The organism is Microvirga sp. GN3 (assembly GCF_055792825.1).
On sequence record NZ_JBVVAK010000039.1, the window covers coordinates 1 to 56,522 of the forward strand.

Annotated in this window: 54 protein-coding genes (1 of these 54 running past the window's edge); 37 read left to right on the forward strand and 17 right to left on the reverse strand. The window is 63.2% G+C overall.

What is annotated here, in order from left to right:
- Positions 1-123 precede the first annotated feature (123 nt).
- A complete protein-coding gene (locus ACS5Q1_RS19310) occupies positions 124-375 on the reverse strand; it encodes a hypothetical protein (RefSeq protein WP_203439936.1) in 252 nt (83 codons plus the stop codon).
- Between the two features lie 200 nt (positions 376-575).
- Between ACS5Q1_RS19310 and ACS5Q1_RS19315 the strand changes: the two genes are divergently transcribed.
- Positions 576-1,271 carry a glutathione S-transferase N-terminal domain-containing protein gene (locus ACS5Q1_RS19315; RefSeq protein ID WP_203444226.1) on the forward strand — a complete coding sequence of 232 codons (696 nt, stop codon included), beginning with the start codon at positions 576-578 and terminating at the stop codon, positions 1,269-1,271.
- A gap of 128 nt (positions 1,272-1,399) precedes the next feature.
- Here ACS5Q1_RS19315 and ACS5Q1_RS19320 read toward each other — a convergent pair whose 3' ends face one another.
- The gene (locus ACS5Q1_RS19320; RefSeq protein WP_203439935.1) at positions 1,400-1,804 is read right to left on the reverse strand and encodes a DUF2147 domain-containing protein; all 405 of its coding nucleotides are present in this window, start codon (positions 1,802-1,804) and stop codon (positions 1,400-1,402) included.
- Between the two features lie 281 nt (positions 1,805-2,085).
- Between ACS5Q1_RS19320 and ndk the strand changes: the two genes are divergently transcribed.
- From ndk to ACS5Q1_RS19335, 3 genes are all read left to right on the forward strand, one after another.
- On the forward strand, positions 2,086-2,508 hold the full coding sequence (gene ndk / locus ACS5Q1_RS19325) for a nucleoside-diphosphate kinase (protein ID WP_203439934.1): 423 nt from the start codon (positions 2,086-2,088) through the stop codon (positions 2,506-2,508).
- A 172-nt stretch (positions 2,509-2,680) separates the two neighbouring features.
- Positions 2,681-4,834, forward strand: coding sequence for a molybdopterin-containing oxidoreductase family protein (locus ACS5Q1_RS19330; protein WP_473099705.1), 2,154 nt, complete (start codon positions 2,681-2,683; stop codon positions 4,832-4,834).
- Between the two features lie 90 nt (positions 4,835-4,924).
- On the forward strand, positions 4,925-5,290 hold the full coding sequence (locus tag ACS5Q1_RS19335; protein ID WP_473099706.1) for a hypothetical protein: 366 nt from the start codon (positions 4,925-4,927) through the stop codon (positions 5,288-5,290).
- Positions 5,291-5,405: 115 nt separating this feature from the next.
- Here the strand turns inward: ACS5Q1_RS19335 and purN are convergent, their stop codons facing one another.
- Together purN and purM are read right to left on the reverse strand one after the other, a co-directional pair.
- On the reverse strand, positions 5,406-6,059 hold the full coding sequence (purN, locus tag ACS5Q1_RS19340) for a phosphoribosylglycinamide formyltransferase (RefSeq protein WP_473099707.1): 654 nt from the start codon (positions 6,057-6,059) through the stop codon (positions 5,406-5,408).
- Entirely contained in the window at positions 6,059-7,126 is a 1,068-nt protein-coding gene (purM, locus tag ACS5Q1_RS19345; protein ID WP_473099708.1) for a phosphoribosylformylglycinamidine cyclo-ligase, read from the reverse strand. Before purM ends, purN begins: the two co-directional genes overlap by 1 nt.
- Before the next feature lie 250 nt (positions 7,127-7,376).
- Here purM and ACS5Q1_RS19350 point away from each other — a divergent pair, with 250 nt between their 5' ends.
- The 7 genes from ACS5Q1_RS19350 (at position 7,377) to ACS5Q1_RS19380 (ending at position 14,940) form a co-directional block, all read left to right on the forward strand.
- Complete coding sequence (locus tag ACS5Q1_RS19350) at positions 7,377-7,907, forward strand: CDP-alcohol phosphatidyltransferase family protein (protein WP_473099749.1); 531 nt, start codon at positions 7,377-7,379, stop codon at positions 7,905-7,907.
- Positions 7,908-7,936: 29 nt separating this feature from the next.
- On the forward strand, positions 7,937-9,052 hold the full coding sequence (locus ACS5Q1_RS19355; protein WP_203439929.1) for an AI-2E family transporter: 1,116 nt from the start codon (positions 7,937-7,939) through the stop codon (positions 9,050-9,052).
- Entirely contained in the window at positions 9,045-9,737 is a 693-nt protein-coding gene (locus ACS5Q1_RS19360; RefSeq protein WP_473099709.1) for a P-loop NTPase family protein, read from the forward strand. The genes ACS5Q1_RS19355 and ACS5Q1_RS19360 overlap by 8 nt, the downstream gene beginning before the upstream one ends.
- A gap of 122 nt (positions 9,738-9,859) precedes the next feature.
- Positions 9,860-12,052, forward strand: coding sequence for an RNA degradosome polyphosphate kinase (locus ACS5Q1_RS19365; protein WP_473099750.1), 2,193 nt, complete (start codon positions 9,860-9,862; stop codon positions 12,050-12,052).
- Between the two features lies 1 nt (position 12,053).
- Positions 12,054-13,574, forward strand: coding sequence for an exopolyphosphatase (gene ppx, locus ACS5Q1_RS19370; RefSeq protein WP_473099710.1), 1,521 nt, complete (start codon positions 12,054-12,056; stop codon positions 13,572-13,574).
- Positions 13,575-13,696: 122 nt separating this feature from the next.
- Entirely contained in the window at positions 13,697-14,320 is a 624-nt protein-coding gene (locus ACS5Q1_RS19375) for a 2OG-Fe(II) oxygenase (protein ID WP_203439925.1), read from the forward strand.
- Positions 14,321-14,397: 77 nt separating this feature from the next.
- Positions 14,398-14,940 carry an NUDIX domain-containing protein gene (locus tag ACS5Q1_RS19380; protein WP_473099711.1) on the forward strand — a complete coding sequence of 181 codons (543 nt, stop codon included), beginning with the start codon at positions 14,398-14,400 and terminating at the stop codon, positions 14,938-14,940.
- Positions 14,941-14,944: 4 nt separating this feature from the next.
- On the opposite strand, the gene rnd is transcribed toward ACS5Q1_RS19380, so the two are convergent.
- The 5 genes from rnd to ACS5Q1_RS19405 all read right to left on the reverse strand — a co-directional run bounded on the left by rnd (position 14,945) and on the right by ACS5Q1_RS19405 (position 20,758).
- A complete protein-coding gene (gene rnd, locus ACS5Q1_RS19385) occupies positions 14,945-16,105 on the reverse strand; it encodes a ribonuclease D (RefSeq protein ID WP_473099712.1) in 1,161 nt (386 codons plus the stop codon).
- 377 nt (positions 16,106-16,482) lie between these two features.
- Entirely contained in the window at positions 16,483-18,642 is a 2,160-nt protein-coding gene (locus tag ACS5Q1_RS19390; RefSeq protein ID WP_473099713.1) for a peptidase domain-containing ABC transporter, read from the reverse strand.
- Positions 18,639-19,889 carry a beta-barrel domain-containing protein gene (locus tag ACS5Q1_RS19395; RefSeq protein WP_473099714.1) on the reverse strand — a complete coding sequence of 417 codons (1,251 nt, stop codon included), beginning with the start codon at positions 19,887-19,889 and terminating at the stop codon, positions 18,639-18,641. Before ACS5Q1_RS19395 ends, ACS5Q1_RS19390 begins: the two co-directional genes overlap by 4 nt.
- 120 nt (positions 19,890-20,009) lie before the next feature.
- Positions 20,010-20,411: a hypothetical protein gene (locus tag ACS5Q1_RS19400; protein ID WP_473099715.1), complete on the reverse strand. Its 402-nt coding sequence runs from the start codon at positions 20,409-20,411 to the stop codon at positions 20,010-20,012.
- 209 nt (positions 20,412-20,620) lie between these two features.
- Complete coding sequence (locus ACS5Q1_RS19405) at positions 20,621-20,758, reverse strand: hypothetical protein (RefSeq protein ID WP_473099716.1); 138 nt, start codon at positions 20,756-20,758, stop codon at positions 20,621-20,623.
- A 656-nt stretch (positions 20,759-21,414) separates the two neighbouring features.
- Between ACS5Q1_RS19405 and ACS5Q1_RS19410 the strand changes: the two genes are divergently transcribed.
- The 4 genes from ACS5Q1_RS19410 to ACS5Q1_RS19425 all read left to right on the forward strand — a co-directional run bounded on the left by ACS5Q1_RS19410 (position 21,415) and on the right by ACS5Q1_RS19425 (position 26,041).
- Positions 21,415-21,687 carry a hypothetical protein gene (locus ACS5Q1_RS19410; RefSeq protein ID WP_473099717.1) on the forward strand — a complete coding sequence of 91 codons (273 nt, stop codon included), beginning with the start codon at positions 21,415-21,417 and terminating at the stop codon, positions 21,685-21,687.
- A 468-nt stretch (positions 21,688-22,155) separates the two neighbouring features.
- Positions 22,156-23,964: an aspartate--tRNA ligase gene (gene aspS / locus ACS5Q1_RS19415; protein WP_473099751.1), complete on the forward strand. Its 1,809-nt coding sequence runs from the start codon at positions 22,156-22,158 to the stop codon at positions 23,962-23,964.
- On the forward strand, positions 23,961-24,815 hold the full coding sequence (locus tag ACS5Q1_RS19420; protein WP_473099718.1) for a glycosyltransferase family 2 protein: 855 nt from the start codon (positions 23,961-23,963) through the stop codon (positions 24,813-24,815). The genes aspS and ACS5Q1_RS19420 overlap by 4 nt, the downstream gene beginning before the upstream one ends.
- 131 nt (positions 24,816-24,946) lie before the next feature.
- The gene (locus tag ACS5Q1_RS19425) at positions 24,947-26,041 is read left to right on the forward strand and encodes an acyltransferase family protein (protein ID WP_473099719.1); all 1,095 of its coding nucleotides are present in this window, start codon (positions 24,947-24,949) and stop codon (positions 26,039-26,041) included.
- Here ACS5Q1_RS19425 and ACS5Q1_RS19430 read toward each other — a convergent pair.
- On the reverse strand, positions 26,013-26,633 hold the full coding sequence (locus ACS5Q1_RS19430) for a CatB-related O-acetyltransferase (RefSeq protein ID WP_473099720.1): 621 nt from the start codon (positions 26,631-26,633) through the stop codon (positions 26,013-26,015). The genes ACS5Q1_RS19425 and ACS5Q1_RS19430 overlap by 29 nt on opposite strands.
- 99 nt (positions 26,634-26,732) lie before the next feature.
- On the opposite strand from ACS5Q1_RS19430, the gene ACS5Q1_RS19435 reads away from it, so the two are divergent.
- On the forward strand, positions 26,733-29,036 hold the full coding sequence (locus ACS5Q1_RS19435; protein WP_473099721.1) for an NADP-dependent malic enzyme: 2,304 nt from the start codon (positions 26,733-26,735) through the stop codon (positions 29,034-29,036).
- A 168-nt stretch (positions 29,037-29,204) separates the two neighbouring features.
- Here ACS5Q1_RS19435 and ACS5Q1_RS19440 read toward each other — a convergent pair whose 3' ends face one another.
- Together ACS5Q1_RS19440 and erpA are read right to left on the reverse strand one after the other, a co-directional pair.
- A complete protein-coding gene (locus tag ACS5Q1_RS19440; RefSeq protein WP_473099722.1) occupies positions 29,205-31,064 on the reverse strand; it encodes a hypothetical protein in 1,860 nt (619 codons plus the stop codon).
- An 83-nt stretch (positions 31,065-31,147) separates the two neighbouring features.
- The gene (erpA, locus tag ACS5Q1_RS19445; protein WP_203439916.1) at positions 31,148-31,474 is read right to left on the reverse strand and encodes an iron-sulfur cluster insertion protein ErpA; all 327 of its coding nucleotides are present in this window, start codon (positions 31,472-31,474) and stop codon (positions 31,148-31,150) included.
- Between the two features lie 180 nt (positions 31,475-31,654).
- Between erpA and ACS5Q1_RS19450 the strand changes: the two genes are divergently transcribed.
- The 14 genes from ACS5Q1_RS19450 (at position 31,655) to ACS5Q1_RS19515 (ending at position 46,120) form a co-directional block, all read left to right on the forward strand.
- A complete protein-coding gene (locus tag ACS5Q1_RS19450) occupies positions 31,655-32,869 on the forward strand; it encodes a deoxyguanosinetriphosphate triphosphohydrolase (RefSeq protein WP_473099723.1) in 1,215 nt (404 codons plus the stop codon).
- A 47-nt stretch (positions 32,870-32,916) separates the two neighbouring features.
- Entirely contained in the window at positions 32,917-34,677 is a 1,761-nt protein-coding gene (gene argS / locus ACS5Q1_RS19455) for an arginine--tRNA ligase (RefSeq protein ID WP_473099724.1), read from the forward strand.
- Between the two features lie 107 nt (positions 34,678-34,784).
- Positions 34,785-36,200: an SPOR domain-containing protein gene (locus ACS5Q1_RS19460; protein WP_473099725.1), complete on the forward strand. Its 1,416-nt coding sequence runs from the start codon at positions 34,785-34,787 to the stop codon at positions 36,198-36,200.
- Positions 36,201-36,259: 59 nt separating this feature from the next.
- Positions 36,260-37,279 (forward strand): beta-N-acetylhexosaminidase, encoded by a 1,020-nt coding sequence (gene nagZ / locus ACS5Q1_RS19465; protein ID WP_473099726.1) that lies wholly within the window; start codon positions 36,260-36,262, stop codon positions 37,277-37,279.
- 154 nt (positions 37,280-37,433) lie between these two features.
- Positions 37,434-38,234 (forward strand): segregation and condensation protein A, encoded by an 801-nt coding sequence (locus tag ACS5Q1_RS19470; protein ID WP_203439911.1) that lies wholly within the window; start codon positions 37,434-37,436, stop codon positions 38,232-38,234.
- A gap of 22 nt (positions 38,235-38,256) precedes the next feature.
- Positions 38,257-38,970: an SMC-Scp complex subunit ScpB gene (gene scpB, locus ACS5Q1_RS19475; protein ID WP_473099752.1), complete on the forward strand. Its 714-nt coding sequence runs from the start codon at positions 38,257-38,259 to the stop codon at positions 38,968-38,970.
- Entirely contained in the window at positions 38,967-40,091 is a 1,125-nt protein-coding gene (locus ACS5Q1_RS19480) for an ABC transporter ATP-binding protein (protein ID WP_473099727.1), read from the forward strand. Before scpB ends, ACS5Q1_RS19480 begins: the two co-directional genes overlap by 4 nt.
- Positions 40,092-40,148: 57 nt before the next feature.
- Positions 40,149-40,391 carry a twin-arginine translocase TatA/TatE family subunit gene (locus ACS5Q1_RS19485; protein WP_473099728.1) on the forward strand — a complete coding sequence of 81 codons (243 nt, stop codon included), beginning with the start codon at positions 40,149-40,151 and terminating at the stop codon, positions 40,389-40,391.
- A 74-nt stretch (positions 40,392-40,465) separates the two neighbouring features.
- On the forward strand, positions 40,466-41,065 hold the full coding sequence (gene tatB, locus ACS5Q1_RS19490) for a Sec-independent protein translocase protein TatB (protein WP_473099729.1): 600 nt from the start codon (positions 40,466-40,468) through the stop codon (positions 41,063-41,065).
- The gene (tatC, locus tag ACS5Q1_RS19495; protein WP_203439906.1) at positions 41,062-41,865 is read left to right on the forward strand and encodes a twin-arginine translocase subunit TatC; all 804 of its coding nucleotides are present in this window, start codon (positions 41,062-41,064) and stop codon (positions 41,863-41,865) included. Before tatB ends, tatC begins: the two co-directional genes overlap by 4 nt.
- A 100-nt stretch (positions 41,866-41,965) precedes the next feature.
- Positions 41,966-43,327 (forward strand): serine--tRNA ligase, encoded by a 1,362-nt coding sequence (gene serS / locus ACS5Q1_RS19500; protein WP_473099730.1) that lies wholly within the window; start codon positions 41,966-41,968, stop codon positions 43,325-43,327.
- Between the two features lies 1 nt (position 43,328).
- Positions 43,329-44,090 (forward strand): 5'/3'-nucleotidase SurE, encoded by a 762-nt coding sequence (surE, locus tag ACS5Q1_RS19505; RefSeq protein ID WP_473099731.1) that lies wholly within the window; start codon positions 43,329-43,331, stop codon positions 44,088-44,090.
- 28 nt (positions 44,091-44,118) lie between these two features.
- Positions 44,119-44,790 carry a protein-L-isoaspartate O-methyltransferase family protein gene (locus tag ACS5Q1_RS19510; RefSeq protein ID WP_473099732.1) on the forward strand — a complete coding sequence of 224 codons (672 nt, stop codon included), beginning with the start codon at positions 44,119-44,121 and terminating at the stop codon, positions 44,788-44,790.
- Positions 44,791-45,088: 298 nt separating this feature from the next.
- Entirely contained in the window at positions 45,089-46,120 is a 1,032-nt protein-coding gene (locus tag ACS5Q1_RS19515; protein ID WP_473099733.1) for a M23 family metallopeptidase, read from the forward strand.
- A gap of 64 nt (positions 46,121-46,184) precedes the next feature.
- Here ACS5Q1_RS19515 and ACS5Q1_RS19520 read toward each other — a convergent pair whose 3' ends face one another.
- Both ACS5Q1_RS19520 and ACS5Q1_RS19525 read right to left on the reverse strand, forming a co-directional pair.
- Positions 46,185-46,559 (reverse strand): VOC family protein, encoded by a 375-nt coding sequence (locus ACS5Q1_RS19520; RefSeq protein WP_473099734.1) that lies wholly within the window; start codon positions 46,557-46,559, stop codon positions 46,185-46,187.
- A gap of 14 nt (positions 46,560-46,573) precedes the next feature.
- Positions 46,574-47,449: an ATP-binding protein gene (locus ACS5Q1_RS19525; RefSeq protein ID WP_473099735.1), complete on the reverse strand. Its 876-nt coding sequence runs from the start codon at positions 47,447-47,449 to the stop codon at positions 46,574-46,576.
- A 205-nt stretch (positions 47,450-47,654) separates the two neighbouring features.
- On the opposite strand from ACS5Q1_RS19525, the gene yajC reads away from it, so the two are divergent.
- The 5 genes from yajC (at position 47,655) to ACS5Q1_RS19550 (ending at position 51,874) form a co-directional block, all read left to right on the forward strand.
- Positions 47,655-47,987, forward strand: a complete 333-nt coding sequence (yajC, locus tag ACS5Q1_RS19530) for a preprotein translocase subunit YajC (protein WP_473099736.1) — start codon at positions 47,655-47,657, stop codon at positions 47,985-47,987.
- 90 nt (positions 47,988-48,077) lie between these two features.
- Positions 48,078-49,685 carry a protein translocase subunit SecD gene (secD, locus tag ACS5Q1_RS19535; protein ID WP_473099737.1) on the forward strand — a complete coding sequence of 536 codons (1,608 nt, stop codon included), beginning with the start codon at positions 48,078-48,080 and terminating at the stop codon, positions 49,683-49,685.
- 12 nt (positions 49,686-49,697) lie between these two features.
- Complete coding sequence (secF, locus tag ACS5Q1_RS19540) at positions 49,698-50,636, forward strand: protein translocase subunit SecF (RefSeq protein ID WP_473099738.1); 939 nt, start codon at positions 49,698-49,700, stop codon at positions 50,634-50,636.
- A 4-nt stretch (positions 50,637-50,640) separates the two neighbouring features.
- Positions 50,641-51,027: an Mth938-like domain-containing protein gene (locus tag ACS5Q1_RS19545; protein ID WP_473099739.1), complete on the forward strand. Its 387-nt coding sequence runs from the start codon at positions 50,641-50,643 to the stop codon at positions 51,025-51,027.
- A 1-nt stretch (position 51,028) separates the two neighbouring features.
- The gene (locus tag ACS5Q1_RS19550; protein ID WP_473099740.1) at positions 51,029-51,874 is read left to right on the forward strand and encodes a phytoene/squalene synthase family protein; all 846 of its coding nucleotides are present in this window, start codon (positions 51,029-51,031) and stop codon (positions 51,872-51,874) included.
- A 270-nt stretch (positions 51,875-52,144) separates the two neighbouring features.
- Here the strand turns inward: ACS5Q1_RS19550 and trmFO are convergent, their stop codons facing one another.
- A complete protein-coding gene (trmFO, locus tag ACS5Q1_RS19555; RefSeq protein ID WP_473099741.1) occupies positions 52,145-53,563 on the reverse strand; it encodes a methylenetetrahydrofolate--tRNA-(uracil(54)-C(5))-methyltransferase (FADH(2)-oxidizing) TrmFO in 1,419 nt (472 codons plus the stop codon).
- 86 nt (positions 53,564-53,649) lie between these two features.
- Here trmFO and ACS5Q1_RS19560 point away from each other — a divergent pair, with 86 nt between their 5' ends.
- Positions 53,650-54,408, forward strand: coding sequence for a glucose 1-dehydrogenase (locus tag ACS5Q1_RS19560; protein ID WP_473099742.1), 759 nt, complete (start codon positions 53,650-53,652; stop codon positions 54,406-54,408).
- 68 nt (positions 54,409-54,476) lie between these two features.
- On the opposite strand, the gene ACS5Q1_RS19565 is transcribed toward ACS5Q1_RS19560, so the two are convergent.
- Positions 54,477-54,632, reverse strand: coding sequence for a DUF1127 domain-containing protein (locus ACS5Q1_RS19565; RefSeq protein WP_203439893.1), 156 nt, complete (start codon positions 54,630-54,632; stop codon positions 54,477-54,479).
- Between the two features lie 352 nt (positions 54,633-54,984).
- Positions 54,985-55,869 (reverse strand): calcium-binding protein, encoded by an 885-nt coding sequence (locus ACS5Q1_RS19570; protein WP_473099743.1) that lies wholly within the window; start codon positions 55,867-55,869, stop codon positions 54,985-54,987.
- A gap of 284 nt (positions 55,870-56,153) precedes the next feature.
- On the opposite strand from ACS5Q1_RS19570, the gene ACS5Q1_RS19575 reads away from it, so the two are divergent.
- Positions 56,154-56,522 carry the 5' end (the start) of a hypothetical protein gene (locus ACS5Q1_RS19575; RefSeq protein ID WP_473099744.1) on the forward strand. Its footprint extends 444 nt past the window's final position, so 369 of the gene's 813 nt are visible here — the first part of the coding sequence; it begins with the start codon at positions 56,154-56,156; the stop codon falls past the right edge of the window.

Genomic DNA, 56,522 nt, shown 5'->3' on the forward strand with positions numbered 1-56,522 from the left:
CCTACAAGGACATCCTCGATCATTGCTGTGACGCGTGGAACAGGCTCACCGAGCAGCCCTGGACGATTATGTCCATCGGCTTGCGCGACTGGGCACACGGGTTCTGATCACCAGGACGTGGTATCAGGCCTTCGTTTCGCCCTTGAGGCGGGTGTTGCACTCGCTCCAGAACTTCGGCCACTTGGCGTCCTTGGCGAGCTTGCCGCCGGCCTTGGCATCCTTCCATTCCACGCTGCACTTGGCCATGCGCTCGCGGGCGGCTGCTTGAGCGGCGGTCGGCTCCTTCTTCGGCTTCGTCTCGGCGGCGGCCTGAACGGCGCCGGCCGTGGACAAGGCCAAAGCGGCGGCGAGAGCGGAGCTCACAATTCGGTTCATGATCGGATCCCCCTGGGCGCTTTTGAGCGTCACAGGATATCTCAACTGAAACAGTAAAACATGCAAGGCCTTGGGGGCAGCCATGCATCGTTTCCACGGAATTTCATTGCAGGCGCTGGTGCCAGCCCCGATCTTATGTCTTAACGTCCAGTCACCGACCCCTGTCGACCCGCAAGAAGAGGCTTTTCATGGCGGCTTCCGTGCAGCACCCGATCGATCTCTATTACTGGCCGACCCCGAACGGATGGAAAATCACCATCATGCTCGAGGAATGCGGGCTGCCTTACGCGATCCACCCGGTCAATATCGGCAAGGGTGACCAGTTCACGCCTGAGTTCCTGGCGATCTCGCCCAACAACAAGATGCCCGCCATCGTCGACCACGACGGGCCGGGTCATGAGCCGATCTCCGTGTTTGAGTCCGGTGCCATCCTGCAATATCTCGGCCGCAAGACGGGCAAGTTCTATCCGCAGGACGAGCGGGGTCGGGTCGAGGTCGATCAATGGCTGTTCTGGCAGATGGGTGGCTTCGGCCCCATGCTCGGCCAGACGCACCATTTCCGCATCTACGCGCCGGAACAGGTACCCTACGCCATCGACCGCTACACCAACGAGACCAACCGCCTCTATGGCGTGCTGAACAAGCGCCTCGCCGACCGGGAATTCGTGGCCGGCGATTATTCCATCGCCGACATGGCCATCGCGCCTTGGGCGAAGCTCTGGGAGCGCCAGGGCCAGAACATCGACGAGTTCCCCCATGCCAAGCGCTGGTTGGAGACCGTCCTCGCCCGCCCGGCGGTCCAGCGTGGCATCGCGGTGAGTTTCGAGGACCGCGAGAAGACCGACCTGACGGACCCGAAGGTCCAGGCCGTGCTGTTCGGTCAGCGGGCGCGGTAGGATCCACCGTCCGTCATCCCCGGACTTGTTCCGGGGATCCACGTCTTTGGGGCGTTGTGGTTCCCAAGACGTGGATGGCCGGGACGAGCCCGGCCATGACGGTGAGGGTGTTTTGCGGCCTTCTGCCCTCAATTCGCCTTCGTCCAGGTCTGGGACCGGCAGATCAAGCCGCCGAGGACGCAGCCGGAGAGCTGCAGGGTGTTTGGGGTCATCACCTTGAGTTTGCCCGTATAGGTCTTGCCGTCCTGCGGGTTGTAGAGCTGGCCGCTATAGCCATCACTGGATGGCCTGATATCGGATATCATCTGGACGCCGACGATGTTGCGGTCCCGCAGCTTCGGATCTGCGTTGTTCGTATCTTTCTGGTAGGTCGAGGACACAATAGTCCCACAAAGGGCGGCTCCGCATTTGGCGATCCGCACGCGGGTATCGCCGCTCTGAGTGAGCCAGGTCCCGCTCGGATCAGCGGATTGGGCCATGGCCGGGACGCTGAGCAGGGCAAGGCCGACGGCGGCAAGGATCACTGGTTTCATTAGAAACTCCCTCCAGAGCCTCGGACCCAAAAGTGGACACCACTTTTGGGATCCATTCGAGGCTCATCCCTAAAGTGGCGCATCATCTACGCGGAAAACCGGGTCCACTTTTCCTCACGATGCGCTATGTCGGCCTTCACCGGACCGATCAGAGGGAGAGACTAGGGGAGGCGGTTAAGGTTTCCAAGCGGGCAGGGGCAAAAGGCGCTTGAGAGCAGGGGGGCTCGCCGCTATAAGCGCCGCACTTCATCATTTCCCATCTCAAATCAAAGCGAGTTGTCATGGCCATCGAGCGCACTTTCTCCATCATCAAGCCCGACGCGACCGAGCGTAACCTCACCGGCGCCATCAATGCCGTCATCGAGAAGGCCGGCCTGCGCATCGTGGCGCAGAAGCGCATCCTGATGTCTCGCCGCGAGGCCGAGACCTTCTACGCTGTTCACAAGGAGCGCCCCTTCTTCGGTGAGCTCGTGGACTTCATGATCTCCGCTCCCGTCGTCGTCCAGGTTCTCGAAGGCGAGAATGCCGTTCTCCGCTACCGCGAGATCATGGGCGCCACCAACCCGGAGAGCGCTGCTGAGGGCACGATCCGCAAGCTCTACGCCAAGTCGATTGGCGAGAACTCGGTCCATGGCTCCGACAGCCAGGACAACGCCCAGATCGAGATCACCCAGTTCTTCTCGGGCAACGAGATCGTCGGCTAACGCGCCGCTGTCATCCCCGGCGGTCCGCAAGGGCCGGGAAGGGGATCCATGTCTGGAAGAGTACGGGTGGATTCCCTTCCCCTCCGCTCCGGCCGGGAATGACATCAAGATCAAAAGGCCGCCTCCGGGCGGCCTTTTCTTTAGCCTCCTGCTCCGTCATGATGCGCCCGCCATGAACCAAGCTCCCCGCATCGAACGCCGCGCCTCCGTCTGCCCCCATGATTGCCCCTCGGTCTGCTCCCTCGAAGTCGAGGTGATCGACGGGCGCAGTATCGGGCGCGTCCATGGGGCGAAGTCCAACACCTACACGGCCGGCGTGATTTGCGCGAAGGTGGCGCGTTATGCGGAGCGCATCCACAATCCGGACCGGCTGCTCTATCCGATGAAGCGCACGGGTCCGAAGGGCTCAGGATCGTTCGAGCGCATCTCCTGGGACGAGGCGCTCGACATCGTGGCAAGTAAGTTCCTGGAGGCAGAGCGGGAGTTCGGCTCGGAATCCGTCTGGCCTTATTATTATGCCGGCACCATGGGCTACGTGATGCGCGACGGCATCAACCGTCTGCGCCATGTGAAGAAGTATTCCGGCCAGTATTCCACCATCTGCACGGCCATGAGCTGGACCGGCTATGTGGCCGGTACCGGTCATCTGCGGGGAGCCGACCCGCGCGAGATGGCGGCGTCCGACTGCATCGTGATCTGGGGCACGAACCCGGTTCACACCCAGGTCAACGTGATGACCCACGCGATGAAAGCCCGTAAGGAGCGCGGCGCCAAGATCGTCGCCATCGACATCTACAATAATGCCACCATGAAGCAGGCCGACATGGCGCTGCTGGTGAAGCCGGGCACCGATGGCGCGCTCGCCTGCGCGGTGATGCATGTGCTCTTCCGCGACGGTCTGGCGGACTGGGATTATCTGGAGCGCTACACCGATCATCCGCGCGAGCTCGAAGAGCATCTGCGCACGCGCGATCCGGCCTGGGCCTCGGCCATCACAGGCCTGTCTGTGGAGGAGATCGAAGCCTTCGCGAAGCTCGTGGGCACGACCAAGCGCACGTACTTCCGCCTCGGCTTCGGCTTCGGCCGCCAGCGCAATGGCGTGGTCAACATGCACGCAGCGCTCTCCATCCCGGCCGTGACGGGCGCCTGGCAAGTTGAGGGCGGCGGTGCGCTTCATTCCAACAGCGGCATCTTCCATTGGAACAAGGCACTGATCGAGGGCCATGACGCCATCGACAAAAGCATCCGCATTCTCGACCAGTCGCAGATCGGCCGCGTTCTCACAGGTGACGCCGAGGCGCTCTACAATGGCCCGCCGGTCAAGGCGATGCTGATCCAGAACACCAACCCGGTCTCCGTCGCACCGGAGCAGGAGCTCGTGAAGCAGGGTTTTGCCCGCGAGGACCTCTTCGCCTGCGTGCACGAGCAGTTCATGACCGAGACGGCGCTGATGGCCGACATCGTGCTGCCCGCGACCATGTTCATGGAGCACGAAGATCTCTATTCCGGCGGCGGGCATCAGCATTTCCAGGTCGGACCGAAGCTCATCGACCCACCGGGCGAGTGCCGCTCGAACCACGAGGTTTTTCGCGGCCTCGCCGAACGCCTCGGTGCCGAGCATCGTGGTTTCGCCATGGAACCGCGCGAGATCATCGACTGGACGCTGCAAAACTCCGGCTGGGGCAGCCTCGAAAACCTTGAGGCACATGTCCATTTCGACGCGCAGCCGCCCTTCGAGGAGGCGCATTTCCTCAACGGTTTCGGCTATCCGGACGGCAAGTTCCGCTTCAAGCCGGACTGGACCAAGGTTCCCTCCTACAACAATGGCGCCATGGGCCCCTGGGCCAGCATGCCGGCCTTGCCCGACCATTGGGGCGTGATCGAAGCGGCGACCGAGGAACATCCGTTCCGCCTCGCCACGAGCCCGGCCCGCAACTTCCTCAATTCCAGCTTCACAGAGACGCCGACCTCCCTCGACAAGGAGCGGCGGCCCGAGGTGATGATCCACCCGCTCGATGCCGAACGGCAGGGCATCACTGAGGGCGATTGGGTGAGGCTCAAGAACCATCGCGGCGAGGTCTATCTTCGCGCCAAGCTCTTCGACGGCGTGCGGCGCGGCGTGCTGATCGCCGAGGGTATCTGGCCCAACGCGGCCCACCCTTACGGGCGGGGCATCAATACGCTCACCGGCGGCGATCAGGTGGCACCCTATGGCGGTGCAGCCTTCCACGACAACCGCGTGGCATTGGAAAAAGCCGATCTCGATCCGGCGCTTGAGTTGCCGATTGCGCGAAAGCACCATCGCGCTGAGGCGGTCGTTGGCTAAGTCTTAAGCCTGTTTTCGGCTTCCCCTTGATCCGCAACGGCCAAGCCTATTCTTAAGGCCGAACGTGATTTCGTCTCTGGGAAGCCATCCATGACCTCGATCGTCCGCACGCTGCTCGTCGCAGCTTCCGTCACTCTTGGCGCAACGGGTGCCTTCGCTGCCGCCTCCAACACGCCGACGCAGTATCAGCCGGACCCGGCGCTGAAGACCGAAACCGTCCCTCAGCTGCGTGCCCGGGTGAGCCAAGCTTGCACGATCATCCAGGCGAAGCTGCAGAGCGGTGTCAGCGAGGCGTCGCTCAGCCGGCCCTGCGACTGCTATGCCGGCCGCACCATGCGCTCTCTGAGCGCCGACGAGCTCCAGGCGTACCGGGACACAGGCGTGTTCAATGACACGGCCCGCGCAAAGGCGCTCACGGCTCTCGATGCCTGCAAGCTGCCCCGTCCGCAGATTTAAGACAGTTACGCTTTCGCGCGTCATGGTCGGGCTTGTCCCGGCCATCCACGTCTTCGGGGTCAAATCGGAGGAAAGACGTAGATCCCTGGCACAAGGCCGGGGACGACGGGCTGGATTAAGCTGATGTCGGAGAATGCAGCGACCCGCTCGCATTCCAGCCCTTCGAAAACACCACCCGTCCGTTCTCCAGCCAGGCCGTCCCGTCGCAGATCATCCGCAGGGCCTTCGGGTAAAGCAGATGTTCCTGCACGATCACCCGCGCGGCGAGACTCTCTTCCGTGTCGTCCGGCACTACCGGCACGACGGCTTGGGCGATCATCGGGCCGGCATCGAGTTCAGGCACCACGAAATGAACGGTGCAGCCATGCACCAGCACACCGTCCTCTAACGCCCGCCGATGGGTCTGGGTGCCACGATAGAGCGGCAGGAGGGAGGGGTGAATATTGACCATTCGTCCGGCCCAGCGCTCCACGAACCCATCGGTCAGCACGCGCATGAAGCCAGCAAGGCAGATGAAGGCGATGTCGTGCGAGGCCAGTTCCGCATCCATCGCCCGCTCGAAATCCTCCCGGGTCGGATGGGCCTTGTGATCGACGATAGCCGTTGCGATTCCGGCCGCCTCTGCCCGCTCCAGTCCCGCCGCATCGGGGCGGTTCGAGAGAACGAGGGCGATCTCGGCCGGGAAATCCGGCTGGCTCGCGGCCTCGATCAGCGAGACCATGTTCGAGCCGCGGCCCGAGATCAGGATGGCGACGCGGCGGCGGGTCATCAGAGCTTCAGAGCGCCCGGGGTCTGGACGCGCTCGCCGCCCGCATGAGCCACGGTCTCGCCGATGCGCACCGGGCTCTCACCCGCCTGGCGCAGACGCTCTATGACAGCATCGGCCTTGTCGGCGCTCGCCACCACGATCATGCCGATGCCGCAATTGAAGGTGCGCAGCATCTCTGCCTCCACCACGCCGCCGGTCTTGGCGAGCCAGCCGAAGACGGGCGGGACAGCGATGGCGTTGAGGTCGAGGCGCACGCCGACCCCGTCGGGCAGGACACGCGGGATGTTGTCCGGGAAGCCGCCGCCGGTGATGTGGCAGAGGGCATTGATGCCGTCGCCGCCTTTCAGCACTTCGAGCAGGGGCTTCACATAGATCCGTGTCGACTCCAGCAGGGCCTGAGCCAGTGTCTTGCCGGAAGCAAAGGGCGCGGGCGCGTCCCAGGCGAGGCCGGAATGCTCGACGATCCGGCGCACCAGGGAGAAACCGTTGGAATGAACGCCGGAGGAGGGCAGGCCGATCAACACGTCGCCGATACTGACATTCTTGGGGAGCAGCGTGCCGCGCTCAGCGGCGCCGACCGCAAAGCCCGCAAGATCGTAATCGCCCTTGGCGTAGAGGCCGGGCATCTCGGCCGTCTCGCCACCGATCAGCGCGCAGCCGGCCTGGAGGCAGCCCTCGGCGATGCCCTTGACGATATGGACGCCGACCTCCGGCGAGAGCTTTCCGGTCGCGAAATAGTCGAGGAAGAAGAGAGGCTCGGCGCCCTGCACGATGATGTCGTTCACGCACATGGCGACGAGATCGATGCCGATGGTGTCGTGGATGCCTGTGTCGATGGCGATCTTCACCTTGGTGCCGACGCCGTCATTGGCCGCGACCAGGATCGGGTCCTTGAAGCCGGCGGCCTTGAGGTCGAAGAGCCCGCCGAACCCGCCGATTTCCGCGTCGGCCCCGGGTCGACGCGTGGAGCGTACCAGGGGCTTGATCTGGTCGACCATGGCATTGCCCGCATCGATATCGACGCCCGCTTGGGCATAGGTCAGGCCGTTCGTCTGCTTCTCGGTCATGGCTCACCCCGTGTTGAGGGGGCAGTAAGACGAGAGGGGGCGAGAGGCAAGGGAAGAATTCGCATTTTGCGAAACCCATTTCTCCCGCGTCATCCCGGACTTGTTCCGGGGATCCATGTCTTTAGCAACGCTGTGGTTCCAAGACGTGGATGGCCGGGACGAGCCCGGCCATGACGGGTGAGTGGCATCTTATCCCCACCCTCAGACCCGACGATTGAACTCCGCCCCTCAACCGGCCATCATCGCCCCGATGACCATTCCGAACATCATCACCATCGGCCGCCTCATCATCGTCCCCATCGTGATCGTCATGATCATGCAGCAGCGGTGGAGTACGGCCTTCATTCTGTTCGTGGTTGCGGGGATTTCCGACGCGGTAGACGGCTTCATCGCCCGGAAATTCGACATGCGGAGCGAGTTCGGGGCTTATATCGACCCGATCGCCGACAAGGCCCTTCTGGTGTCGATCTACGTGACGCTTGCCATCGTGGGGGCGATCCCGAGCTGGCTCGCCATCATCGTCGTGTCCCGGGACGTGATGATCGTGGCGGCCGTGCTCCTGTCCTGGGTCATGAGCCGCCCGGTCGAGATCAAGCCGATCCTCCTGAGCAAGCTGAATACGGGAGCGCAGATCGCCTTTGCGGCCTTCGCGCTCGCCGCCAATGCCTTCGGGGTTGATCTCGCCGGGCTGGAGGAGGTCGCCATGGTGCTGGTGGCCACCTTGACCATAGCCTCCGCCGGTGCCTATCTCGGGGGCTGGCTGCGACACATGACCACCTGAAGGCCAGAATTGTTGGCTATGGAGTACCGATGACGGTCCAACGGCAGATCGGATTCTGGATAGCGGCGCTCGTCGTCACGGTGCTGCTGCTGTTCATCCTGCGCGGCATCCTCCTGCCGTTCGTGGCGGGCTTCGCGCTGGCCTACCTGCTCGACCCGCTCGCCGACCGACTGCAGAAAATCGGCATTGGGCGTCTGGGCGCGAGCCTGCTGATCCTCGTCCTGTTCGTCCTGATCCTCATCATCTCCCTCATGATCCTGGTTCCCTTCGCGGCGCAGCAGGTGGCGGCCTTCGTGGAAAGGTTGCCCGGCTACGTGACGAGGCTTCAGGAACTGGGGGCAGAGCAGCTCGGTCCGCTGATCCAGAAACTAGGACTTGAAGATGCTCTGCCCGCGGCGCCGCCCTCCGTCGGCAACCTCATCAGCCAGGGAATCGCCTGGATCACCGCCTTCCTGCAGGGGCTGTGGTCGGGCGGGCAGGCCCTGCTCGGCATTTTCTCTCTGCTGGTCGTGACGCCGGTCGTGGCCTTCTACATGCTCGTCGACTGGGATCGCATGGTGAAAACCGTCGATTCCTGGATGCCGATGAAGCACCGCGACACGATCCGCGCCATTGCCCACGACATCGACCGGGCCATTGCCGGCTTCGTGCGCGGCCAGGCCATGGTCTGCATCATCCTCGGCACATTCTATGCGGTCAGCCTTGCCCTGGTCGGACTGAATTTCGGCGCGCTGATCGGCATGACGGCGGGGCTCCTGAGCTTCATTCCCTATGTGGGCTCGCTCACGGGCCTCATCCTGTCGGTCGGCGTCGCCATCGTGCAATTCTGGCCGGACTGGACCATGATCGCGGCGACACTCGGCATCTTCGTTTTCGGCCAGTTCGTGGAAGGCAACATTCTCTCACCGAAGCTGGTGGGCGATTCCGTCGGACTGCACCCGGTCTGGCTCATGTTCGCCCTCGTGGCCTTCGGTGCTCTCTTCGGCTTCGTCGGTCTGCTGCTCGCCGTGCCGCTCGCCGCCGCCGTGGGTGTCATTGCGCGCTTTGCTCTGAGGCAATATCTGGCAAGCCCCCTCTATCGCGGCGCGGAATCTGCGATCATCAAGCCCAAGGTCGAGCTTGAGAAGGTCGATCTCGATGCGTGAGGGTCCCAGACAGCTGACCTTCGATCTCCCGCTCGATCCCCGTTTCGGAGCGGAGGATTTCCTCGTCAGCCCGTCGAACGAGCAGGCCTATGGCCTCATCGAGAGCTGGCCCGACTGGCCGGACACGATCCTGCTCCTCGTCGGCCCCCGCGGCAGCGGCAAGAGCCATCTCGCCTCGATCTGGGCGACGAACGCCCGTGCCTGGACCATCGACGCGTCCGAGATCACGCAGAACAAGGTTCCGCACCTCGTTTCGAACGGCGCGCTCGCCATCGAGGACATGGACCGGGGCGAACGGGACGAGGCGACGCTGTTTCACCTGCTGAATCTGGCGCGGGAAAAGAAAGCCTCACTCCTGATCACCTGCGAGACGCCGCCCGACCGCTGGGGTTTGCGTACGCCGGATCTGCTGTCGCGCCTGCGCCTAGCACCAAGCGTATCGCTGGAGGCGCCGGACGATGCCCTGCTCAAGGCAGTTTTGGTGAAGCTTTTCGTCGACAGGCAACTCGTGGTCGACACCTCCGTTGTCGACTATATTGCTCTGCGGATCGAACGGTCGCTGGCCAAGGCCTCCGAGCTCGTGGCTCTCCTCGACAGGGAGGCCCTGAGCCGGGGGCGGCGCGTGTCGCGGGCGATCGCGGCGGAGATCCTTGGTGCCGCGCAGGAAACGGATGAGAACGAGTGAAGCCTGAGACCAACGCCGCGTTATCGAACCGTCGTGAAACCGTCACGAAGCCGAGAGCAAAACGGTCGCCGAAGAAGGAAACGGCGGAGAATGAAGTGCGCAGCGCGATTGCTCTGAAAGAGGTGGAGACCGTCAGCGAGGCTCCGCTGCCGAAGGCTCCGCCGGATATCGAACTTGATGGTGCGGTGCTCCGGAAGTTTCCCCAGCGCTTCATCAACCGCGAGCTGTCCTGGCTGCAATTCAACCGGCGAGTGTTCGAGGAGGCATCGAACCGCAATCATCCGCTCCTGGAACAATTGCGCTTCCTGTCGATCTCGGCCGACAACCTGGACGAATTCTTCATGGTCCGCGTCGCGGGCCTGATTGGACAGGTGCGCTCCGGTGTTGCCACAACGTCACAGGATGGGCTCACGCCCCAGGAGCAGCTGGCGAAGATCGCCGTGGCCGTCTCGAATCTCGCTTCGGACCAGCAGCGGCGCTGGCGCGAATTGCGGGACGCGCTTCTGGAAGAAGGCATAGTCCTCACCGAAGGGGGCGGCCTGGCGAGGGCGGAGGCCTCCTGGCTCGAGGATTACTTCCTCAACCACGTCTTCCCGGTCCTGACGCCGCTCGCCATCGATCCGGCGCATCCGTTCCCGTTCATTCCCAATCTTGGCTCCTCCATCGCCCTGAAGCTGGTGCGCCAGAGCGACGGCAAGGTGCTGAATGCGCTGATCCGCCTGCCGTCGCGCGCCGAGCGCTTCATCCGCCTGCCGGATTTTGCGGAAACGGGCGCCACCCGCTTCATCGCGCTGGAGCAGATGATCGTGCTCTACACGAGCCGCCTGTTCCCCGGCTATGAGGTGCAGGGGCAGGGCGCGTTCCGGGTGATCCGCGATTCCGATATCGAAGTGGAGGAAGAGGCGGAAGATCTGGTGCGCCTGTTCGAGACCGCGCTCAAGCAGCGCCGTCGCGGCAGCGTGATCCGCCTGGAGGTCGAGGCGGCGATGCCCGAGGACCTGCGGCTCTTCGTGGCCGAGGAACTGGAAGTGTCCAAGGATGAGGTTTTCGTCGTCGAGGGCATGATGGGCCTGCGGGATCTGTCGCAGCTCGTCGCGCTGGATCGTCCGGACCTCAAGTTCAAGCCCTACAATCCGCGCTTCCCCGAGCGTATCCGCGAGCATAGCGGTGACTGCTTCGCGGCGATCCGCGAGAAGGACATCATTGTCCATCACCCCTACGAATCCTTCGATGCGGTGGTGCAGTTCTTGCGTCAGGCCGCGCGGGATCCGAACGTCGTGGCGATCAAGCAGACGCTCTACCGCACCTCATCCGATTCCCCCATCGTCGCGGCCCTCGCGGAAGCGGCCGAAGCGGGCAAGTCCGTCACGGCCCTCGTGGAGCTGAAGGCGCGCTTCGACGAGGAGGCCAATATCCGCTGGGCGCGCGATCTTGAGCGCGCCGGCGCGCAGGTGGTGTTCGGCTTCATCGAGCTGAAGACGCACGCGAAACTGTCGATGGTTGTGCGCCGCGAAGGCAGTCAGCTCATCACTTATTGCCATGTGGGCACGGGCAACTACCACCCGATCACCGCTCGCATCTACACCGACCTGTCCTACTTCACCGCCGATCCGGTGATCGGACGGGATGTGTCGCGCATCTTCAACTTCGTGACGGGCTATGCGGAGCCCGCCGAACTGGAGCGCATGGCGGTCTCGCCGCTGACCCTTAAGAAGCGCCTGCTTCAGCACATCGCCGAAGAGGTGGAGCATGCCAAGGCGGGGCGGCCAGGTGCGATCTGGTGCAAGTGTAACTCGCTTGTCGATCCCGACATCATCGATGCGCTCTACGATGCGAGTGCTGCCGGCGTGCAGGTCGATCTCATCGTGCGCGGCATCTGCTGCCTCAGGCCCGGCATCAAGGGGCTTTCGGAGAACATACGGGTCAAGTCCATCGTCGGACGCTTCCTGGAGCACACCCGCATTTATGCCTTCGGTAACGGGCAGGCACTGCCCAATCCGAAGGCGCATGTCTACATCTCGTCCGCCGATCTCATGTCGCGCAATCTCGACCGGCGCGTCGAGGCGCTGATGCCGATCGTCAATACCACGGTGCACCAGCAGGTGCTGGACCAGATCATGCTCGCCAACCTGCTCGACAACGAGCAGAGCTGGAATGTCCTTCCCGACGGCACGAGCCATCGGGTCGTGCCGGCCAAGGGCGAGGAACCATTCAACGCTCACAAGTATTTCATGACAAACCCAAGTCTGTCGGGCCGTGGCAAATCCCTCAAGACCTCCAGCCCCAAAGCGCTCGCCAAGCGCGGGCAGCGCTGACATGCCGGCCCTTAGCTTCGAGGCTCCGGGTCGGCTCAAGATCGGCCGTCCTGTCGCTATCATCGATATCGGCTCGAACTCCGTGCGTCTCGTGGCCTATGAGGGCCTCTCCCGCGCCGTCACGCCGATCTACAACGAGAAGGTCCTCTGCGGTCTCGGACGTCATGTGGCGACCACCGGCCGCCTCGACGACGAGGCCGTCGATAGGGCCTTGCGCGCGCTCGCGCGGTTTCGCGTTCTCTGCGACACGATGAACGTATCCGAGGTCTTCGTTCTCGCGACTGCCGCGGCGCGCGATGCCTCCAACGGTCCCGCGTTTCTGCAAGCAGCGGCCGAGGCCTGCGGCCAGCCGATCAGCCTGCTTTCGGGAGCCGAAGAGGCGAGGGCCTCGGCGCTCGGCGTCGTCGCCGGTTTCCATGAGCCGGACGGCATGGTCGGTGACATGGGCGGCGGCAGCCTGGAGCTGGTCGACGTGCAGGGCTCGCAGGTGGGGCAGGGGATCACCATGCCACTCGGCGGTCTCGCCCTGCAGGACGTCAGCGGCGGCTCGTTGCGAAAGGCCCAGCGCATCGTCCGCGAAGCGCTCGAACGCGCGCCGGAATATCTCGAAAACCTGCATGGCCGTACCTTCTATGCGGTCGGCGGCACATGGCGTGCGCTGGCGCGGCTGCACCAGGCGGCACGGGACTATCCGCTCCATGTCATGCACGGCTATATGATCGACCCGGATGACGGGCTCGACTTCCTGCATCTCGTGGAGGAGGCCGATTCCAAGACCCTGAAGGACATCGAGAGCGTGTCCGAGGCCCGCCGTCCGCTGCTCGCCTATGGTGCCATCGTGCTGGAGGAGATCATCCGACTCGGCGAGCCGAAAGAGGTCGCGATTTCCGCCTTCGGTGTGCGTGAGGGTATTCTGTACGACAGGCTCGATCCGGAGACACGAGAGCAGGATCCGCTGCTCGCGGCCGCCAACGATCTCAACCTCCTGCGCTCCCGCTCGCCCCGCCACGGGGTCGAACTGTGCCAGTGGACGCAAGCCTTCATCGATAGCCTAGGCTTGCCGGAAACGGAGTACGACACCCGCCTGCGCCGTGCCGCCTGCCTTCTGGCGGATATCGGCTGGCGCGCGCATCCCGACTACCGGGGTGAACAGAGTCTCAACCTGATCGCCTACGGCGCCTTTGCCGGGCTCGATCATCCGGGCCGTGCCTATCTGGCTCTGTCGATCTTCTTCCGGCACGAGGGCCTCTCGCCGGACAAGGTGAGTTCGCGCATCAAGACCCTGGCCGGTCCGAGGCTCATCGAGCGCGCTCGCCTGCTCGCCGCGTTGATGCGCATCGCCTATCCGGTTTCGGTCGCCATGGAAGGCGTCCTGGCGCAGGCTCCTCTCATGGCCCGCGGCAGTCAGGTCGTGCTGCGATTGCCCTCCCATATGGGACCGCTCGCCAACGAGCGCCTGATGGGCCGCATGCGCGCCCTGGGCAAGCTCCTCAACATGGATCCGGTCGTCGAGATCGTGTGAGCCGGTCTCAGCTTCGGACGATAATCCCAGCAAAAAAAGCCTTTTCAGATAAGCGTTTACAGAAGATTACGCTGCGTTACCCTGCGGGCTGCAATAAAGCGCGACTAAGCGGGGAAACGCCAATGGAATTGATCGATCTCACAGCGGTTCGCAATGCGGAGCGCTCCAGCGAACCGTATGACTACATTCTCGCGTCACATCTCCTGAAGCAGGACCGGATCGACGAACTACGGCGAGACTTTCCCGACATTAACAAGCCCGGCTACCTCACCGTAGACGAGGTTAACCTCCACGGAAGCTTCAAGCGGCTCATCGAAGAGCTCGAAGGTCCGGAGCTGACCGAAGAACTGTCCAAAAAGTTTGGCCAGGACCTACACCGATATCCGCGCCTGACCACCATCATGAAGAAGTCGCAGCCCAAATACGGCGCCATCCACACGGATGGGCCGTCCAAGGTCATGACCATGCTGGTCTACATGAACGAAGAATGGCAGCAGGGCGAGGGTGGCCGCTTGCGCGTTCTCTACGACGAGAAGAACTACGACCGCTACAAGCTCGAAGTGCCGCCCACCACGGGCACCATGTTCGCCTTCCTGCGCGCCGACAATTCCTGGCACGGCCATCTGCCTTTCGCCGGCGAACGCCGCGTCGTCCAGATCGCCTGGGTGAAGAGCCAGGCGGATGTGGATCGCAAGAAGAAACACAATAAACTGGCCCAGGTCTTCAAGGGTATCTTTGGGCGATAAGAGGTCCGTGCATCATCCTGATCGATGTATAAGCGCTGGCCGGGTTCCGCCCGGCCATCTGACGATTGGGGGGACCCGTGGCGCCGGAAATCAGAACCACTGCGACGCGCATCGTCTACGAGAACCACTGGATGCGCGTGCGCGAGGACGCGATTATCCGTCAGGATGGCTCGCCGGGCATCTACGGTGTCGTCGAGAAGACAGACTTTGCCATCATCGCTCCCGTCGAGAACGGTATGATCCACCTGGTGGAGCAGTACCGCTATCCTGTGCAGGGCCGCTATTGGGAATTGCCGCAGGGCTCCTGGGAGGACGCACCGGGCATCGATCCCCTGGAACTCGCCCGTGCAGAATTGCGCGAGGAGACCGGACTGACCGCTGAGACCATGCGGCATGTGGGCCATCTGTTCGAATGCTACGGCTATTCGAACCAGGGTTTTCACATCTACCTCGCGCAAGGCCTCCGGCAGGGCGAGGCTCGCCGCGAGCCAACTGAGCAGGACATGATAAGCCGCGCCTTCCCAATCGACGAGGTGCTGGCGATGATCACGGAAGGTGTCGTCAAGGACGCCGCGACCGTAGCAACATTAGGATTGCTGCGGCTGAAAGGGCTTACTTGACCGATCAAGCCTGAGCAATCGCCCTGAGCCTCACGCGCCCGCGTTCCAGCACCAGGCCGAGCTGGCCATTCTTCAGCGCCAGGGCCTTTTCCCCGAACAGCTTGCGCCGCCAGCCGTGCAGGGAGGGGACATCGGCGTTGTCGCTCTCGGCGATGGCTTCCAGCTCTTCGACGGTGGCGATGATCTTCGGCGCCACGCCCTCCTGCTCGGCCACGGCCTTGAGCAGAACCTTCAGCAGGTCGACGACGGAGCCGGTATTGGCGCGGCCACGGCTGCGCTCGGGCACGGGGATCGTCGCGGGATTGCGGGCGAGCGCGCGCTCCACCGCCTCCAGGATCTCGCCACCGGTGCGGGAGCGCTCGAAGCCGTTGGGGATCGTGCGCAGGCGCCCGAGGGCTTCCACGCTGCGGGGAGCGGAGGTTGCGATGTCGATCACCGCATCGTCCTTGAGGATGCGTCCGCGAGGCACGTCGCGGGCCTGCGCCTCGCGCTCGCGCCAGGCGGCGACCTCCATCAGCACGGCGATCTCGCGCGGCTTGCGCAGGCGACCGGCCAAGCGGCGCCAGGCATTGTCGGGGTCGGCCTGGTAGGTCTCGGGCGAGGTGAGGATCGCCATCTCCTCGGTGAGCCATTCGAGGCGGCCGTTTGTCTCGAGCTGGGCCATCAGCGCCTCATAGACCTTCACCAGATGGGTGACGTCGGAGAGGGCATAGGTGAGCTGCGCGTCCGTGAGGGGACGGCGCGACCAGTCGGTGAAGCGGGAGGATTTGTCGATCTTGGCCTTGGCGAGGTCGTTGGTGAGCTGCTCGTAGGAGACCGAGTCCCCATAGCCGCAGACCATGGCGGCGACCTGGGTGTCGAACAGGGGGGCCGGCACGATGCCGCCGAGATTCCAGACGATCTCCAGGTCCTGGCGGGCGGAATGGAAGACCTTCACCACATTCCTGTCGGCCATCAGCGCCATAAAGGGCTCAAGGTCGATGCCTTCGGCGAGCGGGTCGATCAGATGGGCTTCCGCAGGGTCGGACCCCGCCACCTGAATCAGGCAGAGCTTGGGGTAATAGGTCGTCTCACGCAGGAATTCCGTATCGACGGTCACGAACGGATGCTGGCGGAGGCGGTTGCAGGCAGCGGCCAGGGCGTCGGTGGAGGTGATCAGGTCCATGGAGCGTTCATAACCCATCAGGATTGGCGCTGCGAGTCCGCCGTCAGGATATCCGCCAACGGCCCTAAGATAAGGTAAAACGTTGCGATTGACTTACGTAGCCGGAGCTTTGTTATTTTGTATCACTGGCCGCTGAGCCAGAGTTTGGTGCCTAACAACACCTCAAAGGTGGGGGAGGTCTTCATGAAGAAGACGCAGACCAGGACCGATAAGAAGGCTGTCAAGGCCGTCGTCGAGCTGAGCGAGAAGGAACTCGCCGGCGTCGCGGGCGGTCGCCGGATTATCATCTATCAATGCCGTTGATGGTTTCGGGCGCGTAAGCGCCGGATTGCCAGGCACGGGGGCGCGGTTTCTAAGGGACCGCGCCCTTTTTCATGTCAGGTCCGGTTAAGGCCCTGCCGGGCGGCCTCGGCGAAGGCGAGGGCATCGCCGTCCATGGGCGGGGAGACCCGGCCTTCGCGCAGGACTACAATCCGGTCCGCGGCGCGGATCGTCTCCGGGCGGTGGGCGATGACGATGCGGGTGATCTTGAGTTCCGCCAGCGCCCGGTTGACCTCGCGCTCCTTGTCGAGATCGAGATTCGAGGTGCCCTCGTCCATGAAGAGCATGCGCGGTTTGCGATAGAGTGCGCGCGTGAGCAGCACTCGCTGCCGCTGGCCGCCCGAGAGCGTGGTGCCCATGTCGCCGATGAGGGTGTTGTAGTTCATGGGCATGGCCATGATCTCGTCGTCGATCCCGGCCACCTTCGCGCATTCGCGCATCCAGTCGAGATCGAGAAGCACATCGAAGAAGCAGATGTTCTCCGCGATGGAGCCCGACAGAAGCTGGTCGTCCTGCATCACCACGCCGATCTGCGAGCGGAAGGACTGGCGGCCGAAATGATCCAGGGGAATGCCGTCGATCAAAACGATGCCGGTCTCCGGCTTGAAGAGGCCGAGCATGATCTTCAGCAGCGTAGTCTTGCCGCCGCCCGAGGAGCCGGTGATCGCGACGAACTCGCCTGCTTCGACCTTCAGATCCGCGCCGGACAGAACCTCCGGTTCCGTATCGGCATAGCGGAAGCTCACGCCCCTGAGCTCCATTGCGCCGGCGACGGGCCGCGTCACGAGGCTTTCTCCATGCCGGTCCTGCTCGCGCTCGGCGAGCGCGATGTCGGAGAGCCGATCAAGATGGAGATCGAGCATGCGATACTGGATGCCGGTCTCAATCAGGTTGGTGGCCTTGTCGAGGAATTGCTGCTTGTAGGCCATGAAGGCGTAGAGCATGCCGATGGTGAGTTCGTTTCCCATGATGGCGCGCGCGCCGATATAGATCACGAGCACGTTCTCGATACCGTAGATCAGGTCGTTCGCCGTCTTGAAGCCGATGGTGAAGCGGCCCTGGCGGATGGAGCGGCTGATTGATTCCGCATAGCGGTTCTGCCACACGGCTTCCCGATCCGATTCACGCCCGAAGATCTTGATGCTCTGGATCGCCCGCGCCGTCTCGATGAAGGTGGTCTGCTCCTTGGCGGCAGCCTCGATTATCTCCTCCTGTCGCTGACGCAAGGAACGATAGAGGGCAAAGCGCAGGAGCGCATAGAGCGCGAGCGCCGCAAAGACGATGCCAGAAAGCTTCGGGCTGTAGATCAGGATCATCACGAGAGTGAGCGTCGCCATCGCCCCGTCGACTAGAGCAGCGACCAAGCCTTCGGAAATGAGCCGCTGGATCGGCTCGGCCGAGCGGAAACGGGAGACGAGATCGCCGATATGGCGCTTCTCGAACCAGCTCAAGGGAAGCCGCACGAGATGATGGAAGAGATTCGCACCCATCTGGAAATTGAGCGCGCCACTCAAGAACAGCAGCACGTGCGAGCGCAGCCAATCGGCGCCGATATGGATGAGGGTGAACAGCCCGAAGCCGAGAGCGAGCGCGGTGAGCAGGCCCTGGTCGTTCTTCATCACCGCTTCGTCGACGGCTAGCTGCATGTAGAAGGGGTCCGCGAGCACGGCGAGCTGCAGCACGGCGGAAAGAACGAGCGCCTGGGCGAGCGCCCGCTTGATGCCGCGCATCCGGCCCCAGAGGGAGGTGAGGCTCAAGCGCGAGGTTTCCTTCCTGCGCTCGAAGGTGCTCGTCGGCGTCAATTCCAGGGCGATGCCGGTGAAATGGTGCCCGACCTCGTCGAGGGTCAGCGTGCGCAGGCCGACAGCCGGATCGTGGATCGTCACCTTCCAGGCGCCAACCTCTTTCAGCACCACGAAATGGTTCATGTCCCAGTGCAGGATGCAGGGCAGTTTGATCTGATTGAGCTGCTCGGGCTCAAGCCGCAAACCGCGCCCGGTCATGCCGAGGCGCTGGCCCATGACGAGCACATCCTTGAGGGTCACGCCTTTGAGCGAGATCGAGAACAGGCGGCGCAGGGCCGTAAGGTCTACTTCGCGCCCGTGATAGGTCGCGACCATGGCAAGGCAGGCGAGACCGCATTCCGCCGCTTCCGACTGCATGATGGCGGGCAGGCGAGGGGAGCCGAAATAATCGAGATGGGCGAACAGCTTCACATCCGCCCCCTGACGCTGATCAGCGGCTCGAACAGCCAGGCGACGAGGGAGCGGCCCTCCAGCACGATATCGGCCTTGAGAGTCATGTCGGGCTGAAGAGCGACGTGCCGGCCGAAGGCGTCGATGTCCTGCCGGTCGAGGCGCACGGTGACGCGATAGGCCGGCTCGGTGAGCGCGACCCGGCCGATGACGTCGCTGGGCGAAAGCACGGCCTGCGAGACGGTCTCCACGTGGCCGCTCTGCGTGCCGAAGCGCTGATAGGGAAAGGCATCGACCATCAGCCGCACCCGCTGTCCCGGCTCGACGAAGCCGATGGCGCGGCTCGGCACGAAGAGTTCCGCAAGCAGGCTCGCACCGTCGGGGAGGAGAGTCATGAGCGGCTTGGCGGAATCGACGATCTGGCCCGGCGCAACCTGCAGTGCCGTGGCCCGCCCACCGATGGGGGCGGTGATGACCTGCGCTCGCTGTCCTTCAGCTTCCGCCCGCTGGCGCTCCCGGTCGGCGAGGTTGAGGCGAAGCTGCGCCAGCCGTTCGGCCTGCTGCACCGGCAGCTGCTCGCGCTGGAGCTGGGTCTGGCCCAGCTCCTTCTCGGCTTCAGCCAAGTCGCGGTCGATTTCGGCCAATGACTGGCGGCGGGCGAGCAGCGTCTCGTCCTGCTCCTGCAGGGCGGCGCGGGTGGCGTGGCCCTGTTCGGCGAGACGCGCGATGGTATTGCGCCGCTCCTCGGTCACCTGCACGCGCTCGATCATGAGCTGGCGCTGGACGATGAGCGCATCCCGCTCTGCCGTCGCGGCAGCAATCGCTGCGTCGAGACGGCGGATCTCGTTGGCCGTACGGGCGGGATCCGCTGCAATTTGCTCCTTCAGAACGTCGACCTGTGTTTCTAGGGACGCGAGAACCGCACCGTCCAGGGTGCCGCCGGCCTCGAGTCCCTGGCGCGACGCGACCGTGAATGGCGACTGGCCCGCCGCCACCTGGTCGCCTTCTTTCACCATCAGCTCGGCCACCACGCCGCCGCGCATGGCGGCGACACGCACCGCTCCGCCCGCAGTGACGAGGGCCCCGCTGGCTGTCTCCTTGCGGGCATATTCGGCCGTGCCGAGGAAAAGGGCGACGACGGCCACGCAGGCGACGACGAAGCCGCCGAGGAGACGCCAGGAGAGGGGAGCAACCGGCAGCGACACGGACGAGTGCTCGCCCGAGGCTGCCGCCACGGCCTGTGGCCGAAACAAGGATTGCTGAGCCACCCCGACCCCTCAACGCAACGAGTTATGTGACTATGTTGCAGAAAGGGCGAGGCTGCACAAGGGAAAGGGTGCGGGGAGGTTGACGCTTTGCGGTCGCAGTAGATGTTAGACTGACAGCCGTCAGAGGCCGGCCGGGACGCGCGCAAGGTGCTTCTTCCGCACCTTGGCCTGCCGCTCGGCGCGCTTCATGAGCCAGTCGAGGATGTTATGCTCGACCACCAGCCCGGTTTCCGCATCTTCCAGACGCTGGATCCGGTCGACCCGGAAGCCGCGATAGCCGTCTTCGGACAGGATATCGATCCCGCCGAGCAGCATCTTGCCGGGCCCCACCTTCAGCTCGCGCGCCAGTACCCAGCGCCGGCTCGCATGGCCGGCCTGGTCGATATAGTCAAGCTCCAGCGCGCCCTCCAGCGGATAGACGTGCCAATTGCCCTCGATCCGCTCCTCAATGGGGGCGTTCTGGACCGGCCTCAACAGGGATGTTGCAAGGGTGCTAACCATAGGCAGAATATGGGTATTCACTCTTTGTTCTACAAGGAATTTGAGGCTGCTGAAGGTAGAAAAATCAGCGAAAAATCTAGGAAAACTGGGTGTGGTGGATGCCCCCCACATCACCTCTGCTGGAATATCCGGAGGCTCTCCTGAGGAGCGAGGCCCGCCGCCATGCCGTGGCGCCATCAAGAAGTCAACCACACTGCATCCTGGAAGAGAGGCTCGCTGAAAACCTAGGGCTATTGAGACAGGCCAGCGACATCCGTGTCCAATAATCGGATCACCGCTGCAATCAGAAGTATCGTGGTGAGAATCCCACTTGCGATCACAACGAACCGGAAGACGTATTCGGTGAATTCCTCAGTCGGCAGCTTCATAAGGCCCTCTCCTGTAACTCTTCTAGAGAGGGACGCGCCAGCTGGCGCTAACCTTTGCTAGAGCTATGCCTCAGGCTCCTTCGATGGTTAACAGGCCGGAATCTTTCGCGGCCGATCCATAACGGAGAAGCTGCTGAGAGGTCAGAGTTGCCCGGCAGAACGATGAGGGAGGCGATCGGTGAATGTGTCCGGGCGCACACGAGAAAGGGGTACTCCCGGCGCGACGATTGTTCGGCTCCCGTTAAAAGGACAGAATTCCCGTCAAATCCATGACGGGTAATGCCATGCAGACCCTTTTTATCATCTCTCTTTACCTTAGTGTGACCCTGACAACCTTTATGCTGTTCGTCAGTCTGGCCAATTTCGCTGGTCCTGTTGTCGGCTTGACGATCCATTGAGTCGCTCTCTGCCGTCCTGATCCGAAAACCGCCGCGCCTTTCACATCGGGGCACCGGGACAAGGCCGGGAATGACGACCAAGCTGATGGACAAGACGACCATGTGTTCTCTATTTGTTCTTGACATCATTCCCAATCTTGGCTATATCATTGCCTAGATCTGCTCCTGGCGAGGGGCGCGCTCGCGAGGCGTCGCAGTGTGGGAGCAGGCACGGTCCCGTGAGGCTGACTCGCAATCAGCTTCGACGGGAGGCCCAGGATGCTGGGTTGGTCGTCGGGATCGGTCGCAGGCCGCCGTCGCGCAGACGGTCACCGCCTGCGGCGGTTGACTGAGCCGGCCTCGCCTGTCCGCCTCAACAAGCCGTGCGCGAAGAGGCAGTTCGGCTCTTCCCTTCACCATCAGACATCGAGCCGGGCTGCCCGTCGCGCCACCCTCGATCAACCCTCAGGCTCGCAGCGCAGACTGCGGGCCCGAAAGCGCTGGCTCTTTGACAGGCCCATCGTCACCCGCGCCCGTCATGGCCGGACGTGATCCGGCCATCCACGTCTTTGCAGCGTTGCGGTTCCAAAGGCGTGGATCCCCGGGACTGATCCCCGGATCAAGTCCGGGGACGGGGATGACGCCAGGAGAGCCCTCATCGAGAAACGTCATCCCGGACGAAGCGCAGCGAAGATCCGGGACCGCAAGACGAGTATGCACTGTCATCCCGGGGCCGCGCAGCGGAGCCCGGGATCCATTACCACAACCTTCAACCAGTTCGGCATCACGAGCGATCATGGATCCCGGCCTGCGCGGAGATGACAGCGGTGAGGTTCAGGTGCTTTGTCCTGCACGCGATCCCGGATAGCCTACGGCGTCCTGTATGGCGAGGGATGCAGCCCCGCCAGCTATGGAAATCGCCCCTGCATGGCCTCATTTCGTCCTTCCGCCTTGACTTCCCCCGCCTCCCATGGATGTTGCGCGTAAATCGAACCAGCAGGCTTTTCCATGTCCGCCTCCATGCACCGTTACCGTTCCCACACCTGCGGCGCGCTCCGCGAATCCGATGTCGGCCAGGTCGCCCGGCTTTCCGGCTGGTGCCACCGCATCCGCGACCATGGCGGCGTGCTGTTCATCGACCTGCGCGACCATTACGGCATGACGCAGTGCGTGATCGATCCGGATTCCCCTGCCTTCAGGCAGGCCGAGGCGGCCCGTTCGGAATGGGTGATCCGAGTCGACGGCAAGGTGCGCAAGCGCCCGGCCGGCACCGAGAACCCGGAGCTGCCGACTGGCCTGGTCGAGGTCTACATCACCGATATCGAGGTCTTAGGTCCTGCGGCCGAGCTGCCGATGCCGGTCTTCGGCGACCAGGATTATCCGGAGGAGACCCGTCTCACTTACCGGTACCTGGACCTGCGCCGCGAGAAGCTGCACAACAACATCATGAAGCGTGGCGCGATCATCAACTCGTTGCGCGCGCGCATGCAGAACAGCGGCTTCTTCGAGTTCACGACGCCGATCCTGACGGCCTCCTCGCCGGAGGGCGCGCGCGACTTCCTGGTGCCGTCCCGCATTCATCCCGGCAAGTTCTATGCGCTGCCGCAGGCGCCGCAGCAGTTCAAGCAGCTGATCATGATCTCCGGCTTCGACCGGTACTTCCAGATGGCTCCCTGCTTCCGCGACGAGGACCCACGCGCCGACCGTCTGCCGGGCGAGTTCTACCAGCTTGACGTTGAGATGAGCTTCGTCACCCAGGAAGACATCTTCCAGACCATGGAGCCGGTGATCCGCGACACCTTCAAGGACTTCGCGGACGGCAAGCCGGTCACCGAAATGTTCCCGCGCATCCCGTATTTCGAGTCCATGCTGAAATACGGCTCCGACAAGCCGGACCTGCGCAACCCGCTCGTCATCGCCGACGTGTCGGAGGTGTTCACCCGCGAGGACGTGACCTTCAACGCGTTCAAGAACGTGATCAAGTCCGGCGGCGTCGTGCGCGCCATTCCGGCGACGGGTGCCGCCTCGCAGCCGCGCTCGTTCTTCGACAAGCTCAACGACTGGGCCCGCACGGAAGGCGCGCCCGGCCTCGGCTATATCGTCTTCGAGGAGGAGGGCGGTCAGATCATCGGCAAAGGGCCGATTGCCAAGTTCATTCCCGAAGCCGCTCAGGCCGTCATCCGTGAGAAGGTCGGGATCAAGGTGGGTGATGCGGTGTTCTTCTCGGCTGGCGCCGAGGATAAGGCCGCTTCGCTTGCCGGCAAGGCGCGCACCCGCATCGGCGACGAACTCGGCCTCATCGACAAGGATCGCTTCGAGTTCTGCTGGATCGTTGACTTCCCGCAATATGAGTGGAACGAGGACGAGAAGAAGATCGATTTCTCGCACAACCCGTTCTCCATGGCGAACTTCGACCACGACGCCTTCATGGCGCTCGACCCGATGGGCAAGGACACGATCCTCAAGATCACGGCCTTCCAGTACGACTTGACCTGCAACGGCTATGAGATCGCTTCGGGCTCGATCCGCAATCACCGCCCCGACCGGATGGTGAAGGCCTTCGAGATCGCCGGCTACGGCGAGAAGGAGGTCATGGAGCGGTTCGGCGGCATGTATCGCGCGTTCCAGTACGGCGCACCGCCCCACGGCGGCATGGCGGCCGGCGTCGATCGCATCGTGATGCTGCTCTGCGGCGCGCATAACCTGCGCGAGATCACGCTCTTCCCGATGAACCAGAAGGCGGAAGACCTGCTGCTCGGCGCACCCTCCGAGGCGACGCCGAAGCAGTTGCGCGAGCTGCACATCCGGACGAACCTGCCGGAGAAATGAGCCGCGCTGACGTCACAGCCATCGTCGTGACCTTCGACAGTGCTCATGCGCTGCCGGAGTGTCTCGGCGCATTGCAGGCGGATGGCGTCCCGGCCCTCGTGGTCGACAACGCCTCGACGGATGGCACGGCCGCCATTGCCGAAGGGCAGGGTGCGAGGGTGATCCGCAACGCCCGCAACGAGGGCTATGGCCGCGCCAACAATATCGGGGCGCGGGCGGCCGACACCGAGTTCATCCTCGTCGTCAATCCAGACTGCATCGTCGATAAAGGCGCGGTCGCGGCACTTGTCGACGCGGCGCGGCGCTATTCGGATGCGGCGCTGTTCGCGCCGCAGATCGTCGAGCCGAGCGGGCGCGTGTTCTTCCAACCGCGCTCGCTGCTCGCGACCTCGCTCACCAATCCGAATGGCAAGCTCGTTCTCCCCGAGGGCGAAGCCTGCGCGCCGTTTTTCTCCGGCGCCTGCTTTCTCATGCGCCGCGATGTTTTCCTGAAACTCGGCGGCTTCGATGAGAACATCTTTCTGTTCTATGAAGACGACGATCTCTGCCGCCGCGTTGCGGATTCGGGTGCCGCTTTGGTCTATGTGCCGCAGGCATTGGTGCGCCACGGACGCGGCCAGTCGAGCGGCGAGAAGCCCGGCCGCATCTTCGCCTCCCGCTGGCACCAGGCCTGGTCGCGCGCCTATGTGAGCCGCAAATACGGCCTGCCGAACCCGGCGCCAGGCATGTTCGCGATCAATGCGTTGAAGGCTGTTGGCTCTGGTCTGACGTTTCAGCGCAAGCTGATCGAGCGCTACGGCGGCTCGGCAACGGGGGCATGGGCTGCGATGATGGGGCGGAAGGCGTTTTGATACGCACCGCTCAGGTCGCTTCTGCTCAGCGAGGCGCGCAATCTGGTGTTGATATTACATAATATTTCAGCGTTAATGCCTTCGCGTCCAGTACGAGAACCCGGACCTAGAAGCGAAGGTGGACCCGCGCAATGGCTTATCTGCCTTCCTTGAGAGGCATATCCGTTGATGATGCTTTGAAGCAGCCTCACAATAATTTCGCCAGTCTCCGTCTGGGACTCGCGATCGCCGTTGTGATCTCTCACGCCTTCAGCGTCACCACCGGCATCCTCACTGATGAGCCCCTGACCGTTTCCACGGGCTTCACTTTGGGCGAGCATGTCGTGAACGGCTTTTTTGCCATCTCCGGCTTTCTCGTCACCATGAGCTTCGACCGGCGCGGCTGGCGTGATTATGCCATCGCCCGGACCTTGCGCATCGCCCCGGGGCTGATCGTAGCGGTGCTCGCGGTATCGCTCCTCCTCGGTGCGGCGATGACGACACTGCCTCTTGGCGAGTACCTGCAGAGCCCGGGCCTGCGCCGCTTCATCACGGCCACACTCACGAGTTTCAAGAGCAGCATCGCGCTGCCGGGCGTGTTCGCCGACAATCCGTTTACGTTCCCGATGGGGACAGTCTGGACCCTCAAATACGAGGGCATCTGTTACGTAGGCATCTTCGTGTTCGGCCTCGTCGGGCTGCTGCGCTCCCGCATCGCAGCGCTCGCACTCGTCGCCGGGTTGGCGGTGGGTTTGGCCGGGCTCGATCTGTTGCGGCCCGATGCGCCGAAGAGCATGGAAACGGCTCTACGGCTGCCATTGATCTTCGCCTTCGGCGGTGCGCTCTATATCTGGCGCGATCACGCCCGTCTCTCGGGGTTGCTCGTCCTAATGCTGTTTCTTGCCACGTGGCTGAGCAGCGGAACGTTCCTTTACAAGACCATGCTCTTCGTCGGCTCCGCCTATGGCATCCTGTGGCTCGCCCTGTCGCCTCTGGTCACGCGCTTTGCCTATGAACCCAAGGCTGATCTGTCCTACGGCACCTATCTCTATGGCTGGCCGATTCAGCAGAGCCTGCATGTACTCTGGCCGAAAGCTGCCGCCAGCGTGCTGCTGATGCCGTCGCTTGCGATCACGCTGCTGGTTGCGGCGCTCTCTTGGTACCTGATCGAGAAGCCGGCGCTTGGTCTGAAGGCCAGGACTCTCGGGCGCCGCGTGCTCAAGACGATTGAGCCCGCAGTACCTTGACAGCGGCAATCAACTCTCGGATCCGGTCGCTCTGCAGGAGCGGGATAAGGGTCGCGATCTTTTCCCGCGGCAGGTCCCACCATTGTGCATCGAGGAGCGCCGCGATGGTCTCCTCGTCGAACCGGTAGCGGATGACCCTGGCCGGGTTGCCGCCGACGATGGCATAGGGCGGCACGTCCTTGGTCACGATGGCATGGGCCGCGATGACGGCGCCATGCCCTATGGTCACACCTGACATGATAATGGCGCCGGAGCCGAGCCAGACGTCGTGGCCGATGGTCACATCGCCACGGGAGGTGTGGTAATCCTCGCTCTTGGGCGCCCCAGGCCAGAGTTCCCGAAAGGCGGAAAACGGATAGGTCGTGCCCCAATCGGTACGGTGATTGCCGCCGAGCAGGATTTCCACTTTGTCGGCGATGGAGCCGTAGCGGCCGATAGTGAGCTTTTTCCCCGATTCAGGGAAACGCACCTTCGGCTTGCCATAGGTGAACTCGCCGATCTCGTAGCCATAGCGCTCGGCCATGCGGGCAAGATGTACGCGGGCTTGGTTGTGCGGGTTGCGCCAGTTCTTCAAACGATGTCGCAGCTTCATCGTCCGGCCCTCTGGACCAGAGAAGAACATTGACGGAAGGGGGGCAGCGCGCGCACAAGGGCCTCCGAAGCGGTTTGGTCAGTGCAAGGAGCGTCGGGGATGGGAGACAACATCTCGCAGGATCTGAAATCGGGAGCGATGTTCTACCATCAGCACCCACGCCCCGGAAAGCTCGAGATCCAGCCGACCAAGCCTCTCGGCAACCAGCGCGACCTGGCACTGGCCTATTCCCCGGGCGTTGCCGCCCCCTGCGAGGCGATTGCCGCCGACCCGGCCGAGGCCGCCAATCTCACCTCCCGCCAGAACCTGGTGGCCGTAATCTCCAACGGCACGGCGGTGCTGGGTCTCGGCGATATCGGCCCGCTCGCCTCCAAGCCCGTGATGGAGGGCAAGGCGGTTCTGTTCAAGAAGTTCTCCGGCATCGATGTGTTCGACATCGAGGTGGCCGAGAACAATGTGGACAAGCTGGTCGAGGTGATTGCAGCCCTCGAACCGACTTTCGGTGGCATCAATCTTGAGGACATCAAGGCGCCGGAATGTTTTGAGGTCGAAGAGCAGTTGAAGGCCCGCATGGGCATTCCGGTCTTCCACGACGATCAGCACGGCACTGCGATCATCGTCGGTGCTGCGGTCATGAACGCCCTGGAGCTTGCCGGCAAGCGTATCGAGGATGTGAAGATCGTCACCTCCGGCGCCGGTGCCGCAGCGCTCGCCTGCCTCAACCTCCTCGTGTCGCTCGGCGCCAAACGCGAGAACATCTGGGTCACGGATATCAAGGGCGTGGTCCATGAAGGCCGCAACGAACTCATGGACCGCTGGAAGTCGGTCTATGCGCAGGACACCGATGCGCGCACGCTTGCCGACGTCATCCCCAATGCGGACGTCTTTCTCGGCCTTTCGGCCGGCGGTGTCCTCAAGCCTGAACTGCTCGCCCAGATGGCGCCGCGACCGCTGATCATGGCGCTCGCCAATCCCTACCCGGAGATCATGCCGGAGGAGGCAGAGGCCGCACGTCCCGACGCGATGATCTGCACCGGCCGTTCGGATTATCCGAACCAGGTCAACAACGTCCTGTGCTTCCCCTACATTTTCCGCGGCGCGCTCGATGTCGGCGCAACCACCATCAACGAGGAGATGAAGGCAGCGGCCGTGAAGGCGATTGCCGGCCTTGCCCGCGAAGCCCCGTCCGAGGTGGTGGCGCGCGCCTATGGCGGCGAGGCTCATCCCTTCGGCCGCAAGTCCCTGATCCCGAGCCCGTTCGATCCGCGCCTCATCCTGCGCATTGCTCCGGCCGTGGCGAAGGCCGCGATGGATTCCGGCGTCGCGACGCGGCCGCTGGAGGATCTGGAGGCTTACGCGGAATCGCTGGGCCGCTTCGTGTTCCGCTCTGGCTTCATCATGAAGCCATTGTTCTCGCAGGCGAAGGCCGATCCGAAGCGGGTGATCTATGCCGAGGGCGAGGACGAGCGCGTGCTGCGCGCCGTGCAGGTCATCGTGGAAGAGGGCATCGCCAAGCCGATCCTGATCGGCCGTCCGAACGTGGTCGAAACGCGCATGAAGCGCTTCGGCCTGTCCATGGAGATCGGACGTCATTTCGAGCTGGTCAACCCGGAGGACGATCCGCGCTACCGCGATTACGTTGCCACCTACGTGGAGGCGGCAGGCCGCAAAGGAATTACGCCGGATGCGGCCAAGACCCTGGTACGTACCAATTCCACCGTCATCGGCGCGCTCGCGGTGAGGCGAGGGGATGCGGATGCGCTGATCTGCGGCTTGGAGGGCCGTTTCCAGTCCCGCGTCAAGCACATCAAGGATATCATCGGCCTTGCGCCCGGCGTGCACGAGATGGCGGCCCTGTCGCTCGTCATTACGTCGAAGGGTGCCTACTTCCTCGCTGACACCCATGTGCAGGTCGATCCGACGGCCGAGGAAATCGCCGACATGACGATTGCCTGCGCGAGCCACGTACGCCGTTTCGGCATGGAGCCCAAGATCGCGCTGCTCTCGCATGCGGATTTCGGCGCGGCCGACACGCGCTCCTCCATCAAGATGCGGGAAGCCCTCGCTTGCATCACCGAGCGTGCGCCGGACCTCGAAGTGGACGGCGAGATGCAGGCTGATGCGGCCCTGTCGCAGATGATCCGCGACCGGGTGAACCCTGCTTCGCGTCTGAAGGGCGAGGCCAACGTACTGATCATGCCGAACCTGGACGCGGCCAATATCGCGTTCCAGTTCACCAAGGTCCTGGCGGATTCGCTTCCCGTCGGCCCGATCCTCATCGGCCCGGCAAAGCCCGCCCATATTCTCACGCCATCGGTGACGGCGCGCGGCATCGTCAACATCACGGCCATCGCGGTCGTGGAGGCACAGGCCGCGGAAGAGGATCAGCCGACGCTGATTTGAAAGGCGGCGACAATACGGCAGCCTTCTCACCCAGTCACCCGTTCCCAAGTCATGGCCGGGCTCGTCCCGGCCATCTCGATGCGAAGGGCGTAGCGCCTCATTCAATCGGGATCACCGGCACAAGGCCGGGGATGATGACGTGAGGGGATGTTTTGCGAAAGGATAAGGTCACTCCGCCTTCGCGCTGATATTCAGCTTGTCGAGAATGGCCTTGGGATCCTGCAGCAACGCCGCTTCCGCGATGCCGAGACCCGAAGGGTCCTTGGGCGTCGCGCTTACCGTGAGCTTGCCAGGCTTGGTGATGAAACGTGAGATCGCCTGGCCCAGGGTCTGAGCCTGTTCGGAGCTGCCGATCATCGCCGGCACGACGAACGCCGCTGCCGCAGCATAAGTCCGGCGCAGCGATTCCGGCGTCGTCTTCTGCTCCTTCGCGGCCTTCGCCATGTAGCGCTCGAACAGACCCTTGTTCTCGACTGTGAGATCGAGCGCCTTTGCCTTGGCACCGAGCAGAGCGACCGTTGCAAGGGCGGTGTCGGCGTTGAACGCATCCTTGCCGACATTGCCGATGACGCCCGTGAGGGCAACATTACCCATCTCCTGACCCTGGAAGGAGACTTCGCTGAGCGCGATCTCGTTGGCTGCCTCATTCCAGGTGGCAGCAGCGAGGAAGGAGACGTCGATGTCCTTGTAGCCGAGGGCGACAAGCTCCTTGATCCCGTCGTCGGTGCTCTTCGAGGGCAGTGCCATCGTCAAGTTCTGCAGCCCAATCCGAATATTGGTCGGAATGGCGTTCACCGGCTTGTCTGCGGTGAGTTCGAAGCCTTTCAGGGCTGCCTGCACCTTTGTCGTCTTGCCATCCTCCTTCGTCATTCCATCGATGTTCAGACCCGACAGGCGTAGGGTGCCGAGTGTCGGAATGAGGCTGCGTATCGCGGTCGGATCGAGGTCATCGAGGGATTTGCCCTGAAGCGTCCTCAAGCCATCGAACGTCTGGCGAAATGAGAAGCCGGTGAGGCTCAAGCCATCGAGTTTGACGCGGTTGTCCTTGTCCGAGAACTCGAAGCCGTCCCAGCGCAACTCGGGGGATTGGGTATCCGTACCGCCGGAATAGGCAATGCGGCTGATGCGGGCCAGACCTGGAGCGTCCTTGCCCTTGATGGCCACCTCGATCCCGGATGCTTCCATCAGGCCGATCTGGAACGCATCGACGAGGTCAGCGATGGCGGGAAGAAGGCGCGCCTGATCGTCGGAGGACAGATCCGTGCGCTCGGCCATCTCGGCGAAGAGGCCCGTGGTGCCTGTCCAGGAATCCTTGGTCGGACGACCCTGAAAATCCTTACCGCCGAGGTGTGCGATCTTGAAGGTCGTGCTGGTCTCGCTATCCGCAAACTCCATGTTTTCGATAGCAAAAGCCCCGTAAATTTTGGTGAGAGGGGCTGAGGCGCTGTCGGCTTTCGTCTCGTAGAGCCGCGCGAGAGCCGGCAGATCGAGCTCGTCCACGTTTGTGCGGCCAGTGCTGATCACCAGGTTGCTTTTGGCGCCGCTCGTTTCCGTTGCGCTCGTGTCTATCGAAACCGACGCGATCCGGCCTTGGGCGACATCGTCGAACGTGGCGTTCCGATAGGTCGTGGTCTGCGTTTGCTTGCCGAATGTCTGCTTCACCCGTGCTTCAGGGATCGTGATCTTTTTCACGGTGATGCGCTTCAGGCGGCCTTCCATCGGCTCCGTCGAAGCCGAGGAAAATAGCGCTTCGATATCGGCCCGCGACGAGGAGACACTAGAAAACTCGATCCGCTTCGCCTCATAGGTCGCGGAGCCGAAGGTGAAGCTTACATTGTCCAGGCTGACGCTGTCGGCGGATTGCGCGAAAGCCGCACTCCAGAGTGGAACCCTGACCGCTCCCACGACGATACGGTGGCTGCCGTTATCGACGACGAGGTTCCGGACCACGGCAGGTTCGAAGGACAGGGCCGCGGCGCCTGCGATCAGGGCGAATGCGCAGACACCTGCGCGGTAACGAAGTCCCATAGGATCCCCCAAGCTGGCGAATCTGACGCCAGCCAATTCAGAATGGAAATGCTGGTGGGAGAATAGGACGTTACGTAACGGTTTTACAACGAGAACGAGGTGCCGCAGCCGCAGGAGGCGGTGGCGTGAGGGTTCTCGATCTTGAAAGACTGGCCGATCAGGTCGTCGACGAAATCGATGACCGAGCCATCCATGTACTGGACCGAGACCTCGTCCACGACCACGGTCGCCCCATCCTTTTCGATGATGAGATCGTCGTCCTGCCGGGTCCGGTCCACGTCGAAAGCATACTGGAATCCCGAGCAGCCGCCTCCGTTAACGCTGATTCTCAAATGGGATCCTGTCGGCTCGGCGGCCATGATCTCGTTGATGCGGCGGGCGGCGCGGTCAGTCAGGGTGATACCGGTCATGGGCACTTCCAGTCCTCAGGAGGACGTAATAGCACTTTCAGGCGAAGTGGATACCGGTTCGCCGCCGGAAAGTGCGATTCTAAGGGATGACTAGAACGGTTTGCGAGAGCAAACCGTTCTAGTCTTGCTTAGGCTGTTATGAGCAAGGTAAGTGCGCCCTGACAAGGCTTCAACCCGGGGATGATTGTGCGGCCCTTTGGCGAGAGATGGCGAGCCCCTTATGCCTGCGACCCCTGGGGGAGCCGCGGCCGGCTTTTTCCCGAGGCGGTCTCGCCCACCCGCAGCGAATTCCAGCGCGACCGGGACCGGATTATCCATTCCTCGGCCTTCCGCCGGCTCAAGCACAAGACGCAAGTGTTCGTCTATCACGAGGGCGATCACTTCCGGACCCGGCTGACCCATACCATCGAGGTGAGCCAGATCGCCCGGGCGCTCGCCCGTTCGCTCGGGCTGGACGAAGATCTGGCTGAAGCCCTGGCTCTGTCCCACGACCTCGGCCATACGCCGTTCGGCCATACGGGCGAGGACACGCTCGATGAATGTATGGCCGGGTTCGGGGGCTTCGACCATAACGCCCAAGCCTTGCGGATCGTAACCCGGCTCGAGCGGCGCTATGCGGAATATGACGGGCTCAACCTCACCTGGGAAACGCTGGAGGGGCTGGTCAAGCATAACGGTCCGCTCCTCGATGCCGAGGGGCAGCCGGCCCTGCGCTATACCGCCAGAGGCGTTCCGCTTGCGATCCTCGAATACAATGCGCAGCAGGATCTGGAACTCGCCACCCATGCCGGTGGGGAAGCGCAGGCGGCGGCGATTGCCGACGATATCGCCTACGATGCCCATGACATCGACGACGGCCTCAGGGCTGGACTGTTCCGGATCGAGGAGTTGCGCGAGGTGCCATTCCTCGCGGGGCTTCTGCGGGAGATCGATGCGCGCTATCCGAATCTCGATCTCTCCCGGCGCATCCATGAGCTGACCCGGCGCGTCATCACCCGCTTCGTCGAGGACGTGGTGGCCGAGGGGGACCGTAGGATTGCGGCCCTCGATCCGAAGAAGGCCGAGGATATCCGGCAGGCCGGCGACACCATGGTCTGCTTCTCGCAGGCCATGAAGGAGGCCGATGCCTCCATCAAGCGCTTCCTGTACGCCCGCATGTATCGTCACCCGGACGTGATGCGGGTCCGCGCCCAGGCTGACGACGTGCTGCGGGATCTGTTCAGGCGCTTCAAGGCCAAGCCTGAGCTGATGCCTGAGGAATGGCAGACCGATCTGCCGAAGGACGACGAGCCCAGGCTTGCCCGCCGCGTGGCGGATTATATCGCCGGCATGACGGACCGATATGCGATCCTTGAACACCGGCGCCTGTTTGACGTAACGCCGGACCTGCGTTAGGCGCACGATAGCATTCAGGGCCAAGGGCCCTTCAGAGACAAAGTACCATGAACATTTTCGGGCTGTTTGAGAAGCGGGTTGCGGATGCGCTTGGCCGGTTGGCCGAGGCGGGCAAGATACCATCGGGGCTGGATGTCAGCCGCGTTGTGGTCGAGCCGCCGCGTGATCCCTCCCACGGCGACCTCGCCACGAACGCCGCCATGGTGCTGGCCAAGGAAGCGCGCATGAACCCGCGCGCTCTGGCCGAGCTTCTCGTTGCCGATCTCCAGGATGATCCGCGGGTCACCAAGGTCGAGATCGCCGGCCCCGGCTTCATCAACATCCGGCTCGCGCCTTCGGTCCTGCACGAGGTTCTGCGCGCGGCTCTCGTCGATACCAACGGCTTCGGTCGGAGCGGGCAGGGCGCGGGCTCGCCAATCAATGTCGAGTATGTCTCGGCCAATCCGACCGGGCCGATGCATGTGGGCCATTGCCGCGGCGCGGTCTTTGGCGATGCCCTCGCCGGGCTGCTCGATTTCGCCGGCTACAAGGTCACCCGCGAATACTACATCAACGATGCCGGTGCGCAGGTCGATGTCCTCGCCCGCTCGGCCTATCTCCGCTACAAGGAGGCCCTGGGCCACGACATCGGCGAGATCCCGGAAGGGCTCTATCCCGGCGACTATTTGAAGCCCGTCGGCGAGCGTCTGGCGAAGGAATATGGTCCGGCCCTGCTCGACAAATCGGAAACCGAGTGGCTGCCGCTCGTCCGCGAGGCTTCCATCAACGCCATGATGGACATGATCCGCGACGATCTCGCGGCGCTCAACATCCATCACGACGTGTTCTTCTCGGAACGGTCCCTGCAGCTTGGCCCGGTCGATCAGGTGAAAGAACTCATCACGGAGCTTCGCGGTCGCGATCTCGTCTATATGGGCCGCCTGCCACCCCCCAAGGGCCAGAAGGACGAGGATTGGGAGGACCGGGAGCAGCTTCTCTTCCGCGCCACTGCTTTCGGTGACGAGGTGGATCGTCCGCTGCTGAAATCGGACGAGTCCTACACCTATTTCGCCTCCGACATCGCCTATCACCGCTCCAAGTTCGAGCGTGGCTTTGCCTCCATGATCGACGTGTGGGGCGCTGACCATGGCGGCTACGTAAAGCGCATGCAGGCCGCCGTGAAAGCTGTTTCGGACAGCAAGGCGGATCTCGACGTGAAGCTCTGCCAACTTGTGAAGCTCCTGCGCGGCGGCGAGCCGGTGAAGATGTCCAAGCGCTCGGGCGACTTCGTGACCCTGCGCGAAGTGGTCGACGAGGTCGGTCGGGATGCTGCCCGCTTCATGATGATCTTCCGTAAGAACGATGCGACGCTCGATTTCGACCTCGCGAAGGTGGTCGAGCAGTCCAAGGACAACCCGGTCTTCTACGTCCAGTACGCCCATGCCCGCTCGGCCTCGGTGTTCCGGCAGGCAGCGGAAGCCTTCCCGGGTGCCGACTTCTCGGCAACGCAGCTTGAGAAAGCCGATCTTTCGATCCTGAATGACGAAGCGGAAATGGATATTATCCATCGCATCGCTCAGTTTCCCAGGATGATCGAGGCTGCGGCGGAAGCTCATGAGCCTCACCGGGTCGCGTTTTACCTTTACGATCTGGCGAGCGCCTTCCATAGTTTATGGAATAAGGGCAAAGACTTGCCGCAATTACGCTTTGTTAATCTAACTGATAAAGATTCAACACAAGCGAGACTCGCTCTCGTGCATGCCCTGAAGGGCGTGCTCGCATCTGGTCTCGCAATCCTGGGCGTCACGGCACCCGACGAAATGCGATAGTGTTTCTTGAGGCGAATCAATCGCTTACGAAGCACTCGCGTCGGGTTCTGTCACGTCGTGCCGGCGGAGCAGCGGGTGCTCCTGTCGCGTAACTGGAGATCCGGCGCATGAGCGAATCAGTGAAGCCCCGTTTTGCCATCGACTTCAACGACATCGAGCGGCAACTCGCCCAGGCGGGCACCCCTCAGACCCAGCCGGCCTCTGCCGGGCGGAGTGATCCGCTCGCGGAATTGGCCCGGATCGTGGGACAAGACGATCCATTTCAAGCCATTCTGGCCAATGACGGCACCAATCGTCCGCGCCAGCAGGGCTCGTCCATCGACGACCTTTTCGCTGTCCGCGACACCATGCCGCAAGCCCCCCGTGAGGCGCCGGTCCGCGCCCCGCAGGCTGGCCAAGCGGCTCCTTCTTACGATCTTGGCAGCTACCCGCAGAGCAATGTCCGTGGCGCCGAGCCTGCCTACGCGCACCAGCAAGCTCATCAGGATCACGACGCCTACGGCAATGAAGCCTATGCTCAGGATTACTATGCCGATCAGGCGGCCAACTACGCCGACCAGGACTATGATCAGTCCCAGGACTACGCACCCGTTAAGAAGGGTCGCTCCCGCAAGGGTATGATCGCGATCGCCGCCGTCGGCGCCGTCGTGCTTGGCGGTGGCGGAGCCTATCTGATGTCCGGCTCTTCGGCTGTCACGGGCGGCGAGCCCCCTCTTGTGAAAGCGAACAACGAGCCGACCAAGGTACAGCCGCGGAATCCGGGTGGGGTCGAGATCCCGAACCAGAACAAGCAGATCTACGAACGCGCCAACCCGACCACGGCGACCAAGGTCGTGAACCGCGAGGAGCAGCCGGTCGACGTGCAGCAGGCCGTGCGCATGAATGGCAACGCCGTTGCCGACGCTACCGGCGGCACGATTCCCGGCGGTGCGGTCAAGCCGCATCAGACCGCCAGCCTGAATCTCGGCGAGCCGAAGAAGGTCCGCACCGTCACGATCCGCCCAGACGGCACCGTCGCTGGCGCCGAGCCGTCGGCCGCTCAGCCCGTGGCTCCTGCGGCAATGGCCCTGCCGCCCCAAGCTCAGCCTGCAACCCCTGCTCCTATTCAGGTTGCATCGGCCCAGCCCCGGCCGGCCGCGAGCACCCCCGTGGCGGCTCCGTCCACGCCTGCTCCGACTCCGAAGCCCGCTCCGGCGGCTTCCACGCCAGCCACGACGCCGGCTCCGCAGCAGGTCGCTTCGGTTCAGCCCGTCGCCCCGGCGGCCGCAGAGACGACCCCGACCGGCGGCTTCGCCGTGCAACTCGGTCTCGCCAATTCCGAGGCCGGCGCTCAGACCGCCTTCGCATCGTTCCAGCGCAAATATCCCGATCTCGGGGGAATGCCCTCGATGATCCGCAAGGCCGAGGTGAACGGCAACACGATCTATCGCGTGCGCGTCGGACCTCTGTCCAAAGAGGAGGCTTCCTCCCTCTGCTCCAAGCTGCAGGGGCAGGGTGGACAGTGCTTTGTCGCCAAGAACTGATCCGAGCGTAGCGGCTCAGAATTCTTGACCCTGCCGAGCAGGGGACTTAAGGCGCGGGTATGAAAACCCGCGCCTTTATTGCTGGATGCTCCGGCACCGAGCTCACTCCCGACGAGGTTGCCTTCTTCAAGGAGGCGGATCCCTGGGGCTTCATCCTGTTTCGCCGCAACGTGGAGAGCCCTGAGCAGGTGAGGGTGCTCTGTGCCTCCTTGCGGGATGCGGTCGGACGGACCGATGCGCCGATCCTGATCGATCAGGAGGGCGGCCGGGTCCAGCGCATGGGGCCGCCGCATTGGCCGAAATACCCCTCCGGCCGCACTTATGGCCTTCTGCATGCCAACGACCCGCTCGTTCAGCGCGAGATCACCCGCCTCGGAGCGCGGCTGATTGCCCATGACCTACGTGCGGTCGGGATCACCGTGGATTGTCTCCCTGTGCTCGACGTGCCGTCGCCGGGCGCCCACGACGTGATCGGCGATCGGGCCTATGGCAAGACGCCGAACCAGGTTGCGGTCCTGGGACGCGCCGCCGCCGAGGGCCTTCTGGCCGGTGGCGTGCTCCCTGTGATCAAACACATGCCAGGCCATGGCCGGGCAGGCGCCGACAGCCATCTGGCGCTGCCGGTGGTCGAGGCTTCCCGTGAAGAACTGGAGAGGCACGATTTCGCGCCCTTCCGGATGCTCAGCGACATGCCCCTCGCGATGACAGCCCATGTGGTCTACACGGCGCTCGATCCCGATCGGCCCGCGACGACCTCCCGCATCATCATGGAGGAGATCATCCGCGGCCATATCGGCTATGACGGGCTGGTGATGACCGACGATCTGTCCATGCATGCCCTTTCGGGCACGTTCCGTGACCGGACCGAGGCCGCCTTCGCGGCCGGGTGCGACATGGCCCTTCATTGCAACGGCACCATGGAGGAGATGAGTGCCGTCGCCGAGGCCGCCCCCATTCTGAGCGGCGAAGCCTTGCGCCGCGCTAACGCTGCGTTAGCTCGCATCACCCATGATCCGGAGCCTCTGGATCCTGTGGATGCCCGGGCCAGGCTCGATTCTGCTCTTGCGATGATCGCCTAAAGCTAATGAAGCTCTTAGCGCATCGTACAGAAAAGTGGGTCCGGTTTTCGGCGCCGGACGATGCGCTCTTCAAGAAGAAGAGCATCGGATGGAACCCAAAAGTGGTGATCACTTTTGGGTCCGATGCTCGAACCCCATGAGTTGAGTACGGTCGATGGCAAAGCCCTTACCCTTCGAGGATGTCGAACGCACGGAGCGAGGCGAAAGCGAGCCCGCCCTGCTCGTCGACGTGGACGGTTTCGAAGGGCCGCTCGACCTCCTGCTGGAACTCGCCCGCCGCCAGAAGGTGGATCTCCACCGCATCTCGATCCTGGCGCTGGCCGAGCAATACATCGCCTTCATCGAGGAGGCGCGCCGCATGCGCCTGGAACTGGCGGCGGATTATCTCGTGATGGCGGCCTGGCTCGCCTATCTCAAGTCACGCCTCCTGCTGCCCGAACCGCCGAAGGGCGAGGAGCCGAGTGCCGAGGATCTCGCCTCCGCCCTGGCCCTGCGCCTGCGCCGCCTGGAGGCGATCCGCGAGGCGGCCAAGAAGATGGGCGAGCGGGCCTGGCTCGGTCGCGACGTCTTCGCCCGCGGGGCGCCGGAGCCCGTCATCATCAACCGGGATTCCCGTTACGAGGCGAGCCTCTACGATCTCCTCAAGGCCTATGCCCAGCAGCGGCAGATCCAGTTCAATTCCAAGGTGTCTCTGCACAAGCGGAATGTCTGGTCGCTGGTCGATGCGCGGGAGGCCCTGGAGCGGCTTGTCGGTCACCTGAGCGATTGGGTGACCCTCGACGCCTATCTCGTGGAATACATGGTCGAGCCTGCCATGCGCCCGACCATTCTGGCCTCGGCCCTGTCCGCCACCCTGGAAATGGTGCGCGAAGGCAAGCTCACGATCCGGCAGGACGAGGCCTTCGCTCCGGTCTGGGTCAAGCCCGTCGCAGACCCGGTCGAAGCAGGAGTTTAAGGTGCTGCCCGACATGCCCGACATGCACGAAGATGAAGATACGGTCGATACGCCGGAAGCCGATGAATCCGAGGTCAGCCACGTTCCCGATCATGGCGAGGCCATGCGCATCGCCGAAGCGTTGCTGTTCGCCGCCGCCATGCCTCTGAGCATCGAAGAACTGACCGGCCGTCTGCCGGAAGGTGCTGATGTGGCAAAGATCCTGCAGGATCTGACCGAGCTTTATGCGCCCCGCGGCGTCAATCTCGTCCGGGTTGCCGGCAAATGGACCTTCCGGACGGCTAGCGACCTGTCTTTCGTGCTCGCCCGCGACGTGGTCGAGCAGCGCAGGCTCTCCCGCGCTGCCATGGAGACCCTGGCGATCATTGCCTATCACCAGCCGGTCACCCGCGCCGAGATCGAAGAGATCCGCGGTGTCGCCACCTCGAAAGGCACCATCGATACGCTCCTGGAGACGGGCTGGATCCGCCTGAGAGGCCGCCGGAAGGCTCCGGGCCGTCCGGTCACTTACGGCACGACGCCAGGCTTCCTGGAGCATTTCGGCCTCGATGCCATCGAGGATCTGCCGGGTCTTGAGGAGCTTAAGGGCGCCGGATTTATCGAAGGCCGCGTTCCTTCCGACTTCTCGGTGCCGGTTCCCTCCGATGCGGATGCCCTGCGCGAGGACGAAGATCCTCTCGAGGACGATCCGCTTCAGCCTCTGGACATGCACCAGACCGAGGCAGGCCAGGAATGATTGCAAGGCCCGTCGGGTCCGCGCGCGACCGGTTTCGTCTGCCCCGCTGGGGGCAGCGCGGCACGGCGGGCGCCTCGATCCCGGCCCAGCTCACCTTCGAGAACATCGTCCAGGCCTATGACAGCCAGCGGGCGCTCGACGATGTCTCGCTCACCGTCGAACCGGGGGAGATCGTCTGCCTGCTCGGCCATTCCGGCTGTGGAAAGACCACCCTGCTGCGCATCGCCGCGGGAGTCGAGGCACCGACCTCGGGCCGGGTGCTCATGGACGGCCGGGAGGTGAGTGGGCCACGGACACTCCTGGAACCAGAGCGGCGCGGCATCGGGCTGATGTTTCAGGATTATGCCCTGTTCCCGCACATGACGATCCAGCAGAACATCATGTTCGGCCTCAAGGATCTTTCGGCCTCCGAGGCCGGCATCGCCGCGCGCCGTGCCCTGTCCCGCGTCGGGCTTGAGCATTACGCCAACGAATATCCTCACACCCTGTCCGGCGGCGAGCAGCAGCGCGTGGCACTGGCGCGCTCGATCGCGCCGCGGCCTGGGGTTCTGCTCATGGACGAGCCATTCTCGAACCTCGACCGGCGCATGCGCGATGCCATTCGGGACGAGACCGTCGCAATCCTGAGAGAAACCGGCGCTACGACCATCGTCGTGACCCACGATCCCGAGGAGGCGATGCGGATCGCCGACCGGATCGTGCTCATGCGCGCCGGCGCGATCATTCAGCAGGGCGAGGCCGAGGAGATTTATCGCCGCCCGGCGAACCTGTTCGCGGCCCGCTTCTTCTGCGACTTCAATGAGATTGAGGGCGTGGTCCGCAACGGTCAGGTTTCCTGTCCCGTGGGCGTGTTTCCGGCGCCGCATCTGGAGGATGGCCCCGCCATCGTCTGCGTGCGGCCGCAAGGGCTCAAGCTCAAGCCTGCCGGTTTCTGCCTGCCGGGACGTGTGGTGTCTCGTCGCTTTCTCGGCGAGGTCGATCTCGTGCACATTGACGTGCAGGGGGTGGACCGCCCTCTCCAGGCCCGCGTTCACGATCCTGTCGGCGTGAACGAGGGACAGGATGTGGGCATCGAGATCGATACGAAGGATGTCCTTGTTTTCGCCGCCTCCGACGCATAGGTTGGCGACAAGTTCATATTGGGAAATCGCGCCTCTTCAGGCGCAGGAGGAATTGCCATGGGTGGCACGAGTATTTGGCACTGGATCGTCGTGGGTCTGATCGTCGTCCTTCTGTTCGGACGCGGCAAGATCTCCGACATGATGGGCGATGTCGCGAAGGGCATCAAAGCCTTCAAGAAGGGCATGTCCGAGGACGATACCCCGGCAAAGCCGGCTCAGCCGTCCGAGCCGGTCCGCACCATCGACCATCAGGCCAGCGCTCCGACGAGCACTGCGACGACGGACCACAAGGTCGGTTAAGCTTCGTGCGCCGTCGCTTCATAGCGGCGTGTCAGTACGCGTGAGTACCTAAGGGGCAGGTTCGAGGCCACGTCATGTTGGACATGAGCTGGGGTGAGATCATGGTGATCGGCGCCGTCGCGCTGATCGTGATCGGCCCGAAGGATCTGCCGAAGGCGCTGCGGACGGTCGGGCAAATGACGAGCAAGCTTCGCCGCATGGCGGCGGAGTTTCAGGGCCAGTTCAACGAGGCCATGCGGGAAGCCGAGCTCGACGAGGTCAAGAAGCAGCTCCAGGGCGTGAATGATTCCGTCTCGTCGGCGACCAATACGAGCTTCAACCCGATCCAGACGATCCGCGACGAGTTGAAGACTTCGATCGAGGCGCCTGTGTCGGCTCCTCCCGAGAAGGCCCCTGAGACCGAGACCGTGCAGGAGGTCGCTCCGGTGACGACCGATCAATCGTCACCCGATCCGGAAACGCCTGCTCAAATCACCTCCGATGCCTCGGTTCAGGCAGTCGTGGAAGGGCGGGCACCGGTTCCCGCCGATCCGTTGATCGATCTGCCGCCTCCGCCCACGGTCGATCCCGCCAAGGAGATCGCCGAATCCTTGCGGCGCGAAGCCGAGTACGAGGCCCAGCAGGCGGCCCTTGCCGAACAACTTTCAGAAAAATCGGACGCGAAAGCCGGATGACCACCGCCATTGAAGAGGATGAGGTCGAAGCTTCGCGCGCGCCTCTGATCGAGCATCTGACCGAGTTGCGCTCGCGCCTGATCAAGGCGCTGGTTGCGTTCGTGGCCATGTTTTTCATCTGCTTTGCAGGCGCGAAATACATCTACAATGCGCTCGTCTGGCCCTACGTCCTCGCTGTCGGCTCGCCGGACAGGGCGCATCTCGTTTATACCCACGGCCTCGAGTATCTGTTCACGCAGATCCAGGTCGCGGCTTTCGGCGCAGGCTTCCTGGCTTTCCCGATCATCGCCATTCAGATCTACAAGTTCGTGGCGCCGGGCCTCTACAAGAACGAGCGCCGGGCCTTCGTGCCGTACCTCGTCGCCACGCCGGTCCTGTTCGTCATCGGTGCGGCCTGCGTCTATTTCATCGCCATGCCGCTGCTCATGCGCTTCTCCGTGGGCATGCAGCAACTGGCGACGGATACGAGCCCTGCCATCGAGTTCCTGCCCAAGGTCAGCGAGTATCTGTCGCTGATCATGACCCTGATCTTCGCCTTCGGCATCTGCTTCCAGCTGCCCGTCGTCCTGACCCTTCTCGCCCGGGCCGGGATCATCGATTCGCAGTTCCTGAAGGACAAGCGTCGCTACGCCATCGTCGTCGTCTTCGTGATCGCGGCCGTTCTCACCCCGCCGGACGTGATCAGCCAGTTCGCCCTTGCGGTCCCCACCTTGCTTCTTTACGAGGCATCCATCTTCTCCGTCCGCATGGTCGAGAAGAAGCGTGCGGAAGCCGAGGCCGCGCGCGCGGCAGAGGGATAGGCCTCGAAAGGCCTCTCCATCGACCGCCATCCTCGGCAAGAGTTGAAGGGGCGGTCTTGTCGAAAGGGCAGGGCCGCTTGACGAAGCAGGTCCTCATCCCATGCACGATATCCGTTCCATCCGCGAGAATCCCGCGGCTTTCGATCAAGGCCTCCGGAACCGGGGCATGGAGCCCCTGTCCGCGCACCTGACTTCCCTCGATGACAAGCGCAAGAGCGCCATCTCCGCCCTGCAGGCCGCAACCGAGCGCCGCAACGCGATGTCCAAGGAGATCGGCCAGGCGAAAGCCAAGAAGGACGAGGCGCGGGCCCAGGAGTTGATGGCCGAAGTGGCCCGGATCAAGGAGACGATGCCGGAGCTGGAAGAGGCCGAACGGAGTGCCGAGAAGGCGCTGTTCGATGCGCTTGCGGCGATCCCGAACATTCCCAAGGACGATGTGCCGGTCGGAGCCGACGAGCACGGCAACGTGGAGCGTCACCGCTTCGGCACGCCGCGCACGCTTAACAGTGCCAAGCAGCATTTCGAACTCGGCGAAGCTCTTGATCTCATGGATTTCGAGACGGCGGCAAAACTCTCCGGCTCGCGCTTCGTCGTGCTGAAAGGCGGCCTGGCTCGTCTTGAGCGCGCGCTCGGGCAGTTCATGATCGACCTGCACGTCAACGAGCATGGCTACACGGAAGTGAACCCGCCGCTGCTGGTGCGCGACGATGCCATGTTTGGCACGGCACAACTGCCGAAGTTCGAGGATGATCAGTTCTGGGCGTTCCCCGGCAACTCGCTCGAGCAGGTCGTCGCTGCGGCTCTCGAAGGTCAGACGCGCGACGCAATCGCCAAGATGATCAAGGACACCCGTTATGGCATGATCCCGACGGCGGAAGTGACGCTCACCAATCTCGTGCGCGAGCAGATCCTCTCCGAGGAGGAACTGCCCCTGCGTTTCACGGCGCTCACGCCGAGCTTCCGCGCGGAGGCCGGTTCCGCGGGCCGCGACACGCGCGGCATGATCCGTCAGCACCAGTTCGTGAAATGCGAGCTCGTCTCGATCACGACGCCGGAGACCTCGGCCGACGAGCACGAACGCATGCTTAACAGCGCCGAGAACGTGCTCAAGAAACTTGAGTTGCCGTTCCGCACCATGACGCTCTGCACCGGCGACATGGGCTTCTCCTCGACCAAGACCTACGACATCGAGGTGTGGCTGCCGGGGCAGGGGATGTATCGCGAGATTTCGAGCTGCTCGGTCTGCTCTGATTTCCAGGCCCGCCGCATGAATGCGCGCTATCGCGCTGCGGGCGAGAAGCAGCCGCGTTTCGTGCACACGCTCAACGGCTCGGGCCTTGCGGTCGGCCGCACGCTCGTGGCCGTTCTGGAGAACTACCAGAACGAGGACGGCAGCGTCACAATCCCGTCGGCGCTCCAGCCCTATATGGGCGGGATGACACGCATCGAACGTCAGGTCTGACATGCGCATTCTCTGCACCAATGACGATGGCATTCATGCTCCAGGGTTGAAGACCCTGGAGTCCATTGCCCGTGCTCTGTCTGACGATGTGTGGGTGGTAGCGCCGGAGACCGATCAGAGCGGCGTTGCGCACTCGCTGTCTCTCAACGACCCACTGCGCCTGCGCGAAATCTCCAATCGGCATTTTGCCGTGAAGGGCACGCCGACCGATTGCGTGATCATGGGCGTGCGTCACCTCATGCAGGACGCCAAGCCCGATCTCGTTCTCTCCGGCGTCAACCGCGGGCAGAACGTGGCGGAGGATGTGACCTATTCCGGCACGGTGGCGGGCGCCATCGAAGGCACGATTTTGGGGATTCCTTCCATCGCGCTCTCGCAGGCCTATGGCCCGGGCACGCGCAATGCGCCGCGCTGGCAATGCGCCGAGCATCATGGCCCCAAGGTCGTGCGCAAGATTCTCGAGGCAGGTGTCGACAAGGGCATCCTCGTCAACGTGAACTTTCCGGATTGCGAGCCGGAGGAAGTCGAGGGCACGGCTCTCGTCAATCAGGGTCAGCGCACGCAGGAGCTTCTGCGCCTCGACGAGCGCCGGGACGGGCGCGGCAATCCTTACTTCTGGATCGCTTTTGAGCGTCGCCCCTTCACGCCCGGCAACGGCACGGATCTCTGGGCCATCGCCAACCGGCGCATTGCCGTCACACCGCTTCGCATCGACATGACGGACGAGCCGACGCTGACGCGTTACGCGCAGGCCTTCGGCTGATGAAAGTGCGGGCACGATGAACCAGGACATGCCTTTCCTGCCTGAAGCGGAAGCCCGCGACGAGCAGGAGGCGATCGGTGCTGCGTCCTTCGTCCTGTCCCTGCGCGCCAAAGGCATCCGCGACACGGCTCTCCTTCGCGCCATGGAACTCGTGCCGCGCGAGGTTTTTGCGCCGCGCCGCTTCACCGATCTCGCCCGTACCGATGTCGCCCTGCCGCTGCCCTGCGGTCAGACCATGACGGGACCTGCCACGGTCGCGGCCATGCTGCTTGCCCTCGGCGTGCAATCCGGCCAACGCGTCCTCGAGGTCGGCACCGGCAGCGGGTATGTGACGGCGCTTCTGGCACGGCTCGGCGCCGAGGTGACGAGCGTCGAGCGCTTCAACACGCTCGCGGAAAGCGCGGCGCAGCATCTCAAGATCGTGGAGGCCGGCAAAGTCCGCCTGGAGGTGGGCGACGGTCTTGCCGTTCGCGTGCGCGACCGCTTCGATCGCATTTTGCTCAATGGAGCCCGTCCAGAGATCCCGGAGGCGGTGATATCGCTCCTCGGGCCAGGTAGCCGTTTGATCGGGGCACTCACAATCGAGGGCGTGCCTCACCTCGTGCGGATCGAACGCAACGCCGACGGTGAGTTGGCGCAATTGGTCGGCGCGCCCTTGCGCATTTCGCCTCTCGTCACCGGCTTCGCGGCAACTCTCTAGCGCATCGTGCGAAAAAGTGGATCCCGGTTATTCGCTGACGCGGCCCTTCGGGTCGCGCCGAAGATGCGCCAGCTAGAGAATGAGCATCGGACCCAAAAGTGGAATTCCACTTTTGGGTCCGATGCTCTGACCGGATCGAAAAATTTTCGGACAAGGTTACGACAATCTGCCTAGCGTCAACCGTTGCTTAACCTGAACAGGCTTTTAATGGCTCCATCGAGTTGCGTTCGGTTGGGGTTGAGTGATGCGGTTGCGTGTGTGTTCTGGGCATTGGGTTGCGGTGTCGCGGATCGCTCTGGTGGGTTTGATCGGCAGTGCGGCGGCGGCCTGCAGTACTGATAGCGCGAGGTTCGCCGAGAACCCGTTCTCCAATCCCTTCGCTACCAGCGAGCGCATGGATACGACCGCCTCGGCCCCGTCGCAGCCCCAAAGCTACCCGTCCTATTCCGCGGCTCCGATGCCGACACCTTCGGTTCAGGCACAAGCTCTGCCCCCCGTGCAGTCCCAGCCGCTGTCGCAGCCTGCTCGCATCGCCTCCGCTCCCACTCCGATTCAGCCGCGCCCCATGCCGGTTGCTCAATCGGTTGCCGCGCAGCCGGCCACCCAGCCGAAGTTCCGTCTCGTCGATACCTCGAAAGTGCCTGCCGCCACCACGCCGGTTGCCGCCGCCGAGCCGGCCAAGCGCGTTCGTCCCGGCATGACTGCGACGGCGCAGGCTCCGGTCTCTCCGGCTCCCGCCAAGTCCGCTCCGATGCAGGTCGCCTCGGCGACGAACGAGCCGCTGGTCTCTGCGCCCAAGCCTCTGGTGTCCGCGCCGAAGCCTGTCGTCGAGCAGCCCAAGGTGGCCGCTCTCACCCAGCCTGAGCCCGTGAAGCCTGCAGCGGCTGTTCAGCCGGTTGGTCCGGTTCCGCAGGAGGCCGCGAAGGCTCCCGTGCAGGAGCCCGAGCAGACCGCCAGCGTCGCTGGCGACTTCCGCTGGCCGGCCCGTGGCCGTGTCATTGCCGGTTTTGGCGCCAATGGCGGCAACGAGGGCATCAACATCGCCGTCCCCGAAGGTACGCCGGTCAAGGCTGCCGAGGCCGGCACCGTGACCTACGCGGGCAGCGAGGTGAAGGGCTACGGCAATCTCGTCCTGATCAAACACGAGAACGGCTTCGTCTCGGCTTATGCCCATAACGGCTCGCTCAGTGTGAAGCGCGGCGAGCAGGTGAAGCGCGGTCAGGTGATCGCGACCTCCGGCCAGACCGGCAACGTGACCTCGCCGCAGCTGCACTTCGAGATCCGCAAGGGTGCGCAGCCCGTCGATCCGCTGAAGCATCTCGGCGGCTGATCAAGCAATCGGTTTAGATCGGTCCTCGGCCTTCGAGGCCGGTCGAATGAGGGGACGGTGGAGCTCAGCCACCGTCCCTTTCTTCATGGGGAGCGTGAGCAAGAATGTTGACCAGCCTGCCGAACGGGTCCCGGACATAAAACCGACGCACGCCCCAGGGTTCGTCGGCCGGACCGTAAAGAATGGGAAAGCCGGCATTTTTCATGCGCAGGAGGGCCGCGTCCACGTCGTCCACTTCGATGGAGAGATCCGGCAGCGGCGTATCCGAGCCACCTTGGGTCGCCACGCTGATCTGCGCGAGTGCCTTTTCGCCACTGCCGTAGGTTACAATCCAACCCAGATCCATGAGGACCTCAAGTCCGAGGGCATCCTCGTAGAAGCGCTTGGCTGCCGCTAGATCGGACGCCTGGATATTCGCGACGATCCGTTTGACCCGCATGGCGGTGGCCCCTCTTATATTGCCTTCCCCAGCCTCCCGGCCAGATCCTGGATGAACTGCCACGCCGTGCGCCCCGAGCGCGCCCCACGGGTGGTCGCCCATTCCAGCGCTTCGGCGCGGATCGTGTCGCGGTCCGCCTGCAGGCCGAGATGGTCGACATAGCCGAAGACCATGTCGAGATACTCGTCCTGGCTGCATTTGTGGAAACCCAGCCAGAGGCCGAAGCGGTCCGATAGCGAGACCTTCTCCTCGACGGCCTCGCCCGGATTGATGGCGGTGGAGCGCTCGTTTTCCATCATGTCGCGCGGCAGCAGGTGACGGCGGTTGGAGGTGGCGTAGAAGATCACGTTGTCGGGGCGACCCTCGATCCCGCCCTCCAGCACGGCCTTGAGCGACTTGTACGAAGTATCGTCTGCATCGAAGGAGAGATCGTCGCAGAAGACGATGAAGCGGTGCGGATCAGGGCGCAGGAGGCTCATGAGATCGGGAAGGGTCTCGATGTCCTCCCGGTGGATCTCGATCAGTTTGAGGGGGAGCGAATCGCTAAGCTTGGCGTGGTTGATCTCGGCATGGACCGCCTTGACCAGGGACGACTTGCCCATACCCCGGGCTCCCCAGAGAAGCGCATTGTTGGCCGGCAGGCCCCTGGCGAAGCGCTGGGTGTTCTCAGCCAACTGATCCCGAACCCGGTCGATGCCGCGCAAAAGGCTCATCTCGACCCGGTTCACCTTCGGCACGGGAGAGAGCCTACGCCCCGCCGCCTGCCAGACGAAGGCGTCGGCCGCCGTAACATCGGCGTGAGCGGTGCCGGCGGGCGTAAGGCGCTCCAGGGCATCGGCAATGCGCGTCAAAAGCGCTAGGGATTCAGGGGAGTTCAGGTCTGCAGGCATCTTGAGTCAGAACCATCCAAGGTGGGTGAGGGGACTGCTTAGCGCAAAAAGCGTCAAAGGGTCCATGGAAGGAGCCTTGGGAAAGGCCTTCAACTTCATTGATTTCGGCGAGTCGATGGGTATAGTCCGCCACGCTTTGTAATCCCGTCTGGCGCGGGTGGGCCCAAAATGTGCCTGCCACGCGCCTTTATCCATGGAGAGCCGCTTGTTCATCACACCTGCCTTCGCACAAGGGGCCCCCGCGGGGGGCGGAATGGAGATGATCCTTCAATTCGTCCCGTTCATCCTCATATTCGTCATCATGTGGTTCCTGATCATCCGGCCCCAGCAGCGCCGGGTGAAGACCCACCAGGAGATGATCAAGAACGTGCGTCGCGGCGACACCGTCGTCACCTCCGGCGGCATCATCGGCAAGGTGACGAAGGTCCTCGAGGATTCGGCCGATATCGAGGTCGAGATTGCCGACGGCGTGAAGGTGAAGGTGGCTCGGGCCATGATCTCCGAAGTTCGCTCCAAGAGCGAGCCGGTCAAGGCCTGATGTGAAAAGAAGCCGGCCCTTCCCACCTGCGAAAGGGCCGGTTCGCCGCAGATCGATGCGGCAGGGTGTGTGAGAAAGGTTGAGCTGACGATGCTGCGCTTCTCGAGATCGAAGATCATCGCCACCGTGGCGATCATTGTGATCGGCCTGCTTCTTGCGGTTCCGAGCACGATGAATCGCGAGCAGCGTCAGGCCTATTTGAATGCCATCCCGAGCTGGGTGCCGTCCTGGCTCATCCCGTCCCGCGCCATCGTGCTGGGCCTCGATCTGCAGGGCGGCTCCCACGTCCTCCTCGAGGTCGACAGCCAGGATCTGCTGCGTGGACAGATCACGATTCTCCGCGATGACGTCCGCCGCATCCTGCGCGACACCCGCGTCTCGTCCCAGAACGGCATCCAGACGGTTCCCCGCGGCGTCCAGATCCGCGTTCCGGACGCGGCAGACCGCGACCGGCTGATGCCGCGCCTGCGCGAACTGGCGCAGCCCATCGGGAATGCCATGTTGGGCCAGGCCGGCGGCAATTCCATCGAGATCAACACGACCCCGGATGGCGTGATTACGCTGACCTATACGGAGGCCGGCATCAACGAGCGCGTGCGCCGCGCCGTCGATCAGTCCATCGAAGTCATCCGTCGCCGCGTGGATGCCACCGGCACCACGGAGCCCAGCATCCAACGCCAGGGTGCCGACCGCGTTCTGGTTCAGGTTCCGGGCCTGCAGGACCCGCAGCAGCTCAAGGCGCTCCTGGGTGAGACCGGCAATCTCGAGTTCCGCCTGCTCGCGCAACCTGGTGCAACCGATGTCGACCTGCTTCCCATGGAGGATGCGGGCGGCCAGCGCGTTCCCGTCGAGCGCCGGGTGATCGCCGAGGGCGGCGACCTGACCGATGCCCAGCCCGCCTTCGACCAGCAGACCAACCAGCCCATCGTCAATTTCCGTTTCAACATCCGTGGCGCTCAGCGCTTCGGACAGGCGACGACGGAAAATCTCGGACGCCAGCTCGCCATCGTGCTCGACAATCGGGTGATCTCCGCACCGACGATCCAGTCGCCGATTACCGGTGGCGCAGGCCAGATCTCCGGCAGCTTCACCGTGGAGCAGGTCAACAACCTCGCCGTTCTGCTCCGCTCCGGTGCTCTGCCCGCCAAGCTCACCATCGTCGAAGAACGCACCGTGGGCCCGGGTCTCGGACGTGACTCGATCGAGGCCGGCAAGATGGCGACCTATGTGGCAGGCATCTTCGTGATCATCTTCATGTTCGCGACCTATGGCCTCTTCGGCCTGTTCGCGAATATCGCGCTCCTCGTTCATGTAGGCCTCATCTTCGGCCTCATGTCGGTGCTGGAAGCCACGCTCACGCTGCCGGGCATCGCCGGTATCGTTCTGACCATCGGCACGGCGGTCGACTCGAACGTGCTGATCTATGAACGCATCCGCGAAGAAGCGCATGCAGGGAGATCGATCGTCTCGGCCATCCAGGCGGGCTTCGACCGGGCCTTCGCAACCATCGTCGATTCCAACAGCACTATGGCGATTGCGGCCGTGATCCTGTTCTTCCTCGGCTCCGGTCCCGTGCGCGGCTTCGCGGTCGTGTTTATCCTCGGCATCCTGACGACGGTTCTCACCGCCGTGACCCTGACGCGCATGATGATTGCGCTCTGGTATCACTGGATGCGTCCCAAAGCTCTTCCGTTCTAAGGAGTGCGTATCGTGCGCCTCGTTCGCCTCTGGCCCGAAAACTCACACTTCGACTTCATGCGCTTCCGGCGCTACTCGTTCCCGCTGTCGGCTCTCATCTCGATTCTGACCGCGTTGATGCTCTTCAGCGGCGGCCTCAACTTCGGCATCGATTTCCGGGGTGGCACGCTTATGGAGATCCAGGCCAAGTCCGGTCAGGCCAATGTCGGCCAGATCCGCCAGACGGCCGAAGGTTTCGGTTTCGGCGACGTGGAGGTGCAGGAATTCGGCACCGCCGGCGAGGTTTCGCTGCGCTTCCCGATTCAGGCTGGCGGCGAGGCTGCGCAGACGGCCGTGGTGCAGAAGGCGCGCGACACCTTCGGTGCGGATTACGAATTCCGCCGCGTCGAGACGGTGGGGCCGCGTGTTTCGGGCGAACTCGTCCAGTCCGGCACCATCGGCGTCGTGCTCTCGGTCATCGCGGTGCTGTTCTATCTCTGGTTCCGCTTCGAGCGTGAGCTGGCGGTTGCGTCCATCATCGGCACGCTCCACGACATCGTGCTGACCATCGGCTTCTTCGTGATCACACGGCATGAGTTCAACATGACCTCGATCGCGGCGATCCTGACCATCGTGGGCTATTCGCTCAACGAAACGGTGGTGGTGTTCGACCGGACCCGCGAGCTGATGCGTCGCTACAAGACGATGCCGGCCGAGGAACTGTTGAACCTGTCGATCAACCACACCATGTCCCGCACCGTGATGACGGCAGCGACGACCGCGCTCTCGCTTCTGGCGCTGGTGCTGTTCGGTGGACAGGCGATCCAGGGTTTCGCGCAGGTCATGCTCTATGGCGTCGTCATCTGTACGTATTCGGCCATCTGCATTTCGTCTCCCATGCTGATCTATATCGGGCTGCGCGGATCGGAGACCGTTAAGGTGTCGGAGAGCAGGGCCGCCGCAGCGGAGTAAGACCATGAACAATGGTCGCCTCTATGATGGCTTCCTGCCTGGACGCTATCCGTTCGATGCCTATGGCAATGGCGGCTTCCGCTTCGCGGACATGTCCCATCGCGGCTCGCTGCTGGCTCTCCCGTCGGGGATCAGGGCTTGGCCCATCAACTCCGTGGCCGAGCTGACGGATGAGGCGCTCGATCCCATCTTTGCCGAAAGCGACGAGCTGGAATTGCTGCTCTTCGGAACGGGGACGGATATCGTGGCCTTTCCGGCCGCGTTTCGTGCGCGCTTTCGCGACGCGGGGATCAGTCTCGACGTGATGCAGACAGGAGCGGCCGCTCGCACGTACAATATCCTGCTCGCCGAGAACCGCAAGGTCGGCGCCGCCCTGATCGCCGTTCCCTAAGATGGCACCACAGGCAATCTCCAACTTCGCCCATTGCGAAGCCCTCGTGCGCGAGGCCGATCCGGACCGTTACTGGGCGAGCCTCTTCGCGCCCGCCGACAAGCGCCCGCACCTTCACGCGCTCTATGCCTTCAATTTCGAGGTCGCCCGCGTTCGCGAGGCGGTGCGCGAAGCGCTGGTCGGCGAGATCCGCCTGCAATGGTGGCGCGATGCTCTGCAGGGTGAGGCGCGGGGCGATGTGCGCGCCAACCCCGTGGCGGCAGCGCTCGACGATACCATCGTGCAGTTCCGCCTGCCCCGACAATCCTTCGTCGACCTGATCGATGCCCGGATCTTCGATCTCTATGACGATCCGATGCCGAGCCTGAACGACTTGGAAGGCTATTGCGGTGAGACCTCGTCGAGCCTGATCCAGCTTTCGAGCCTCATCCTCGCCAATGGCACCAATCCTGGCACGGCGGATGCTGCCGGCCATGCAGGTGTGGCTTACGCGATCACGGGTCTGCTGCGCGCTTTCCCGCATCATGCGCGGCAGGGGCAGGTCTATGTGCCTGCCGACATCCTGACTCGTCATGGAGTGGTGCGCGAGGATATCGTGACCGGACGCGGCGGGCCGGGACTGAAAGGTGCGCTGGCCGATCTGCGCGCCGCCGCCCGCAGGCACGTCGAACAGGCACGCACCTTGCGAACGACCATTCCTGATGCGGCGAAGCCAGCCTTCCAGCCGCTTGCGCTGGTGGAGCCTTATCTCAAGACGATGGAGTGGCGGGACTACGATCCGTTCCACACCGTCGTGGACCTGCCGCAATGGCGGCGGATCTGGGCGCTCTGGCGCGGGCCGTTTTAGAGAGCGCAGTATCTTCCACGTCATCCCGGACGAAGCATAGCGCAGATCCGGGATCGTTTTCAGAATAGAACACTGTCATCCCGGGGCCGCGCAGCGGAGCCCGGGATCCATATCCGCTGACGATGCAGAACAAGGTGTGCCGCTGCCGCCCTGTCCTGAAGCGTCGTGTTTATGGATCCCCGCCTGCGCGGGGATGACAGGTTGAGGTTTTGGCGCTTGTCCTGCGTCCGATCCCGGATCGCCTGACGGCGTCTGGGATGACAGTGGGTATTACTCCGCCGCTGCCGGAAGTTCCCCGCCTGACATCCAAGCCACCAGATCCGCGCGCGCGCGATCCGTCAGCGCCTTTTTTCTGGCGATGGCCTTGGCCGGGCCACGCAGACGCTTGCCGTCTTCGGCCTTCGGAGCTTGGGCCAGCGGCGGGAACAGGCCGAAATTGACGTTCATCGGCTGGAAGGAGCGTGGCCCCTCGTCGATGGTCTCGATATGCCCGCCGGTGATGTGGTTAATGAGCGCGCCGAGCGCCGTGGTATGCGGCAACGGCTGGATCGGCTGGCCCAAACGTTCGGCGGCGGCGAAGCGGCCTGTCATGAGCCCGACGGCGGCGCTTTCCACATAGCCTTCGCAGCCGGTGATTTGGCCGGCGAAGCGCAGGCGCGGCATCGCTTTCAGGCGCAGGGTCGGATCGAGGAGCTTGGGAGAGTTGAGATAGGTGTTGCGATGGATGCCGCCGAGACGCGCGAACTCGGCATTCTCAAGCCCCGGGATCATGCGCAGGATGCCGGTCTGCGCGCCGTATTTCAGCTTGGTCTGGAAGCCGACCATGTTGAACAGGGTGCCGAGCGCATTGTCCTGGCGCAGCTGCACGATGGCATAGGGCTTCTTGTCGGGATTGCGCGGATCGGTGAGACCGACCGGCTTCATCGGTCCGTGGCGCAGGGTCTCGCGACCGCGCTCGGCCATGACCTCGATGGGCAGGCAGCCGTCGAAATAGGGGGTGTTGGCCTCCCATTCCTTGAACTCGGTCTTGTCGCCAGCGAGCAAGGCATCGATGAAGGCGTTATACTGCTCCTTGGTCATCGGGCAGTTGATATAGTCCTTGCCCGTACCGCCCGGCCCGACCTTGTCGTAGCGCGACTGGAACCAGGCCACGTCCATGTTGATGGACTCGCGATAGACGATGGGCGCGATGGCGTCGAAGAAGGCGAGCGACGTCTCGCCCGTCAGCTGAAGGATCGCCTCGGCCAACGCCGGTGAGGTGAGGGGGCCGGTGGCGACGATGACGGAGGACCAATCCTCCGGCGGTAGACCAGCGATCTCGCCACGCTCGATGGTGACGAGCGGATGTGCCTCAAGCGCCGCCGTCACAGCGTCAGAAAAGCCCTCGCGATCGACTGCCAGCGCGCCGCCTGCGGGCACCTGATTGGCGTCGCCTTTCGCCATGATGAGTGAACCGAGGCTTCGCATCTCCTGATGGAGCAGGCCGACCGCGTTGGTTTCTGCATCGTCCGAGCGGAAGGAATTCGAGCAGACGAGCTCGGCGAGACCTTCCGTTTTGTGCGCGTCGGTGCCGCGCACAGGACGCATCTCGTGGAGGATGACGGGCACACCGGCCTGGGCGATCTGCCAGGTTGCTTCTGAACCGGCGAGGCCGCCGCCGATGACATGGATGGGTTCGATGGTGCTCATATTCATTCTCCCGAGCGGCTTTGTTGACTCCCTCGGGAGCCCTGGTCAAGCTGAGCTGGTTGAGTTTTGGAAAGGCTTTGAACGCCATGCAATCCAGGCGTCCCGTCGTCCTTATTACAGGTGGTAGCCGCGGCATAGGGGCTGCTTTGGCACAGCTCGCAGCGGCTCGGGGCTACAATGTCGCCATTACCTATCGGTCCGAGCGCGAGGCTGCCGATCAGGTCCTTGCCGCCTGTCGGGCGTCCGGGGCTGCTGCCGTCGCGTGCCAGGGCGATGTCGCTATCGAGGTCGATATCATGCGTATGTTCGACGAGGCGGAAGCTGCGCTCGGACCGATCTCGCATGTGGTCAACAATGCCGGGATCACGGGCAAATCCAGCCGTCTGGAACAGGCTTCTTCAGAAACCATTCGGGCCTGCATCGATATCAATGTGCTGGGAGCGATCTGGGTGGCCCGGGAGGCTGCGAGGCGTCTGTCCACAAGCCATGGGGGACAGGGCGGAACCATCGTCAACATCTCGTCCGTTGCCGCGGCCCTGGGGAGCCCGAACGAGTATGTCTGGTACGCCGCGTCGAAAGGGGCCGTCGACTCTCTGACCGTTGGATTGGCGAAGGAGCTTGCAGGCGAAGGTGTCCGGGTCAATGCCGTGTCGCCTGGCATGACGAAAACCGACATCCACGAGCGGAGCACCCAGGATGCCGGCCGCTTGGAGAGGCTGCGTCCCTTCATTCCGCTGAACCGGATCGGAGAGCCCGAGGAAATTGCCGAGGCAGTGCTGTTTCTGATGTCGGATGCCGCATCCTACATCACCGGCGCCAATATTCCGGTCTCGGGCGGGCGCTGACCCCGCCCTAGAAAAGCGAAAGCCCGCCAGAGGCGGGCTAGGGCCTTTTGCTGCGATGCAGCGAAGTTTTACGCGAAAGCGTTCTGGCGAGCAATGCTCTCGATCTGGAACCGGGAGATGCCGAGATCGTCGAGCTCGCGGTCCGAAAGCAGCGACAGCTCACGGACAGTCTCGCGATAACGCAGATAAGCGCGGACTTTAGAGAGGATGTAAGAAACGAACATTGGGAACTCCTATTCAGTTGCCGGCCCGTGTTGACCGGTGCCTTTGTTCTTGCGTTTGCAGTGCGGTATATACGCATGTGCGGTGCCGAAGAGGAGTGGTAATAATGTAGGTCTGTTATGCTTTGGTAGCATAACGTCCTAATGCCACGTTAATCGTGCTGCAGGTCGGGAATGGCTTGCCGTTGGAGATTTTGGGGTCAGAAATAGAAAACGGCCCTGAAAACAGGGCCGCCCTGAGGAGCGGAGGCTCTCTTCTATAAGTGGCGCATCGTTCTCGCGGAAAATCGGATCCACTTTTCACTGGCGTCGCCCTTCGGGTCGCTGACGCGGCCCTCTGGGTCCGCACGATGCGCTAGAGCACGAAGAAGTCCGCCTTGGTGAGGGTCAGCCCGGTGCTCAGCTGGGCGAATTTCACGGCCGCGACGCCTCCGACGCCGTCGGCATCGTAGAGAAGGGCGCCGCTCTGCTTGCTGTAGATGATCCGATCAGAGGAATCCTGGGCGCCTGAACCGGTGGTGAAGACCCCGCTCGCCAGCCAGCCGTCACGCCCGACTCGTGTGAAAACCGCATTGTCGAGCATGATCGTATCATCGACAGGCCGGAAATCGATGATCCGATCCACATTGGTCCTGGACGGTCTCGCATCGAAGACGAAGTAATCCTTGCCGGAGCCGCCGGTCAGCTGGTCGCTGTCAGCTCCGCCGCTCAGGTAATCGCTGCCGGCACCGCCGCTCAGGATGTCGCGGCCCGTGCCTCCATACAGATCGTCGTCGCCCCAGAGCCCGTAGAGCTTGTCAGCACCGCTGTCGCCGTAAACGATGTCGTCGCCATCATAGGAATAGACGGTGTCGTTGCCCGCTCCGCCGCGGATGATGTCGTCGTAATCGTTTCCGTAGAAGGTGTCGTGCCCTCTGTTGAGGGTCACGTACCACGCATAGCCCTGAAGCTCGTCGACCGTCGTGTAAAGATCGAGGCCCCGGATGGAGAGAACGTCTTCGCCGTCATTCTCGTAGAGCAGGTCGTCGATGATGACGGTGTAGTCGTCGCTCCAGTACCAGGCGGTGAAGTAGTCCACCAGGGCGCTGCCATAGACTTCGTACTCGGCGACCTTTCCGTCATCATAGACGAGGTCTGTCGTGACCGATGGGCTGGCCCCTATGAATGCCCAGCCCGAACTGCTGGTGCTGGACATGTTGAAGCCTACACCCGCTGCGTTGAACGCCTGAAAAACTGCCATGGCTGCGCTATTCCCGATGAACGATCGATAGCGCTAAGCTAGAGCGTTAAACGTGAACTTAAGCTGTATGGACATGAAGTTCGACGTTCATGGTTATGGTAAAGATTTGGTTGAAGTTATTATGCTGGCACTTCTGCTCGCCTCATTATGACAGTTTCGAATTTTGAACAAATGTTCATCTTGGCTCAGAGCTTTCCATGTAAGATCTGTTACTTAAAGTTATTCGGAACAGTCTCCAAAGGCCGGCGTTCATCCCGCACCTTTACTTTTTTGGAGATGGTTCCATGAGAAAGATTGCTCTTGGCGCCGCCCTTCTCTTGTTGAGCAGCGCGGCCTATGCCCAAACATCGACTCAGACGAACACCAATACCAACACGACATCGCAATCGTCTTCGGATTCGAACACGCTGCTGCGCAATCAGACCGGCAGCAGCCGGACACAGACTGAGACTACAGGTGCAACGCGCAGCGAGTCGTCCGGCGCGCAAATTAACGTCCGCAATCGTCAGGAAACGGGTACGCGCGTCGGTATCGAGACCCGTGAGCGCTCCGGCGTGTCCGTCCGCTCCCGTACGATCCGCGAAGTCGAGGAGCCGAGTGTCTCGGTGACCCGCCGCCGCAGCGTGACCACCTATGAGGAGCCTGATACCGAG

Bases quoted from the DNA above. Each gene is read 5' to 3' on its own strand.
- ACS5Q1_RS19310 (WP_203439936.1), bottom strand. From the start codon at position 375: ATGAACCGAATTGTGAGCTCCGCTCTCGCCGCCGCTTTGGCCTTGTCC.
- ACS5Q1_RS19320 (WP_203439935.1), bottom strand. From the start codon at position 1,804: ATGAAACCAGTGATCCTTGCCGCCGTCGGCCTTGCCCTGCTCAGCGTC.
- ndk (WP_203439934.1), top strand. From the start codon at position 2,086: ATGGCCATCGAGCGCACTTTCTCCATCATCAAGCCCGACGCGACCGAG.
- ACS5Q1_RS19330 (WP_473099705.1), top strand. From the start codon at position 2,681: ATGAACCAAGCTCCCCGCATCGAACGCCGCGCCTCCGTCTGCCCCCAT.
- ACS5Q1_RS19335 (WP_473099706.1), top strand. From the start codon at position 4,925: ATGACCTCGATCGTCCGCACGCTGCTCGTCGCAGCTTCCGTCACTCTT.
- purN (WP_473099707.1), bottom strand. From the start codon at position 6,059: ATGACCCGCCGCCGCGTCGCCATCCTGATCTCGGGCCGCGGCTCGAAC.
- purM (WP_473099708.1), bottom strand. From the start codon at position 7,126: ATGACCGAGAAGCAGACGAACGGCCTGACCTATGCCCAAGCGGGCGTC.
- ACS5Q1_RS19350 (WP_473099749.1), top strand. From the start codon at position 7,377: ATGACCATTCCGAACATCATCACCATCGGCCGCCTCATCATCGTCCCC.
- ACS5Q1_RS19355 (WP_203439929.1), top strand. From the start codon at position 7,937: ATGACGGTCCAACGGCAGATCGGATTCTGGATAGCGGCGCTCGTCGTC.
- ACS5Q1_RS19360 (WP_473099709.1), top strand. From the start codon at position 9,045: ATGCGTGAGGGTCCCAGACAGCTGACCTTCGATCTCCCGCTCGATCCC.
- ppx (WP_473099710.1), top strand. From the start codon at position 12,054: ATGCCGGCCCTTAGCTTCGAGGCTCCGGGTCGGCTCAAGATCGGCCGT.
- ACS5Q1_RS19375 (WP_203439925.1), top strand. From the start codon at position 13,697: ATGGAATTGATCGATCTCACAGCGGTTCGCAATGCGGAGCGCTCCAGC.
- rnd (WP_473099712.1), bottom strand. From the start codon at position 16,105: ATGGACCTGATCACCTCCACCGACGCCCTGGCCGCTGCCTGCAACCGC.
- ACS5Q1_RS19405 (WP_473099716.1), bottom strand. From the start codon at position 20,758: ATGAAGCTGCCGACTGAGGAATTCACCGAATACGTCTTCCGGTTCGTT.
- ACS5Q1_RS19410 (WP_473099717.1), top strand. From the start codon at position 21,415: ATGCTGGGTTGGTCGTCGGGATCGGTCGCAGGCCGCCGTCGCGCAGAC.
- aspS (WP_473099751.1), top strand. From the start codon at position 22,156: ATGCACCGTTACCGTTCCCACACCTGCGGCGCGCTCCGCGAATCCGAT.
- ACS5Q1_RS19420 (WP_473099718.1), top strand. From the start codon at position 23,961: ATGAGCCGCGCTGACGTCACAGCCATCGTCGTGACCTTCGACAGTGCT.
- ACS5Q1_RS19425 (WP_473099719.1), top strand. From the start codon at position 24,947: ATGGCTTATCTGCCTTCCTTGAGAGGCATATCCGTTGATGATGCTTTG.
- ACS5Q1_RS19430 (WP_473099720.1), bottom strand. From the start codon at position 26,633: ATGAAGCTGCGACATCGTTTGAAGAACTGGCGCAACCCGCACAACCAA.
- ACS5Q1_RS19435 (WP_473099721.1), top strand. From the start codon at position 26,733: ATGGGAGACAACATCTCGCAGGATCTGAAATCGGGAGCGATGTTCTAC.
- ACS5Q1_RS19440 (WP_473099722.1), bottom strand. From the start codon at position 31,064: ATGGGACTTCGTTACCGCGCAGGTGTCTGCGCATTCGCCCTGATCGCA.
- erpA (WP_203439916.1), bottom strand. From the start codon at position 31,474: ATGACCGGTATCACCCTGACTGACCGCGCCGCCCGCCGCATCAACGAG.
- ACS5Q1_RS19450 (WP_473099723.1), top strand. From the start codon at position 31,655: ATGATTGTGCGGCCCTTTGGCGAGAGATGGCGAGCCCCTTATGCCTGC.
- argS (WP_473099724.1), top strand. From the start codon at position 32,917: ATGAACATTTTCGGGCTGTTTGAGAAGCGGGTTGCGGATGCGCTTGGC.
- ACS5Q1_RS19460 (WP_473099725.1), top strand. From the start codon at position 34,785: ATGAGCGAATCAGTGAAGCCCCGTTTTGCCATCGACTTCAACGACATC.
- nagZ (WP_473099726.1), top strand. From the start codon at position 36,260: ATGAAAACCCGCGCCTTTATTGCTGGATGCTCCGGCACCGAGCTCACT.
- ACS5Q1_RS19470 (WP_203439911.1), top strand. From the start codon at position 37,434: ATGGCAAAGCCCTTACCCTTCGAGGATGTCGAACGCACGGAGCGAGGC.
- scpB (WP_473099752.1), top strand. From the start codon at position 38,257: ATGCACGAAGATGAAGATACGGTCGATACGCCGGAAGCCGATGAATCC.
- ACS5Q1_RS19480 (WP_473099727.1), top strand. From the start codon at position 38,967: ATGATTGCAAGGCCCGTCGGGTCCGCGCGCGACCGGTTTCGTCTGCCC.
- ACS5Q1_RS19485 (WP_473099728.1), top strand. From the start codon at position 40,149: ATGGGTGGCACGAGTATTTGGCACTGGATCGTCGTGGGTCTGATCGTC.
- tatB (WP_473099729.1), top strand. From the start codon at position 40,466: ATGTTGGACATGAGCTGGGGTGAGATCATGGTGATCGGCGCCGTCGCG.
- tatC (WP_203439906.1), top strand. From the start codon at position 41,062: ATGACCACCGCCATTGAAGAGGATGAGGTCGAAGCTTCGCGCGCGCCT.
- serS (WP_473099730.1), top strand. From the start codon at position 41,966: ATGCACGATATCCGTTCCATCCGCGAGAATCCCGCGGCTTTCGATCAA.
- surE (WP_473099731.1), top strand. From the start codon at position 43,329: ATGCGCATTCTCTGCACCAATGACGATGGCATTCATGCTCCAGGGTTG.
- ACS5Q1_RS19510 (WP_473099732.1), top strand. From the start codon at position 44,119: ATGCCTTTCCTGCCTGAAGCGGAAGCCCGCGACGAGCAGGAGGCGATC.
- ACS5Q1_RS19520 (WP_473099734.1), bottom strand. From the start codon at position 46,559: ATGCGGGTCAAACGGATCGTCGCGAATATCCAGGCGTCCGATCTAGCG.
- ACS5Q1_RS19525 (WP_473099735.1), bottom strand. From the start codon at position 47,449: ATGCCTGCAGACCTGAACTCCCCTGAATCCCTAGCGCTTTTGACGCGC.
- secD (WP_473099737.1), top strand. From the start codon at position 48,078: ATGCTGCGCTTCTCGAGATCGAAGATCATCGCCACCGTGGCGATCATT.
- ACS5Q1_RS19545 (WP_473099739.1), top strand. From the start codon at position 50,641: ATGAACAATGGTCGCCTCTATGATGGCTTCCTGCCTGGACGCTATCCG.
- ACS5Q1_RS19550 (WP_473099740.1), top strand. From the start codon at position 51,029: ATGGCACCACAGGCAATCTCCAACTTCGCCCATTGCGAAGCCCTCGTG.
- trmFO (WP_473099741.1), bottom strand. From the start codon at position 53,563: ATGAGCACCATCGAACCCATCCATGTCATCGGCGGCGGCCTCGCCGGT.
- ACS5Q1_RS19560 (WP_473099742.1), top strand. From the start codon at position 53,650: ATGCAATCCAGGCGTCCCGTCGTCCTTATTACAGGTGGTAGCCGCGGC.
- ACS5Q1_RS19565 (WP_203439893.1), bottom strand. From the start codon at position 54,632: ATGTTCGTTTCTTACATCCTCTCTAAAGTCCGCGCTTATCTGCGTTAT.
- ACS5Q1_RS19570 (WP_473099743.1), bottom strand. From the start codon at position 55,869: ATGGCAGTTTTTCAGGCGTTCAACGCAGCGGGTGTAGGCTTCAACATG.